Source organism: Sphingobium sp. C100, assembly GCF_000508185.1.
In the GTDB taxonomy this organism is placed as follows: Bacteria; Pseudomonadota; Alphaproteobacteria; order Sphingomonadales; family Sphingomonadaceae; genus Sphingobium.
Map to the genome: position 1 here is coordinate 1 of NZ_AYOY01000135.1, position 55,583 is coordinate 55,583.

58 protein-coding genes and 1 tRNA gene (1 of these 59 running past the window's edge) are annotated in these 55,583 nt (G+C 64.3%); 18 read left to right on the forward strand and 41 right to left on the reverse strand.

The window, feature by feature from the left end:
- The 12 genes from xrtA to C100_RS33495 form a co-directional block, all read right to left on the reverse strand.
- Positions 1-981 (reverse strand): exosortase A (xrtA, locus tag C100_RS33440; protein WP_037530132.1); only part of this gene is annotated, 981 nt, incomplete at its 3' end.
- Positions 978-2,204, reverse strand: a complete 1,227-nt coding sequence (locus C100_RS33445; RefSeq protein WP_024019394.1) for a TIGR03087 family PEP-CTERM/XrtA system glycosyltransferase — start codon at positions 2,202-2,204, stop codon at positions 978-980. The genes C100_RS33445 and xrtA, both read right to left, overlap by 4 nt.
- Positions 2,201-3,274: a FemAB family XrtA/PEP-CTERM system-associated protein gene (locus tag C100_RS33450; RefSeq protein ID WP_024019395.1), complete on the reverse strand. Its 1,074-nt coding sequence runs from the start codon at positions 3,272-3,274 to the stop codon at positions 2,201-2,203. The genes C100_RS33445 and C100_RS33450 overlap by 4 nt, the downstream gene beginning before the upstream one ends.
- 16 nt (positions 3,275-3,290) lie before the next feature.
- Positions 3,291-4,361, reverse strand: coding sequence for a FemAB family XrtA/PEP-CTERM system-associated protein (locus C100_RS33455; RefSeq protein ID WP_024019396.1), 1,071 nt, complete (start codon positions 4,359-4,361; stop codon positions 3,291-3,293).
- Positions 4,358-5,203, reverse strand: coding sequence for an XrtA system polysaccharide deacetylase (locus tag C100_RS33460; protein ID WP_031309190.1), 846 nt, complete (start codon positions 5,201-5,203; stop codon positions 4,358-4,360). The genes C100_RS33455 and C100_RS33460 overlap by 4 nt, the downstream gene beginning before the upstream one ends.
- 37 nt (positions 5,204-5,240) lie before the next feature.
- Positions 5,241-6,950, reverse strand: a complete 1,710-nt coding sequence (locus C100_RS49110) for an XrtA/PEP-CTERM system-associated ATPase (RefSeq protein ID WP_024019398.1) — start codon at positions 6,948-6,950, stop codon at positions 5,241-5,243.
- 23 nt (positions 6,951-6,973) lie between these two features.
- A complete protein-coding gene (locus C100_RS33470; RefSeq protein WP_052028255.1) occupies positions 6,974-8,521 on the reverse strand; it encodes a hypothetical protein in 1,548 nt (515 codons plus the stop codon).
- Between the two features lie 53 nt (positions 8,522-8,574).
- A complete protein-coding gene (locus C100_RS33475) occupies positions 8,575-9,495 on the reverse strand; it encodes a P-loop NTPase (RefSeq protein WP_031309191.1) in 921 nt (306 codons plus the stop codon).
- 14 nt (positions 9,496-9,509) lie between these two features.
- The gene (locus C100_RS33480; RefSeq protein ID WP_024019401.1) at positions 9,510-11,027 is read right to left on the reverse strand and encodes an XrtA system polysaccharide chain length determinant; all 1,518 of its coding nucleotides are present in this window, start codon (positions 11,025-11,027) and stop codon (positions 9,510-9,512) included.
- 2 nt (positions 11,028-11,029) lie between these two features.
- Positions 11,030-11,674, reverse strand: a complete 645-nt coding sequence (locus C100_RS33485; RefSeq protein ID WP_024019402.1) for an XrtA/PEP-CTERM system exopolysaccharide export protein — start codon at positions 11,672-11,674, stop codon at positions 11,030-11,032.
- 131 nt (positions 11,675-11,805) lie between these two features.
- On the reverse strand, positions 11,806-13,038 hold the full coding sequence (locus C100_RS33490; RefSeq protein WP_024019403.1) for a pyridoxal-dependent decarboxylase, exosortase A system-associated: 1,233 nt from the start codon (positions 13,036-13,038) through the stop codon (positions 11,806-11,808).
- Complete coding sequence (locus C100_RS33495; RefSeq protein ID WP_031309193.1) at positions 13,035-14,543, reverse strand: acyl-CoA ligase (AMP-forming), exosortase A system-associated; 1,509 nt, start codon at positions 14,541-14,543, stop codon at positions 13,035-13,037. Before C100_RS33495 ends, C100_RS33490 begins: the two co-directional genes overlap by 4 nt.
- 100 nt (positions 14,544-14,643) lie before the next feature.
- Here C100_RS33495 and C100_RS33500 point away from each other — a divergent pair, with 100 nt between their 5' ends.
- Both C100_RS33500 and C100_RS33505 read left to right on the forward strand, forming a co-directional pair.
- A complete protein-coding gene (locus tag C100_RS33500) occupies positions 14,644-15,654 on the forward strand; it encodes a GNAT family N-acetyltransferase (RefSeq protein WP_024019405.1) in 1,011 nt (336 codons plus the stop codon).
- A 28-nt stretch (positions 15,655-15,682) separates the two neighbouring features.
- Positions 15,683-15,970 carry an acyl carrier protein gene (locus tag C100_RS33505; RefSeq protein WP_024019406.1) on the forward strand — a complete coding sequence of 96 codons (288 nt, stop codon included), beginning with the start codon at positions 15,683-15,685 and terminating at the stop codon, positions 15,968-15,970.
- 22 nt (positions 15,971-15,992) lie between these two features.
- Here the strand turns inward: C100_RS33505 and trxB are convergent, their stop codons facing one another.
- Complete coding sequence (trxB, locus tag C100_RS33510) at positions 15,993-16,955, reverse strand: thioredoxin-disulfide reductase (RefSeq protein ID WP_024019407.1); 963 nt, start codon at positions 16,953-16,955, stop codon at positions 15,993-15,995.
- Between the two features lie 830 nt (positions 16,956-17,785).
- On the opposite strand from trxB, the gene C100_RS48270 reads away from it, so the two are divergent.
- Positions 17,786-18,151 (forward strand): hypothetical protein, encoded by a 366-nt coding sequence (locus tag C100_RS48270; RefSeq protein WP_152536444.1) that lies wholly within the window; start codon positions 17,786-17,788, stop codon positions 18,149-18,151.
- A 996-nt stretch (positions 18,152-19,147) separates the two neighbouring features.
- Here the strand turns inward: C100_RS48270 and C100_RS33520 are convergent.
- The 8 genes from C100_RS33520 to C100_RS33555 all read right to left on the reverse strand — a co-directional run bounded on the left by C100_RS33520 (position 19,148) and on the right by C100_RS33555 (position 25,763).
- Positions 19,148-19,762 (reverse strand): F0F1 ATP synthase subunit B family protein, encoded by a 615-nt coding sequence (locus C100_RS33520; protein WP_024019409.1) that lies wholly within the window; start codon positions 19,760-19,762, stop codon positions 19,148-19,150.
- Entirely contained in the window at positions 19,755-20,249 is a 495-nt protein-coding gene (locus C100_RS33525; RefSeq protein WP_024019410.1) for a F0F1 ATP synthase subunit B family protein, read from the reverse strand. The genes C100_RS33520 and C100_RS33525 overlap by 8 nt, the downstream gene beginning before the upstream one ends.
- A gap of 86 nt (positions 20,250-20,335) precedes the next feature.
- On the reverse strand, positions 20,336-20,563 hold the full coding sequence (locus C100_RS33530) for a F0F1 ATP synthase subunit C (RefSeq protein WP_006961951.1): 228 nt from the start codon (positions 20,561-20,563) through the stop codon (positions 20,336-20,338).
- Positions 20,564-20,615: 52 nt separating this feature from the next.
- A complete protein-coding gene (locus tag C100_RS33535; protein WP_024019411.1) occupies positions 20,616-21,401 on the reverse strand; it encodes a F0F1 ATP synthase subunit A in 786 nt (261 codons plus the stop codon).
- Between the two features lie 48 nt (positions 21,402-21,449).
- A complete protein-coding gene (locus C100_RS33540; RefSeq protein WP_031309194.1) occupies positions 21,450-21,773 on the reverse strand; it encodes an AtpZ/AtpI family protein in 324 nt (107 codons plus the stop codon).
- Positions 21,774-21,946: 173 nt separating this feature from the next.
- Positions 21,947-22,339 carry a YdbL family protein gene (locus C100_RS33545; protein ID WP_235219048.1) on the reverse strand — a complete coding sequence of 131 codons (393 nt, stop codon included), beginning with the start codon at positions 22,337-22,339 and terminating at the stop codon, positions 21,947-21,949.
- An 8-nt stretch (positions 22,340-22,347) separates the two neighbouring features.
- Positions 22,348-22,536, reverse strand: a complete 189-nt coding sequence (locus tag C100_RS33550; protein ID WP_024019414.1) for a YnbE family lipoprotein — start codon at positions 22,534-22,536, stop codon at positions 22,348-22,350.
- Complete coding sequence (locus C100_RS33555) at positions 22,533-25,763, reverse strand: intermembrane phospholipid transport protein YdbH family protein (RefSeq protein WP_024019415.1); 3,231 nt, start codon at positions 25,761-25,763, stop codon at positions 22,533-22,535. Before C100_RS33555 ends, C100_RS33550 begins: the two co-directional genes overlap by 4 nt.
- Positions 25,764-25,900: 137 nt before the next feature.
- Between C100_RS33555 and radC the strand changes: the two genes are divergently transcribed.
- Positions 25,901-26,596, forward strand: a complete 696-nt coding sequence (radC, locus tag C100_RS33560; protein WP_024019416.1) for a RadC family protein — start codon at positions 25,901-25,903, stop codon at positions 26,594-26,596.
- Between the two features lie 31 nt (positions 26,597-26,627).
- Here radC and C100_RS0124510 read toward each other — a convergent pair whose 3' ends face one another.
- Positions 26,628-27,632 (reverse strand): NAD(P)H-quinone oxidoreductase, encoded by a 1,005-nt coding sequence (locus tag C100_RS0124510; protein ID WP_031309195.1) that lies wholly within the window; start codon positions 27,630-27,632, stop codon positions 26,628-26,630.
- Positions 27,633-27,738: 106 nt separating this feature from the next.
- Here C100_RS0124510 and C100_RS0124515 point away from each other — a divergent pair, with 106 nt between their 5' ends.
- The 3 genes from C100_RS0124515 (at position 27,739) to C100_RS33570 (ending at position 31,150) form a co-directional block, all read left to right on the forward strand.
- On the forward strand, positions 27,739-27,936 hold the full coding sequence (locus C100_RS0124515; RefSeq protein ID WP_031309196.1) for a DUF1192 domain-containing protein: 198 nt from the start codon (positions 27,739-27,741) through the stop codon (positions 27,934-27,936).
- 153 nt (positions 27,937-28,089) lie between these two features.
- Positions 28,090-30,420: an ATP-dependent Clp protease ATP-binding subunit ClpA gene (gene clpA, locus C100_RS33565; RefSeq protein ID WP_024019417.1), complete on the forward strand. Its 2,331-nt coding sequence runs from the start codon at positions 28,090-28,092 to the stop codon at positions 30,418-30,420.
- Between the two features lie 10 nt (positions 30,421-30,430).
- Positions 30,431-31,150, forward strand: coding sequence for an alpha/beta fold hydrolase (locus C100_RS33570; RefSeq protein WP_235219049.1), 720 nt, complete (start codon positions 30,431-30,433; stop codon positions 31,148-31,150).
- Between the two features lie 256 nt (positions 31,151-31,406).
- Here the strand turns inward: C100_RS33570 and C100_RS33575 are convergent, their stop codons facing one another.
- From C100_RS33575 to C100_RS33590, 4 genes are all read right to left on the reverse strand, one after another.
- Complete coding sequence (locus C100_RS33575) at positions 31,407-32,144, reverse strand: peptidase (RefSeq protein WP_024019419.1); 738 nt, start codon at positions 32,142-32,144, stop codon at positions 31,407-31,409.
- Between the two features lie 78 nt (positions 32,145-32,222).
- On the reverse strand, positions 32,223-33,095 hold the full coding sequence (locus C100_RS33580; RefSeq protein WP_024019420.1) for a transglutaminase family protein: 873 nt from the start codon (positions 33,093-33,095) through the stop codon (positions 32,223-32,225).
- 51 nt (positions 33,096-33,146) lie between these two features.
- On the reverse strand, positions 33,147-34,079 hold the full coding sequence (locus C100_RS33585) for an alpha-E domain-containing protein (RefSeq protein WP_024019421.1): 933 nt from the start codon (positions 34,077-34,079) through the stop codon (positions 33,147-33,149).
- Positions 34,080-34,149: 70 nt separating this feature from the next.
- Positions 34,150-35,559: a circularly permuted type 2 ATP-grasp protein gene (locus C100_RS33590; protein ID WP_024019422.1), complete on the reverse strand. Its 1,410-nt coding sequence runs from the start codon at positions 35,557-35,559 to the stop codon at positions 34,150-34,152.
- A 274-nt stretch (positions 35,560-35,833) separates the two neighbouring features.
- Here C100_RS33590 and C100_RS33595 point away from each other — a divergent pair.
- Both C100_RS33595 and C100_RS48750 read left to right on the forward strand, forming a co-directional pair.
- Positions 35,834-35,910, forward strand: a tRNA-Met gene (locus C100_RS33595).
- Between the two features lie 430 nt (positions 35,911-36,340).
- The gene (locus tag C100_RS48750; protein ID WP_024019423.1) at positions 36,341-36,496 is read left to right on the forward strand and encodes a hypothetical protein; all 156 of its coding nucleotides are present in this window, start codon (positions 36,341-36,343) and stop codon (positions 36,494-36,496) included.
- Between the two features lie 235 nt (positions 36,497-36,731).
- Here C100_RS48750 and C100_RS33600 read toward each other — a convergent pair whose 3' ends face one another.
- Together C100_RS33600 and C100_RS33605 are read right to left on the reverse strand one after the other, a co-directional pair.
- Positions 36,732-37,025, reverse strand: coding sequence for a type II toxin-antitoxin system RelE/ParE family toxin (locus C100_RS33600; protein ID WP_024019424.1), 294 nt, complete (start codon positions 37,023-37,025; stop codon positions 36,732-36,734).
- Positions 37,022-37,327 (reverse strand): type II toxin-antitoxin system RelB/DinJ family antitoxin, encoded by a 306-nt coding sequence (locus C100_RS33605; RefSeq protein WP_021316614.1) that lies wholly within the window; start codon positions 37,325-37,327, stop codon positions 37,022-37,024. The genes C100_RS33600 and C100_RS33605 overlap by 4 nt, the downstream gene beginning before the upstream one ends.
- Positions 37,328-37,877: 550 nt before the next feature.
- Between C100_RS33605 and C100_RS33610 the strand changes: the two genes are divergently transcribed.
- The gene (locus C100_RS33610) at positions 37,878-38,093 is read left to right on the forward strand and encodes a helix-turn-helix transcriptional regulator (protein ID WP_021316615.1); all 216 of its coding nucleotides are present in this window, start codon (positions 37,878-37,880) and stop codon (positions 38,091-38,093) included.
- The gene (locus tag C100_RS33615; protein WP_024019427.1) at positions 38,090-38,284 is read left to right on the forward strand and encodes a helix-turn-helix domain-containing protein; all 195 of its coding nucleotides are present in this window, start codon (positions 38,090-38,092) and stop codon (positions 38,282-38,284) included. The genes C100_RS33610 and C100_RS33615 overlap by 4 nt, the downstream gene beginning before the upstream one ends.
- Here C100_RS33615 and C100_RS47860 read toward each other — a convergent pair.
- Positions 38,259-38,954 carry a tyrosine-type recombinase/integrase gene (locus C100_RS47860; RefSeq protein ID WP_235219050.1) on the reverse strand — a complete coding sequence of 232 codons (696 nt, stop codon included), beginning with the start codon at positions 38,952-38,954 and terminating at the stop codon, positions 38,259-38,261. The two genes, C100_RS33615 and C100_RS47860, sit on opposite strands and share 26 nt — an antisense overlap.
- A 311-nt stretch (positions 38,955-39,265) precedes the next feature.
- On the opposite strand from C100_RS47860, the gene C100_RS33625 reads away from it, so the two are divergent.
- Positions 39,266-40,492 (forward strand): NAD(P)/FAD-dependent oxidoreductase, encoded by a 1,227-nt coding sequence (locus tag C100_RS33625; RefSeq protein WP_024019429.1) that lies wholly within the window; start codon positions 39,266-39,268, stop codon positions 40,490-40,492.
- Between the two features lie 14 nt (positions 40,493-40,506).
- Here the strand turns inward: C100_RS33625 and C100_RS33630 are convergent, their stop codons facing one another.
- Positions 40,507-41,034: a 2'-5' RNA ligase family protein gene (locus tag C100_RS33630; RefSeq protein ID WP_024019430.1), complete on the reverse strand. Its 528-nt coding sequence runs from the start codon at positions 41,032-41,034 to the stop codon at positions 40,507-40,509.
- An 84-nt stretch (positions 41,035-41,118) separates the two neighbouring features.
- Between C100_RS33630 and C100_RS33635 the strand changes: the two genes are divergently transcribed.
- Positions 41,119-41,541, forward strand: a complete 423-nt coding sequence (locus C100_RS33635) for a hypothetical protein (RefSeq protein ID WP_024019431.1) — start codon at positions 41,119-41,121, stop codon at positions 41,539-41,541.
- Here C100_RS33635 and mltG read toward each other — a convergent pair whose 3' ends face one another.
- The 4 genes from mltG to C100_RS33655 form a co-directional block, all read right to left on the reverse strand.
- The gene (gene mltG, locus C100_RS33640) at positions 41,542-42,540 is read right to left on the reverse strand and encodes an endolytic transglycosylase MltG (RefSeq protein ID WP_024019432.1); all 999 of its coding nucleotides are present in this window, start codon (positions 42,538-42,540) and stop codon (positions 41,542-41,544) included.
- A 28-nt stretch (positions 42,541-42,568) separates the two neighbouring features.
- A complete protein-coding gene (fabF, locus tag C100_RS33645; protein ID WP_024019433.1) occupies positions 42,569-43,828 on the reverse strand; it encodes a beta-ketoacyl-ACP synthase II in 1,260 nt (419 codons plus the stop codon).
- A 179-nt stretch (positions 43,829-44,007) separates the two neighbouring features.
- On the reverse strand, positions 44,008-44,241 hold the full coding sequence (locus tag C100_RS33650; protein ID WP_007689016.1) for an acyl carrier protein: 234 nt from the start codon (positions 44,239-44,241) through the stop codon (positions 44,008-44,010).
- 447 nt (positions 44,242-44,688) lie between these two features.
- Entirely contained in the window at positions 44,689-45,165 is a 477-nt protein-coding gene (locus tag C100_RS33655) for a hypothetical protein (protein WP_031309198.1), read from the reverse strand.
- A gap of 128 nt (positions 45,166-45,293) precedes the next feature.
- Between C100_RS33655 and betI the strand changes: the two genes are divergently transcribed.
- From betI to C100_RS33680, 5 genes are all read left to right on the forward strand, one after another.
- Positions 45,294-45,929 (forward strand): transcriptional regulator BetI, encoded by a 636-nt coding sequence (gene betI, locus C100_RS33660; RefSeq protein WP_024019437.1) that lies wholly within the window; start codon positions 45,294-45,296, stop codon positions 45,927-45,929.
- A 145-nt stretch (positions 45,930-46,074) separates the two neighbouring features.
- Complete coding sequence (gene ahpC / locus C100_RS33665; protein ID WP_024019438.1) at positions 46,075-46,638, forward strand: alkyl hydroperoxide reductase subunit C; 564 nt, start codon at positions 46,075-46,077, stop codon at positions 46,636-46,638.
- A gap of 188 nt (positions 46,639-46,826) precedes the next feature.
- Positions 46,827-48,407 (forward strand): alkyl hydroperoxide reductase subunit F, encoded by a 1,581-nt coding sequence (gene ahpF / locus C100_RS33670; RefSeq protein ID WP_024019439.1) that lies wholly within the window; start codon positions 46,827-46,829, stop codon positions 48,405-48,407.
- 250 nt (positions 48,408-48,657) lie between these two features.
- Positions 48,658-49,806, forward strand: coding sequence for a cupin domain-containing protein (locus C100_RS33675; protein WP_024019440.1), 1,149 nt, complete (start codon positions 48,658-48,660; stop codon positions 49,804-49,806).
- 4 nt (positions 49,807-49,810) lie between these two features.
- Positions 49,811-50,359 (forward strand): pseudouridine synthase, encoded by a 549-nt coding sequence (locus C100_RS33680; RefSeq protein ID WP_024019441.1) that lies wholly within the window; start codon positions 49,811-49,813, stop codon positions 50,357-50,359.
- Here the strand turns inward: C100_RS33680 and C100_RS33685 are convergent.
- The 7 genes from C100_RS33685 to glmM all read right to left on the reverse strand — a co-directional run.
- Entirely contained in the window at positions 50,356-51,624 is a 1,269-nt protein-coding gene (locus C100_RS33685; protein ID WP_024019442.1) for an MFS transporter, read from the reverse strand. The two genes, C100_RS33680 and C100_RS33685, sit on opposite strands and share 4 nt — an antisense overlap.
- Before the next feature lie 109 nt (positions 51,625-51,733).
- Positions 51,734-52,393 carry a L,D-transpeptidase family protein gene (locus C100_RS33690; RefSeq protein WP_052028254.1) on the reverse strand — a complete coding sequence of 220 codons (660 nt, stop codon included), beginning with the start codon at positions 52,391-52,393 and terminating at the stop codon, positions 51,734-51,736.
- Positions 52,394-52,489: 96 nt separating this feature from the next.
- On the reverse strand, positions 52,490-53,089 hold the full coding sequence (locus C100_RS33695) for a ribonuclease HII (RefSeq protein WP_024019444.1): 600 nt from the start codon (positions 53,087-53,089) through the stop codon (positions 52,490-52,492).
- Complete coding sequence (thiD, locus tag C100_RS33700) at positions 53,082-53,969, reverse strand: bifunctional hydroxymethylpyrimidine kinase/phosphomethylpyrimidine kinase (RefSeq protein ID WP_024019445.1); 888 nt, start codon at positions 53,967-53,969, stop codon at positions 53,082-53,084. Before thiD ends, C100_RS33695 begins: the two co-directional genes overlap by 8 nt.
- Positions 53,966-54,190, reverse strand: coding sequence for a DUF1272 domain-containing protein (locus C100_RS33705; protein WP_024019446.1), 225 nt, complete (start codon positions 54,188-54,190; stop codon positions 53,966-53,968). The genes thiD and C100_RS33705 overlap by 4 nt, the downstream gene beginning before the upstream one ends.
- The gene (locus C100_RS33710; RefSeq protein WP_024019447.1) at positions 54,183-54,683 is read right to left on the reverse strand and encodes a cupin domain-containing protein; all 501 of its coding nucleotides are present in this window, start codon (positions 54,681-54,683) and stop codon (positions 54,183-54,185) included. The genes C100_RS33705 and C100_RS33710 overlap by 8 nt, the downstream gene beginning before the upstream one ends.
- A protein-coding gene (glmM, locus tag C100_RS33715) for a phosphoglucosamine mutase (protein WP_024019448.1) crosses the window boundary here: on the reverse strand, positions 54,680-55,583 show its 3' portion. Its footprint extends 437 nt past the window's final position; the window shows 904 of its 1,341 coding nt (coding positions 438-1,341); its start codon lies off the right edge, out of view; it ends in the stop codon at positions 54,680-54,682. Before glmM ends, C100_RS33710 begins: the two co-directional genes overlap by 4 nt.

The window sequence follows — 55,583 nt, forward strand, 5'->3', positions numbered from 1 at the left end:
GGTGGCGGCGAGCCAGAGCGGCGCGGCCAGGATCAGCGCCAGCGCGCCGCCCGTGACCCGAAACAACGGGCCGTCGCCTGCGTTCGCGCGTTGGAGCGCAGCGGGATCGAACCAGGGGTCGCCGGGTCGCCGATCGAAGAAAGGCCAGGCGGCCGCCATGACCACGACCATGATGATGGCGAAGAAGACCCAGCCATAGACGACATGATCGAAGCCGACCGCCGCGTCGACCGTGGTCAGATGCGCGACCAAAATGGTGGCATAGGCGCGCACGCCATTGGCCAGGATCGACAGGCAGAGCGCGCCGACCATGAAGAGGATGCGGCGGCTCCAGCGGCGGAAGCAGACATTGCAGACCAGCACGCCATAGGCGGTCATGGCGATCAGGAACTTCGCGCCCGAACAGGCCTCCGCCACTTCGAAATAGCCGGTCGGCGTCGTGATGAAGATGCCCTCCAGATGCGCCGGCACGCCGCTGAGATCGAGCAGCAGCATCGCAAGCCGCGCCGTCAGCAATTGCAGCGGCGGCACGATCTCGTCTCCGAAAGGGACCATGAAGAAGGCGTAGAAGAGGGGAAAGAGCAAGGCGCGCGCGACCGCCGGGCCAAGCAGCGCGATGGTCGCGCCCTGAAGCATGACGATCAGCGCGCCATGGCGGATCATCGCCACACCGGCCGCCGCGCCCAGCAGCCAGGCGAAGGCGCCCGCTCCCAGCCATAACAGCCCCGGCGTCCAGGCGACCGGCCGCAACTGGCGCAGGCCGGGCAGACGCTGCTGCACCAGCCACGCGATCAGCAGGGGAATGAACAGGCAATGGCCGAAGGTGGAGGCGTTCCACCAGATCGACACCATGCTGCGCACGTCGCCAAAGAACAGGGCCAATATGGCCAGCGCGACCGCGCCGAGCGCGACGAGATGACCACGCCAGCCCGTGAGATCGAGATAGCGCGAACGATCCGGCGCGATCACCTGCCCGGTCATGCCATACACGCCCCGGCCGCCGCCCGGCCTAACAGCATGTCGGGCAGATGCCGCAGCGTCGCCGACCAGCGATAGCGCGCCTCCATCCGGGCGCGCGCTGCCGTTCCCAGCGCGGTGGCGCGGGCGGGATCGGCCAGCAGCGCCAGCACCTTCGCCGCCTCTTCCGCCGGATCGGCGGCGACGAGCAGATGATCTTCGTCCACGGCGTCGATCCCCTCGGCCGCCTGCGGGGAGGCGACCACCGGCCGGCCCATCGCCATGGCCTCCAGCACCTTGTTCTGGATGCCGCGCGCGATCCGCAGCGGCGCGACCACCACATCGGCCGCCGCCAGCCAGCCGCGCACGTCCGGCACGCCGCCGGTCACGATCACGCCGGGCAGGTCGGCGAGCGCCTGCACCGACCTGACGGGATTGCGCCCGACAATGGCGAAGCGGGTGTCCGGGCGAACGGCGCGGATGGCGGGCAGAGCCTCACACGCGAAGCTTTCCACCGCCTCCACATTGGGGCGATAGTCCATCTGCCCGGTGAAGACGAGCAGTGGCCCCTGCCCCGGTTCGATCGGCGCGACTTCAGCGGCGGGATCAAAATAGTCGAGCGCCACGCCATTTTCGAGCGCCATGACCTGGCGCGTATTCAGCCCGGTCGCTGCGCGGAATAATTGCGCCTCGGCCTCGCTCACGAAGCTGGAGACGGCAGCGCGCCGGGCGACGCGGCGTTCGAAATCGAACAACAGGCGGCCTTCGCGCCGATTGATCCACGCCATGGGTCCACTGCCCTGGTCGCCATAGGCGGCATATTTGGCGGAATCGAAATCGACGAAATCCATCATGAAACGAACATCGGGCGGCAGCACCGGCACGAAATGCGCCATTTGCGCGGAATAGGCGAAGACGGCGCGGATCGGCCGTTCGGCCAGGGTCTGCGCGACCCATTGGTGCAGCCCCGGATGATCGAACAGGGCGATGAGCATCGACTGGCGCCTGGCAAGGCCGGTCAGGCCTGCGACGACCCTGGAGCGGTCGCGCGGCAAGATGCACTGGCTGGCGGCGACCTGCGCCAGTTCGCCGGCAAAGCCCATGTCGCGATCATCATCGGCGAAACAGCCGACATGCACCGGAGCCATCTCCGCCAGGCGCTTGAGCAGATGGCAGGAGCGGATCTTGTCGCCGCGGTCGGGCGGAAAGGGTATCCGATGGCAAAGGAAGAGGATGTCGCCGTTCACCCCAGTCCCCGTGCGATATGCGGGCCGATCAGGTTCGCCATCGACAAGGGCAGCTTCTTCCAAAGCTCCACCTTGCGCCGATATTGGGGAGAGAGCGGATTGACGTCGCGCGTTTCCTGCCCCGGCATGGTGCGCAGGTGATAGCCCAGCGGCTCGCCGTCAAAGCCCCAGCTCTTCTTCCACGCGGCCGGCCCCGTCCCGACCTTCGACCGGCCAAAGTCGAAAATGGTGCAGCCGCGCGCCCGCGCGCTGCCCATCAGCCGAAAATATAGCGCTTCATTCGATCGCATCATGCGCGCGCCATCCGCCGCGCCATGCCAATAGGGCATACAGGCGCCGCGATGATAGAGGCTGATGACGGCGGATAGCGGCTTGCCGTCCTTCGACACCAAAGCGATGTCGGCGGCATCGCCGAGCTGGTCGAGCACGCCATCGAACAGCGCGCGCGGGAAAACCGGCGTGCCCAGATGATGCACGCTCTGGGCGTAGAGCCGATAATGAATGTCGCGCAGCCGCTTGTCCCGGCCGATCTCAAAGCACAGGTCGTTGGCCAGCCCCTTTCGAATTTCAGCACGGTGCCGCTTGGGCACGGACTTGAGTTCGGTTTCATCATCGGCGGCAAGCGGCCGGGCAAAACCGAGATAGGCGTCCGCCTTATTCTGCCAGATGTCCGCGGCGGGCGCATCGCCGCCGCGCAGTTCCACTGTGGCGCACCCCAATTGCCGGGCCATCGTCCAGGCGGCCTCCGCCAGCGCGGGCGCAGCCTTGCGATGACCGGCCAATATGCCGCCATCGACCGCGAAGCCGCTGCTCACGAGGGCACGGCCGAACAGGGTGGAGCGAATATGGGTGAGCGGCAGCACACCGGCGACATCGCCCGACGGCCGCCGCGCGACCAGCATCTTCGCCTTCTGGCCCGTGCCCGCTTCCACCCCCATGATCCAGCCAGGGCGGTGAAAGGGGGTCGAGCCGGGATGCGCCATGACCCAGCCGTCCAGTTCCGCGACCGTCGCGGGATCGGACAGCCGGGCCGCTTCTACAATGATATCCAGATCGACCATCGCGTTCATCTCAGCCCCCCAGCACTCACCCCAAACCACGCGCGATCAGCGGGCCGACCAGATTGGCCACCGGCAGCGGCAATTTTTTCCAATATGCGATCCGACGTTGATATTTGGCGCTGTTAGGATCGACATCCCGACCCGCGCCGATGACGGACCAGCCATGATAGACAAGCGGCACTGGTTCGAAACCGAAGCTCTTTTTCCAGGCCGCCTGGCCGCTGCCGACCTTGGACCGGCCGAAGTCGAACGCGTTCATGCCGCGAGCGCGGGCGTGACCCATGAGCCGGTAATAAAGAAGTTCATTGGATCGCAGCCGCCGGGCATCGGCAGTGCCGCCGCCCCAATAGGGCATGGCGCGCCCCTGATGATAAAGGGTAAGGACAGCGGACACCGCCCGGCCGCCATCCCGCACGATCAATATGTCCGCATCATCGCCGAACCGGTCAAGCACCGCGCGGAACAGCCGGGCGGGGAAGACCGGGGTGCCAAGGTTGCGCACGCTGGTCGCATAGACGTGAAAATGGTCGCGCAGATGGCGCCTGTCGGCGCCGATGTCCACGGTCAGCGCGGGGTTGGCCAGCGCCTTGCGCAGCTCGGCGCGATGCTTGCGCGGGATAGCGAGCAGTTCAGCCTCGTCATCCGATGCGAGCGGGCGGACGAAGCCCAGATGCTGGCCCTCGCGCCGTTCCCAGCCTTCACCCGGTGCCGGACCACCGCGCAGTTCGAGCGCGAGACCGCCTCGTTCGCGCGCCATATCCTGCGCCGCCGCCGCCAATATGGCGACTGTCCGTTGGTCATCCGCGACGATGCCGCCATCGACGGCAAAGCCGGTCGAGACGAGCGCCTGTCCGAACAGGGCGCTTTTGATATGATGCAGAGGCAACAGGCCCGCGATGCGCCCGGACGGGGCAACCGCCGCAAGCATCAGCGCCCGGTTCCCGGTCGCTTCCTCGATCGCGGCCAGCCAGGCCGGGCGATGAAAAGGTGTCGATCCGGCGCGGTCGAGGACATAGGCATCCGCCGCCGCCGCCTGCGCCGGATCGCGCAGGTCGAGTTGAGCGACCGAAATACCGGCGACGGCGCCCTGTATCATGGCGCGCGCGCGGCTTCGGCGTCGGCCAGCGCATCGACCCGCGTCCACGCGAAATCGCGCGTCAGGCGCCGCAGCTTGCCCGCCATCGCCGACAGGTTGCTATAGTGGCGGATGCGCGAGCGCAGCGGCGCGCCGGCCACGCGCGGCTGGCCCGGATCAATTTCCCAGGGATGAAAATAAATGATGGCGGGCCGGCCAGCCTGCTGGTTCACCTGCCGGATCGCCCAGCGGGAAAAGCCGTAGGGCAGCAGGCGGAAAAAGCCGCCGCCGCCCGCCGCCAGAGTGCGCCCGCCCCATTTCGCGGTCGTCACCGGCAGTTCCACCAGTGGCGAGTCCGCCACCGGCTTCCACGCGAAACGCGGCGAATCGGGCCAGCCATAATGATCGTGGCGGATCGGCGCGACGCTGGAGGAGTAGCGATAGCCTTCCTCCGCCAGGATCATATGCGCCCAGGGCGCGCGCGGGTCGATCGAAAAGCTGGGCGCGCGATAGCCGGTCACGGCGTGTCCGCTCGCATCCTCCAGGATCGTCCGCGCCTTGCGCAGATCCGCGCGGAACTGGTCGGGGGTGAATGTGAAGACGCGCGCATGGTCATAGCCATGGCTCGCCACTTCATGCCCGGCCGCCACGATCCGCCGCATCAGCGCCGGATAGCGTTCCGCCACCCAGCCCAGGGTGAAAAAGGTCGCGCTGACGCCCGCTTCCGCGAACAGCGCCAAAACGGCGTCGGTATTGCGTTCGACGCGATGGGCCAGCCCGTCCCAGTCGGCACGGTCGATCGTGCGTTCGAAAGCGCCGACCTGGAACCAATCCTCCACATCGACCGACAGGGCATTGCGCATGTCATTCCCACCTTGGCTTGCGCCTATGCCGCTGCGCTCAGGCGACGGCGGCATCCCGCGCGACGTCTTCCATGCGATCCTCGCGCTCGACCCATTCGACCAGCAGGGTGAGAACGCGGCGCAGCGCCACATCCTGTTCCTCGGCGCGAAATTCCAGCGACGAAAGCCGTTCCTCGATCAGGGTGAAGCAGCTCTTGAGCGCTTCGGGATCGATGGTCTGCGCCGGGGCGAAGGGGGCATGGGACTGCACTGCACGGAGCGAAGCGATTTCGGCGCGCAAGGCGGCAATCTCGTCCAGCATGTCGTGGCGCAACGCGGTCAGGCTTTCGGCCTCCGCTTCGTGCGCCAAAGCGGCTTCGACGGGCGCGTCGGCATCCGCCTGTTCGGCCTCTGCTTCTGCCGTTTCCACAGCCTCCTCCTCCTCGAACGCGGCGAGGGAGGATTCCATCTCCGCAATCTCGGCGTTCACGTCCCACTTGTCCGCCGCAAGGGATTGGGGCGCGGCGAAAGCGGGCGGCGCCAGTTCCAGTGCGAAATCCTCAACCCACTCATCATCGGTCGACGCGGCGGACGCGGCATGGAGCGCAACGTGGGCAGGCGGGGCGAAGGGCGCGGGCGCGTCATGATCGGCAGGGGGCGCGAAGGGAGCGGCCGACCAGGCCGGTTCCCCCGGCTCATGCCCGGTATCGTCATCCATCATCTCGGCGGACTGCGCGTCGTCCCAGCGCGCCTCGGCGTCCGAGCGATCCACATCCCACATCTGCGCCTCCACCAGATCGGCCTCAGATCCGCCGGCTTCGTCGTCGGCGGTCACGAATTCTTCCGTTTCGACGGACGGTTCCGTTTCGACGGACTGTTCCGCTTCGACCGTCTCCAGTTCCTCGGGTTCGACCATCTCGTCCAGCACCGATGCCGCCAGCGGTTCGGGCGCCAGGTCCACATCCAGCCCCATGTCGGCGACGACCGCCGCCACGGAGTCCGCGTCAATCTCGTGCAGATGCTCGATCGCGCCGAGCAGGAGCACGCGGCTCAGCAGCGCGTTGAGCCGGCGGGGCACGCCGCCGGTCGCAGCATACAGGGCGGAGAAGGCGGCAGGGGTGAAAGCGGGGTCGCCCGCCCAGCCGGCGATGCCGAGGCGATGGAGGACATAAGGCTCCACCTCGCGCGGCAGCATCGGTTCCAGATGATGAGTGGCGATGACCCGCTGGCGCAACTGCTCCAGGTCCGGCGACTTCAACAGGTCGCGAAATTCGGGCTGTCCCAGCAGGAATATCTGAAGCAGCGACTGGCCACCGAGCTGAAAATTGGACAGCATCCGCAATTCCTCAATCGCGGACACCGCCAGATTCTGCGCTTCATCGACGATCAGCAGCGTCCGCCGACCCGCGCGCGCCTGCCCATGGAGATAGCCTTCGATCTTTTGCAGGGTCGCCGCCTTGGTGAAGCCTTCCGTCGCCAGGCCGAAGCTCTGCGCGGCAAGGCGCAGCATGTCGTCGCCTTCGACCTGGGTCGACACGATCTTGACCGCCGTCAGCCGCAACGGGTCGATCGTCTGCATCAAATGCCCCACCAGCGTCGTCTTGCCAGCGCCAATGTCGCCGGTGATGACGATGAAACCTTCACCTTGCGCCAGGCCATAGCCCAGATAGGACAGCGCCTTGCGATGGGTGGCGCTCTCGAAATAATAATGCGGGTCCGGCGTCAGCTGGAACGGGCGGCCCTGCAATCCATAAAATTGTTCGTACATGTCTTCGTCTCCACCCGCTCGCGCTAGAAGCTGTAGCGCAGGCCGACCTGCCCCATGGCGCTGATCACCGTGTCGATGTCGTCGGCCTGCACGCCATCCAAGCCAAGCGAGGCCGATGCCGACAGGCGGCGGCCCAACCCCTTGTAGTAGCTGGTGAACGCGCCATAGTTGAGCACGTCCGGCCGTCCGCCGCTCGCGTCGAAATAGTTGATGTAGACAACCGTATCCAGGCTGTCGCGATCGTTGAACATATAGGTCATCGACCCGTTGCCGAACCAGTTTTCGTCCCGCGACCCGCGCACCAGCACGATCTCGCCCTGCGGCGTGATGAATTTGCGCTGCGAATAGCCCGCGCCAAGGCCCCAGCCCCATGGCCCGCGGCGCAGCGCATATTGCGCCGACACGCCACGATAGCGGAAATTGGCGCCGGTTATGCCCGAAAGCGCATCGTTGAAACACTGACCGCCGCCGGTCACGGAGAAGGCGCAGCCGGTCACGTCGCCGGTGAAGGGATTGCGCGCCACATCGAAGCTGCTGCCCGACAATGCCGCGACATCGGCGGTGACGAGCCGCCCGAAACTATCGATGCCGTCAAAGACGACCAGCGCGAAATGGCTGTCGCGGCCCTGCCACAGGAAGCTGCCCTGATAGGTCATGCCGCCATAACGTTCCCCCACCCGCGCCTGGAGCGAGGTCCGCCGGCTGGGCCGCCAGAGCACGCCCACGTCCCAGATGATGTCGTCGAAATCATAGACCAATGCGCGCGGCGAGCTTTCGTCCGTCACATAGCGGCCGTTGCGGATCAACGGCACGCCATCTTCGTCCAGCACCGGCGAACGCTGGCTGATCTTGATTTCCTCATAGCCAACGCCACCCACCAGCGCCACGGTCGGCGACACCGGCACGGTAGCGTCGATGCGGCCCCACGCATCCTCGAACCGCTGGTCGAGCTGACGCGCATCCTCCCGGTCGTAGCCGGCACTGGCGGTCAGGCCGATGCCGGGCAGCACTGTGTCGGGCGAAAAGCCGACCGACCCGAGCAGGCTGTGCGTCCAACTGTCGGCGAAGGAGCCGTCCGGCTGGGCATTGGCATTATTCAGGTCTACATCGTCATCGACGCGGGCATAGCCCAAGCGGTAGGATGCGTTAAGGTTCAGGTCGCCAATCTGGGTCGTGTAGGATGGCCCGGCATAGGCCGCCCATACCTGGCTGGTATAAGTGTCCCGCTGGGCCAGCGCGCCCGACAGCCCGTCGGTCCGCACGCGGGTAGCCAATCCGCCGGTCTGAAAGGACAGGCCCCGCGCCACTTTTATATTCGCGTTGGCGATGCCGCTCAGGACGTCCTGGTCGGACGCGCGGCTGCCCCAGCCGAAGCTGTGATTATATTGCAAGTCGATCGCCGCCTCGACCCGGCGGTTCTGCACCTCAGCCGTCACGCCGGCGGTGACATTGGTATAGGTCAGCACATCGCCGCCGCCCTTCAGCGGACCGGTGACGACCTGATCCACCCCCAGATAGGGCACGACATCGACGCGCCGTTCGCTGCGTGATTCCTGCGCCCCGGCGGGCATGGCCGCCAGCGTGCAGGCGGTCAGAGCGACGCGGGACAGGGTCCGGCGGATTGTCACCGTTCATCCCCCTTGCCATAATAATTGCCGAAGCGGCGCCCGGCGGTGAAGCGGACCGCATTGAGCAGCAGGCGAACCTGCACCCCACCCTTGAGCAGGCCGACCGCTTCGCGCAGCGCGCTTTCGCTGGTCTTGTCCGCCTGCGCCACCAGCAGGGCGATCGCGGCATGGCTGGCCAGCACAGCGGCGGGCGAAGCGGCGAGCAGCGGCGGGGAATCGAAGATCAGGATGCGTTCGGGGCGTCCTTCGGTCAGGCGCGACAGCAGCTGCTGGGTCCGGGCCGAGGCGAGATATTCGGTGTCATTGTTGCTGCGCGCGCCGGCGGGCAGCACGGCGAGCGAAGGCACGTCCGTGCGGATGATGCAATCCTCGATCGCGATGAGCGGATCAGCCAGTGCGTCCATCAAGCCCGGTCCGGCGGTCAGCCCCAGCGTCGCCGGGATGCCCGGCTTGCCGAAATCGGCATCGACCAGCAGGATTTCATGATCCTTTTCCGCCGCTAGGCTGAGCGCCAGATTGATGGCGCAAAAGCTCTTGCCCTCCCCGCTATTGGGCGAGCAGACCAGGATATTGTTGCCGCGCGCATTGCCCCGCAACTGCGTGAGCAGGTCGCGCTTGAGCAGGCGAAACTCCTCGCTCATCGCGGTCACGGGAGAATCGGGCAGCAGGAAGCCGCCCTCGATCAGCGCGTCCCGGTCGATTGGCTGGATCGGGCCGGTCCAATCGAGCGCGCGGGGCGCCGGCGCGCCGGAGGCATCGGCCGGCGGCACCGGCGGTTCAACGGGTGGCAGCGGCAAGTCGGCCGGCACATCGACGGCGGGCGCCGCGCGTCCTTTCAGCGCGGCGGTGAAATCGTAGATTTCGGTCGCACGCTCGATGAGCGATCCGCGACCCTTGATGGAGCTATGCTGGTTCATGGGGTCCGGTTCCTTCACGCCATACCGCGCTGGACGAATTCAACGGCGATCAGCAGCAGGCAGACCGCGGCCAGACCGCCACTTGCCCCCGCAAACCATTTGAGACGCTGCTTTTCGAGCGCGACCTGCGCCGCGCTGCGCAACTGGCTGATCGACCCGGCGACCGGCAGCCCGAGCGCCTTTTCGAGCCGCGCCGCAGTCGAGAAACTGCCCCGGAGCTGGCCAAGCGCGAACGCCACGCCGACCCCTGCGCCGATGCCCAGCACCAGCACGCCCAGCAGCAGCAGCGGCCGGTTCGGCGCGGTCGGCGCGGTCGGCGTGCTGGGCGGCTGGATGACACGGAACTGGACTGATCCGGTTTCCGTCTTCACCTCGCCACGCAGGCGGATTTCCTCCCGGTCGGCAAGCAGCTTGTCATATTGAGTCTTGAGCACTTCATAGTCGCGATCGAGCTTTTCCTGCTCCGACGCGATGCCCGGTTCATCGACCTGGCGCGCCATCATGGCGTTGAGATCGGACTGAAGCTGGGCCTTGCGGGTCTGGAGCGCCTGCACCGTGGCGGCGCGTTCGGCCTGCATCGACTTGATGGACAGATAGGCCGGATTGGGCGTGCTGCCCCCGCCGCTCGCACTGCCGCCGGTCTTGCGCAGGGCATCGACTTCGCGACGGGCGGCGATCACGTCAGGATGATTGTCGGTCCAGCCGCGCGCCTTCATGGAGGCGAGGTTCGACTGGGCCTGGGACAATGCCGACGGCCCGCCCGAAGCGCCGACGCCCGGCAGAGTCTGCGGCGTTCCGGCAAGCTGGCCGTTCATCGCCGACAGCGCGCTTTGCGCCTGGACGAGCTGGGAATCGATGGTGTTAACCTCCATCCGCGCGGCATCCATGCGCTGGCTGATGGACCCGGCGCCCGGCAGCAGGCCGACATAGCGCTGCGCAAATTCGACGCGGCGCTGGTCGGCCGCCTCCAACTGCTTGCCACGGGCCGCGATCTGCTGGTCGAGGAAGGCGAGGCTCTGCTTGGTTTCGTTGCGGTCGCCCGACAGATTTTCTTCCTGGAAGATGTCGATCAGCTTTTGCACCACCTGCTGGGCAATGCGGGCATTGGCGCCGTCGGACAGGCTGGAATCATTGGAAATCGCGCTGATGTCGATCATGCTGGGATCGGCCTGCGCCAGCACGGTGATATTCTCGCGCAACTTGGTGATCTTGGCGGCGATGTCGCGGGGGCCGGAGACGCTTTGCGACAGGTCGGTGCCGCGCACGACCTTTTCCAGATTTTCCGCGCTGGCCAGCGTGCTGCGCACCCGGTCCAGATCCTGCTGCGACTGGACCTGGGTGATGCCCATCTTGTCCTCCAGCAGCGACTGGGTGTTCACATAGACCCGCGCCTTGGACTGATAGCTGTTCGGGATCAAAGCCACGCCCAGCCAGCCCAGCATGCATATGCCCCAGGCCACCGCCAGCGCGATCCAGCGGCGGTTCCATATCCCGTGCAACAGGATCAGCAGTTCATCGTAAAGGCCGGCCATGGTCAGAACATGCTTTCGGGGATGATGATGACGTCGCCGGGCGCCAGCATGACATTGGCCTTGGTGTCGCCCTTCTTGAGCAGGTCGTTGAGGCGGACCTGATATTCTTTCTGCTTGCCGCTATTCTTGTCAAAGCGAACCAGCCGCGCGCGGTTGCCTGCCGCAAATTCGCTGAGGCCGCCGACCGCGATCATGGCGTCGAGCAGGGTCATGTTCGCCCGATAGGGGATGGAGGCCGGCTTGTCCGTCGCCCCCACGATCCGCACCTGCTGGCTGAACGTGCCGCTGAAATTATTGACGATGACCGAGACAAGCGGGTTCTCGATATATTGCGACAGGGCGATCTTGATGTCGTCCGCCAGCATCTTGGGCGTCTTGCCCACGGCCGGCATGTCGGTGATCAGCGGCGTCGTGATGCGCCCGTCGGGGCGCACCTGCACCTTGGCACCCAGTTCGGGATTGCGCCAGACGAAGATGGTGAGGTCATCGAGCGGGCCGATGATATATTCCTCGCCCGGCCCTTCCTGCGTCGAAACGAAGGAAGCCGGCGGCAGTTGCGGCCCGGACGGCGCGGAGGCGCAACCCGACAAGGCGACGGCGGGCAAAGATGCACCGATCAGAAGCCTGGAAACCGAAACGAAACGCATAATCTCACCCCTTGTCGTGGCCATGCACGGCCAGCCGCCAAGAGGTGACAGCGGCTCGACAGCACAGGGCTTTGGGCTTCTTCATGCCGGTAAAGGGTAAAGATACCGTTAGGAGTCAAGTCATCTGTAAATCAGCCAAGTAAAAGTTCGCGTGGACCGGGATGGCCCAGAAATGCCGTGGGGCTGGCGGACGCACCATAGGCGCCCGCAAGGAAGATGGCGATCAGGTCGCCTTCCTCGACCGGCGGCAGCGCCACCTTGTCGCCCAGCCGGTCGATTGGCGTGCACAGGCATCCCACCACCGTCACCGGCTCCTCCGCCGGCGCGGCGCCGAAGCGGTTGGCGAGGGCGATCGGATAGTTGCGCCGCACGACCGTGCCGAAATTGCCGCTGGCCGCGAGTTGATGATGCAGCCCGCCATCGACCACCACGAAGGTTTCGCCCTGGCTGACCTTCACATCCACGACGCGGGTCAGATAGACGCCGCCCTCCCCCACCAGCCAGCGGCCCAGTTCGATCGCGAAGCCGCTGTCGTGGAGAATGTCGGCCCGCTCTTCCAGCGCCGTGTCGAGCACCACCCCGATCGGGCGGATGTCGAGTCGTTCGTCGCCGGGGAAATAGGCAAGGCCAAAGCCGCCGCCCAGATTGACCAATGGCGGCGACGCCCCGACCTCGTCCGACAAACGCGCCGCCAGCGCGATCGTCGCCGCTTGCGTTTCGATGATCGCCAGCGGATCGAGATTCTGGCTGCCCGCAAAGATATGCCAGCCCCGCCAGTCCGCGCCGGCATCGATCACCGTGCGCGCCAGCGCCGCCGCGCGGTCGGTATCCACGCCGAAGGGCTTGGCCCCGCCGCCCATCCGCATACCCGATCCCTTCAGGTCGAAGTCCGGGTTGACCCGGATGGCGAGACGCGGCCGTTTGCCGATCGCATCCGCCGCCGCCAGAGCGCGCCGCGCCTCCCCTTCGGATTCCAGGTTGATGGTCGCGCCGGCGAAAATGGCGGCGGACAATTCGTCATTGCGCTTGCCCGGCCCGGCGAAGCTGATCCGCTCGGGCGCCATGCCAGCTTCCAGCGCCATCTCCAATTCGCCGCCAGACGCGATGTCGAACCCATCGACCTGAAGCGCCATGCGCGCCAGCAGCGGGGCGAAGGGATTGGCCTTGACCGCATAATGAAGATGGACCGCCGCCGGCATGGCGTCGCGAAAGCGCCGCACCTGCGCCTGGATGATATTCATATCATAGGCAAAGAGCGGCGTGTCGCCCGCTTCGTCCACCAGGCTGGCCGCGCCGCAGCCGCCGATCAGCAGCATCCCGTTCTCCGCCCCGAACCAGGGCGGGATTGGTCCCATGGGCTTCATGCGCCATGCTCCAGGGCCGAATAGGCTGCGGCCAGCGCCACCCGGTCTATCTTGCCATTGGGGTTGCGGGGAAATTCGGCGAGCATGATGATGTCTTTCGGTTGCATGAAATTGGGCAGTTCCTGCCTGAGATGCGCCGCGACGGCAGCAGCCAGACCGGACTCCGCGCCTCGCAGGAGCAGGCGCACCGCCTGTCCCAGCCGTTCATCCTTCACGCCCAGCGCCACCGCTTCGGCAACGCCCGCCACCGCGACGGCGGCTTCCTCAATCTCGGTCGGGCTGATGCGGTTGCCCGCCGACTTGATCATCGCGTCGTCTCGGCCGACGAAATAGAGCAGGCCTGCGCCATCGCGCCGCACCGTGTCGCCCGACCACACCGCCATGCCACCATAGCGCGACGCTGCGGGGGCGGGTCTGAACCGCTCGGCGGTGCGCGCGGGATCGCGCCAATAGCCCTGCGCCACCAGCGGGCCGCAATGAACCAGTTCGCCCGGCTCCTCGTCCGCCGCCACGCCCCCGTCAGGCCGCACGACCAATATTTCGGCGAAAGGAATGGCGCTGCCCATCGAATCTGGATGGCTCTCGACCAGCGCGGGCGGCAGATAGGTGGAGCGAAAGGCTTCGGTCAGGCCGTACATCGGATACAGTTCCGCCTGCGGGAACAATGCGCGTAGCTTCGCCACCAGCGGCCGGGTAAGCGCGCCGCCGCTGTTGGTGAGGCGCCGCAACTTCGCCGCTACCTCAACGGGCCAGTCCAGTTCGACAAGCTGCACCCAGAGCGGCGGCACCCCGGCGAGCGTCGTGATGTCGCGCCGACCAATCAGCTTCAGGACGTCGCGCGCGGTCAGATAATCGAGCGGATAGACGCAGCCGCCGGCCATCCAGGTGGAAAACAGTTGATTCTGACCGTAGTCAAAGCTGAACGGCAGCACGCAGGCGGTGCGATCCTGCGGCGTCAGTTTCAGATAATCGGCCACCGCCACAGCGCCCAGCCACAGATTGGCGTGGGTCAGCATCACGCCCTTGGGCCGCCCGGTCGATCCGCTGGTATAAAGGATCGCCGCCAGATCCTGCGGGTCGGCCGATGATGGACCGATCGCCTTGCCGCCGCTCATCGCGCAGGCGGCGTCATCCTCACGATGGAGCTGGCACCCGGCGGGCACGTCGTCGGGCCGGAGGCTGTCGATCCGCATCGCCGTGCCGATCAGCATCGCCGCGCCGCTGTCGGCCAGGATATGAGCGACCTGCGTATGTTTCAGCAGCGGATTGACCGGCACATGGACCAGTCCTGCGCGCGGGGCAGCCAGCGGCATGAGCGCCGCCACCGGCCCCTTGGCCATCCAGCTCGCCACCCGCGCGCCCGGCTCCAGACCAAAGCCCGCCAGCCAAGCGGCGAGCCGGCCCAGCGTCTCTTCCAGTTCGGCATAGGCATAGCTGCCCGATCGGCCATCCAGCGCCGGGGCGGACGGATCGCCGCGCAGCAACAGATGGTCGATCGGCCGCATAGCTGCGCCGTCGATGCTGGGAACAGCTTCAGTCACGGATACTTAACGCCATATGCAGATTTTTCTCCTATTCGTCGCGTGACAGGGCGGAGATAGTCGGTTGCAGGCGCCAAGGGAATATCACAGCTTTGCCGAAGTGCGACAGGCGCTTGCTGGCCGGCTCGAACGTGCGCACCGGCCGGGGCTGTTCGACCGGCTGGACTGGTTCGAGGCGCTGCACCGGCATTGTTTTCCCGCTATGCCGGTCAGGATGCTGGCCGCGCGGGAAGGCGATGGCGAGGCCTGGTTGTTCCTTCTCGCCCCCGCGCAGCGCCGCGCCACGGCACTGGCCAACTGGTACAGCTTTGCCTGGGCGCCGGTCTTTGGCGGCGCGCCCGATGCGCCCGCCCGACAGCGATTGCTTGACGCCCTTGCCCGGCATTTGCGGGCAAGCTGCGCGCAGGTCGACTTTTATCCGCTGGAGGAGAGCGCTCCTCTGCTGGCCGCGTTGCGCCGCACCGGCTGGCTGGCGGTGGGCCGGCCCATGGGCGGGCGGCATTTGTTGCGGGTCGAGGGCCGCGATTTCGCGACCTATTGGGCGGGTCGCCCCGGCCGGCTGCGCAACCTGGTGAGACGCAAGGGGCGGGCCAGCCCCTTCACCCTGGCGATCAGCAGCACGCTGACGCCCGCGCTGTGGCGCGACTATGTCGATGTTCATGCGCGCAGTTGGAAAGAGGCGGAACCGGATTCGGGGCTGGCGTTCCTGAACGCGCTGGCCGAACGGGAAAGCGCGGCCGGCACGTTGCGCCTGGGCTTTGCGCGCATCGACGGCCGGGCCGTCGCGACCCAGCTCTGGACGGTCGAAAACGGGGTCGCGCTGATCCACAAATTGTCGCACGATCGCGCTTTCGACGGCGCGTCGCCAGGGACATTGCTCAGCCATGCCATGTTCGCCCAGGCGATCGACCAGGATCGCGTCGCCATGATCGATTATGGCACCGGCGATAATGGCTATAAGGCCGACTGGATGGAGCAGCGCATTCCGCTCCACCGGATCGACGCCTTCAACCCCCGCTTTGCATCAAGCTGGCTGCCGGCTGCGCGCACGGCTATTTCCGCGCTTGTAGGTTAGCGCATGACGCTCTAATCAGGCGCGCATCATGCGGGCGCAAAATTCTCAGCCGGTGGATCAGGCCATCGCGGTCGAAACCCAGATGCGGGCGCTGTTGCGCGACGCGCTTGGTCTGTCTCAGGAACGTGTCGACAGCTTTACTGCCGACACGCCGCTGTTCGGGGCGCTGCCCGAACTGGACTCCATGGCGGTCGCGGGCCTGCTGACCGAGATGGAGGATCGCTTCGGCATCCTGATCGAGGATGAGGATATTGACGGCGACACGTTCGAAACGTTCGGGTCGCTGGTGGCGTTCGCGCAGGCGAAGATCGGCTGACCTTCGCCCGGCGGCGTCCCCGTTACGCGTCCACCAGTTCCTCGAAATCGGCTTCGGCCAGGAATTTCTCGACATCGAGCGCGGCCATGCAGCCCATGCCCGCCGCCGTCACCGCCTGGCGATAGATTTTGTCGGTGACGTCGCCGGCCGCGAAAACGCCGGGAATGGCGGTGCGGGTCGTGCCCTTTTCCACCAGAATATAGCCTTCGTCGAGCGGCAGCTTGTCGGTGAACAATTCGGTCGCGGGATGATGGCCGATGGCGACGAAACCGCCGTCGGTCGGCACATGGCTCTTTTCACCCGTCACCGTGTCGGTCAGATCGACGCCGACCAGCCCTTCGGGCGCGCCGCCGCCGACGAAGCGGTCGACCGCCTTGTTCCAGAGGATCTTGATGCTGGGATGCGCCTTGAGCCGCTCCTGCAGGATTTTCTCGGCGCGCAGCGAGTCGCGACGATGGATCAGCGTCACATCATGGCTGTGGTTGGTGAGGTAGAGCGCTTCTTCGACCGCGGTGTTGCCGCCGCCGATGACCACGACCTTCTTGCCGCGATAGAAGAAGCCGTCGCAGGTGGCGCAGGCGGACACGCCCTTGCCCTGAAGATGCTCCTCGCCCTCCACGCCCAGCCATTTGGCTTGCGCGCCGGTGCAGATGACGAGCGTGTCGGCGACATAGAGGGTGCCGCCGTCGCCGCGCAGGCGGAACGGCCGCTCGGACAGGTCGACATCGACGATCTGGTCATACATCATCTGCGCGCCGACATGTTCGGCCTGCGCCTGCATCTGCTCCATCAGCCACGGCCCCTGGATCACGTCGCGGAAGCCGGGATAATTTTCGACATCGGTGGTGATGGTGAGCTGCCCGCCCGGCTGCATCCCCTGCACCACGATCGGCGCGAGGCCCGCGCGCGCGCCATAAATGGCGGCGGACAGCCCCGCCGGGCCGGAACCGAGGATCAACATGCGGGTGCTGTGGGTGGCGGTCATATCAGGCTTTCAACTGCGATTCGGACAAGGCGACAGAGATAGGCGGCGCGACCGCATGCGCAAGCGAAGGATTTGCTTGGGGCGGGAGAAGCTGCGCTCGGCCCGCCTGGCCGGGGTGAGCAGGCGACGCGGCCGGTCCAAGAACGCCCCACCCCGAAGTTCACACCGTCGTAGGGCAAATTCGGCCCGTTTCGCTCCAATAGTAACTCCGACGCGCCAGTGAAGCGTCAGTGAGGTATCGATCACGCCCCGGTTGCGCGCCAACGACGCCACGGCAACGCGCCTGTCGCGCGGTTGCGCGGAGCGGGCGAAGGCGGGAAGGCTGAACTGTTCCATCGCAGAGGATAGAGCAGAGGAAATCCTACATTGAAAGGGTGGCCGCTGAAAACCCAAGGTCGGGTTACGACCCACAACCGGGCATAGAAGTTCAGCTTCGTTTGCCGCTGATGGCCGATTGCGGAATGTCGGGTTACCGGCGCGCAGGCACGAACAACTGCCCGGCAGCTTGCCGATGCGGTTCCAATACCAGCACGCGAGCCAACTACTTTGGTGCACTCGCCAACGCCAGCAACCAGCTTAGATCACATACCCATAAACGGGATTTCCAAAGCGGCGGTGATCTGATTCATTCTCCAAGAAGGAGATTGAGATGGCTCGGTTCGATCTGACGGATTTCGAGTGGTCTGTGATCGAGGCGCTAGCTTCGCATGGATAGGCACGGGCCAAGATGGGTTTGATTGCTTTCCATGTTGCATCGGGTAGAAATTCCACCGAGTATTTAATCTGGGCTTCGATTTCGTCTAAGGGATTAAGTGAGGAAAACAGATTTCATGATCGCGCTTACTTTGCTTTCGGCATGTGGAGGCGGAGCGCCAAGTGATGAGCAAGTATTTGATATTGCGCGAAAGGAGCTAAGGGCGGGATTGGCATCGCAAGTCGGAATGAGGCCGGACCAACCTGATACGACCCTAGATGAAGCGATCAAAAAATCAGAATTCTCGATAGCAGAGCCATGCCAGCCTCATCCACAGATGCCTCATGTCTATGCCTGCGCAGTGAAAGTGAGGGTTGCGCTGCCTCTGCCGATCAGAGAGGGAGAAAAAGAAGTGACAATGCCCGTTATGATGATCAAAGGTAAAAATGGATCATGGATTGATGGAATGCAATGTGGCGGAGATTTTGCTCCCGACTGCTAACATATGATTATTGAACGGGAGAATTGTCGTGAGATTTACGTTTAGGCTGAAGTTATTTATCGGACTTATTTTGTCGCTATATGTCATGGTTAAGTCCGGTGACTGGCAGACGGCTATGACATACCTCTCATTGTCAAGAAATCTCGGAGTTGAGGGGGCGGCCTCAAGGGGCTGGGCGCTGTTGTTCAGTGGCTTCGTTGTTAGCCCCATATTTATTGCGATCCTAATTTCAGTGGCTATCCGACTGCTTCGCGGACTTGCTGTCATTCTTGGACTTAAATCAGCGCCCCAGAGGCGCTCGCCCAGGTTCGCTACACGCGAACAAAAGCGGCAGCAGGAAGGGATTGTGGACGCGGAATGGAAAGAGGTGATCGAGATAGAGAAGAAGTGATTTGGCCCGGAGCGCATTAGGTGCGCTAGATGGACGATCCTAGCCGTTCAGCATATTTCTCGGGATGACAGCTTTTGGGAAAGATGCAAACCGCATCCAACGCCCGATATTGGCGCAATGCGGATATCAGGCACGGTAAACACAGATGTCCGCTACCCATCCGTGTTCGTCATCCCCGCGAAAGCCGGGATCTCAGGCGATGACGCGCCAGACCCACTGAGACCCAGCTTTCGCCGGGGTGACGACCAAGGGTCAAGACGTGCCTCCGGTCCGCTATCCATCCTTTCCAGCCATCCAGAAAGGAGGAACGCTGCGGTGCGACGCGAACTCAAGCCCAGCGAGCGGAAGCGGGCCTTGTTTCTCCTCTCATGAGCCGAGGGGGTTAGCGGGCGGACCCGCGCAATCGGGGAGCGTCAGCCCACACCGCTGCGACTGAAGCGCTGCGCGCGCAAGTCTCGCTGCCCCTCCCGCAAACGGGAGGGGAATATATAAGCCGGACGGCCCGCTGCTCACCCCTATGTCCGCGCGCCGCCTCAGCCACGGCACCCAAACAAAAGGGCCGGCGCGAGGTTCGCGCCGGCCCTTTTTTGTTGCGGTTCGATCGATCAGTTGATCGTGCCAAGCTTTCCGATCGCGCTGTCGACCAGCGCCTTGTCCGCCTTGGCGTCATGGCCCTGGACGATCAGCGCGGCGGCGGCGCTGGTCGCTGCGTTCACCGCCTTTGCGCGGATGCCGGCGATGGCCGCGCGCTCGGCGGCGCCGATCTTGTCCTCGGCCATCTTCTGGCGGCGGACGACCAGCGCTTCGGCATTGACCCTGGCGTCGGCGATCAGCCCTTCGGCCTCATGCTCCGCGGCCTTGCGCATCGCTTCGGCCTCTCCAGCGGCGGCGGCGAGCTTCGCCTCATATTCGCCCTTGAGCGCTTCGGCCTCGGCCCGCAGGCGCGATGCTTCGGCGAGCTGTTCCTTGATCTGCGCGATCCGGCCGTCCAGCGCCCTGCCGATCAGGGCCGGCACCTTCTTGACGAGCAGGATGAGGATGAACACGGCCATGGCCAGGCTGACCCAGGCCGTTGCGTCCATGCCGACAGCCTTGGGATCGGTATGGGGTTCAACGCCTTCATGCGCGACGGTGCCGACCGGTTCAAGCCCTTCGGCATGGATCGCCTCGCGCAGGGACGGGGCGGTCGCGTCGTTTTGCTGTGCTGCTGCCTCAGCCATGGGCCAGTGCCGCCTTTACTGCGTTGCGGGCTGCGTCTTCCGAAGCGTCAACGCCGGAGATGCGAGCCACCATGTCGCGCGCCGCTTCGGCGGCGACGGTTTCGATTTCTGCCAGAGCCGCATTGCTTGCGGCCTGGATGCGCGCTTCGGCCGCGGCGATCTTGCTCGCGACCTCCGCATCGGCGGCGGCCAGCTTCGCTTCCGAAGCCTTGGCCGCGTCCGCCTTTGCTCTGGCCATCACGGCCTGAGCGGCGACGCGACTTTCCGCGTCACGGACGCGATAGTCGGCTTCCGCATCATCCGCGCGGGCGAAGGCCGCCTTGGCCGCGTCCAGATCACCGGTGATCTTCGCATCGCGCGCGTCCGCCGTGCCCTGCACCTTTGGCACCATGCCGAGGCCAATGACGAAGAAGACGAAGCCGAATGTCAGCAGCAGCCAGAATATCTGGCTGGAGTAGGTTTCGGCAATTTGCGCGATTTGAGGCATGTTCCGGTCCGTCCGATCAGAGGGCGGTCAATAGAGGAAGCGGGCAAGACCGGCGATGAACCGCCCCGCCCGCTTCAATTCGTGCGTCAGGCCACGAACACCAGGATCATGGCGATAACGAACGCCAGCAGACCCAGAAGTTCCGCCGCGGCGAAACCGATGAACAGGCGGCCCTGCTGGCCGTCAGCGGCGCCCGGATTGCGCAGCGCGCCTTCCAGGAACGCGCTGAAGACGTTGCCCACACCGAGGGCGGCAATGCCCGCGCCGATTGCGGCCAGGCCAGCACCGAGCAGCTTTGCGGCTTCTGCGTCCATGTCGTAAACTCCCTTGTTAAATCAATCTAAACGTTAACGAAATTGGCGAAATTCAGTGCAGGTTCTCGGCATCGTTGAGATAGACCGAGGTCAAAAGCGCGAACACATAGGCCTGGATCACCGCGACCAGCACTTCCAGCGCGCTGATGCCGATCATCAGGACGAAGCTGGCCGAACCGACGGTCAGGCCATAGCCCACGCCTGCGTTGGCGCTGTTGATGACGAAACCGGCAAGCACCTTGAGCAGCACATGGCCGGCGGTCATCGCGACGAACAGTCGCAGGCCCAGGCTGAACGGACGCACCATGAAGGAGATCAGCTCGATCGGGAAAATGACCGGGATCATCGGCAGCGGCGTGCCATGCGGCACGAACAGCGAGAAGAAGTGCAGGCCATGCTTCCAGAAGCCGACGATCAGCACGATCGAGAAGCTCATGATGGCGAGCACGCCGGTGGCGGTGAAGTGGCTGGTAAAGGTGAAGGGGTGCAGCCCGAACAGGCCGAGCGGCAGCAGACCCAAAAGATTCGCCAGCAGGATGAACATGAAGAGCGAGAAGACGTAGGGGATATATTTCCGGCCATTGTCGCCGATATTGGCGATCAACAGGTTCTTGATGAAGCCGGTCATATATTCGACCGCCATCTGCCAGCGGCCCGGCACCAGTTCACGCTTCAGCCCGCCGATCACGAAGATCCACAGCACCACAGCGGCGAGCACCATATAGAGCGCGCTGTTGGTGAAGGCGATGTTGAAACCGCCGAGCGACAGATGATCCGTACCGAACAAGGGTTCGATCGCAAACTGGTGCATCGGATCGATTTTGCCGGATTCTGCCACGTTGACCCCTGTAACGTTCAAGTCTTGCCGACTACGACAAAAGCGTCCCTATTGGTCGGGACGCTTTGCCGTCGTCAATCTGATGATGTTCCTGAACGCTGCCACGATCCCAAGACCGAGGAAGACGAGCAAGAGCCATGGGGATGTGCCAAGCAGCCGGTCAAGCACCCAGCCGATCAACGCACCACCGACAAGACCGCCGATCAGTTCAGCAAGAACCCTGTTGCCCAGGCGAGACCCATCGTCCGCCTGTTGCACCTTGGCCCCCTGCCTGACCTTTTCGGCATGTTCGGCCCGGGCGATCCGCTCCTCCAAAGAAGCGATCCGCGCGTCCTCCCCTGCCGGGTCCTGTCCGGGTGTATCCGCTGCCATGACCATCCTCCAACCGGATTTCATAAATCCGTGGGGGGCGGCATGGCGCTTGCGGCTGCACCCGTCAAGGCGCGGCCCGTTTAGAAAGGGGATTGCGGATAGTCAACCATGGTTGCGGCAGAGAATATCCATGCGGTACGAAGGGATGAGAAAAGTCCGCTACCGCAGCATATTCAGCCGGCCGAGGCGCAATAGGACGGCAGCGCGATCGCGGCGGCGCCCTTGGTCTGCCATGCGCCAGCGCCGATGCGATAAGCCTGGCCCGCCTTCAGCCGGCTGAGCGTCTGGCAAGCGGTGGCGGCGGCCGCGTCCTGCACGGTGACGCCGCGCTTTCCGGCAAGGTCGGTATAGACCTGGCGGCGTTTGATGTTGATCGATTCGACTTCCTTGCGCACCGTATCGCTGACCGATCCGGCGACGCCCATATAGCCGTCGGCCTGTTCGCCCACCGCGCCGGACGACAGCGCGGCGCTCAGCCCCGCGGACTGGGCGCTGGCGGCCACGCTCATGCCGAGTCCACCGGCGAGTGCAATCGCGGCGGCGATCATCAATGCGGGCTTTGTCATCTTGCGTGTCATTGCGGGAACAACTCCGGGTTATTCTGGATGAGGTCCTGGGCGTCGCGTTGCAACTTGACCACGACCTCCTGCTGCACCTTCACATTCAGGTTGATTTCGATTGGCTTGTCCGGGGCCTTCACCTGAATACATCCCCCCAGCGCCAAGCCAGCAAAACCGGCCGTCATGATCATTCGTGTCTTCATTGCGGCTCCCCGTTTGACACCTTGTCGCTTTCCAGAGGCTGAACCGCAAGTCTTTGCTGGTCCTGCGCGCGCATCTTTTCCTGCGCCTCCTTGGCGATTTCGCTCTGGATCAGGCTGGATGGATCGATGAAGGACTGCGCCGTGCCCAGCAAGCCACGGAAAGGCGCGGCAATCCGCACGTTAAAGATGAAGGGCAAGCCGGTGAAGTTGCGCGCCAGCCCCGCCGGAACACCGCCCAGCCGGTCCCGATTGACGCCGTTGAACACGACATTCGTCACCATCTCGCCATCCAGCGCCCCATCCATCAATATTGTCAGACATTTATACTGGAGATTCTTCAGCGCGTCGAAGGCGACCTTGCCCATGACGCCGATATCCTCGTTCGACACCGGCCCGACATAGGAGAGGGTGCCGCCCTGCCGCGTGGAATCGCAGGGGATGCTAGGCAGCACCCCTTCGGGCATGAGCAGCGGCTCCATCCCCGCCTGCCGCGCGACCAGCACGCCGCCCGCGACACGCCCGCCCTGCCCGTTGAAGATCAGCGGCATGATGCCGTCGAAGGTGCCGGTCGCCGAGATATTGTCGAGTTCCATCGCCTGGATGAAGGCGCCCGCGTCCAGCCCGACCACCCGGAAAGTCAGGTAACGGTCGACATCCGCGCTGAAATCCATGGTCGTGGGCAACAGCACCAATTGCCCGCCGGAAAAGGGCCAGCCGCCGCCTTCGATCCTGACTTTCTGGCCCGCTTCCAGCCGATAGCGGACGACGCCGTCGCGCGCCTCGACACCCGGATTGACCGACCGCATCCGCACTTCCTGCCCCGGCGCGGTGACGAGCCCGATCAGGTCGGTGAAATGGATTTCGCCGGCAAGCCCTTCGACCGGGCCGAATGCGGCGGCGAGATTCGCGTCTTGCGTGCGGAACGTGCCGGTGCTGGTGACGGTCGAACCGGTCCAGTCGATCCGCCCCTGCCCGCTCACCCTGGCCTGCACATTGGCGACCACGCCCAGAGCGAGCGGCGTGACATCCTCCGGCTGAAGCGCATTGTTGAAGGCGAGGTTGGCGACGTCGAGGTCGGCATGACCCTTTCCATCGCCAAGGTCATGAACGATGTCGGTCGTAGCGACAGTCGCGCCATTGCGCGGCGCCGTCAGGGTGCCGGTGGCGGCGATGCGGCCATCCTTCAGCGACAGCGCGAAATCGGGCACGTTGAGCGGGTTGAAGCGCGCCGACGCCTGCGAATCGCGCACGGTCATCGCCGCTTTCAGGCTGAGCGCACCGTCGGCAAAACGCCAGTCGCCCGCCCCCTGTTCGACGATCAGCGGCACCGTGCCGATCTGCCCGCCCGCACCGCCGATCTTGCCGGCCAAGCCATCAGCGGTCATCGCGCCGTCCAACGTCGCGGCGGTCAGGCGCACCGGCGCATCCTGCGGACCGATTGTCACGGCCGGGTTGGCCAGCGTGAAACCGGGGTGGCCAAGCAGCATCCGGGCATGATCGGCGGTCAGATGCAGAGGGCTGTCGCCGCTGCGTCCGGTCAGATCGACATCCTTCACCTGCACCCCGCCCGTCATGCCGGCCGGCCCCATGGCGAACATCGCGCCATTATCGGCCGGACACAGCGTCTGGCGCGTCTGCCCTAGCGCAAAGCTGCCATAGCGCGCCTCCAGCAGCGACAGGGGCACACAGTCCGGGTTGATCATGACCGCGCCATTGGCCGCGATCCGTCCTTCCACCGGCAGGCTGAGGCCGCGCAGCCGTCCGTCGGGCAAGGGACCATCAAGCCGCATCGCGGTCTGGAAGCGTGTTGCGCCGCCCGCGTCCGCGGTGAACCTCACCGTATCGAGCGCCAGCCGCGCGTCGCCGGCCGCATAGGGATTGACGAACAACTGCCCGCCAAAGCCGCCACCGGGCCGCCGCGCCAGACGCAGCGCCGCCTGGGGCAAACCGCCGCCCTGTGCGGTGATCGCGCCATCGAGCGCCCAGTCGAGGCCTGCCGCCTTGCCGGGCCATGCCAGCGTCATGCGCCCGCCCGGCGCGATGCCCAGCCGCGCGCCGCTGCGCGCATCTAGCGCTGCATCCGTGATCGCCAGGCTGCCGGCGCCCTGTTTCTGCACCAGCGCGAAACTGGTTTTCACCCGGTTGCTTTGACCCGCGCGCTCGACCGCGTCGGCCAGCCGGATGGCGAGCGGCGCGACCGGCGTTCCGGCGCTTGCACTGCGCAGGCGGGCCAACGGGTCGCGCCCCGACAGGCGCAGATCCTGCCCGCCCAGATCGCCCTTGAAGCTCGTCATATCCTTGCCGACCGCCCATTCGCCCGACAGCGCGGCATTCCGAAGCAGGGCGCCGCGCCCGGTCAACGCCGCCGCATCCAGTCGCAACTGGCCGGTCGTGCGCGCCGCCATGCCGTCAAAGTCGATCCGTCCACTGGGCGAGGCCAGCACCATCCCGCCGCCCCGGAACGCCTGACCCGACAGGTCGACATGGCCGGCCCACCGGTCGAGCGCCTTGCCCAATGTAAGATCGATGGTTGCCGCCGGCCTGGCGATCGCGGCGCCCGCATCGCGACAGGCCAGCGCGTCGGCGCGAACGGGGCCGCTCAGATGCGGCTGTCCCTGTTGCATCGCGATATTGACCATGGCGCTCGCCTGGCTCAGCCCGCATCCCGCAAGCGTCCCGCGCGGCATGGCGGCGGCCAGCCGTCCCTTGAAGCCCGACTGAAGATTGCCGTTGCCGTCGATCTGCATCCCGATCCGCCCGGCGTCGGTGTCGAGCGTCAACCGCGCATCGGCGAGTGAGACGAGTATGTCGGGCAGGCTGAAGGGCGCGGTCGAATCCGGGTCGCGGAACCGGTCCAGCTCACCCAGCCGCAACCGGCCGTCATGCCAGGAGCCATGCAGACGCACTCCGCCCGCGCGCACCGCCGCGACCTGCGGCGTCAGTCCGGCAAAGGCGATGTCCACCTCCACCCAGCGGGCGGTCAGGTCCGGCCGCGCCGGATCGCCCAGCACGATATTTTCGATGCGCTGCGTGCGCAGGCCGACATCGACCAGATCATAGTTGGCCTGGACGCCGCGCCGATTGAGTTCGCGGCTGACGAAATTTTCCGCGATGGGCGCGCGCTGCGTCCACAGGCCGATCAGCACCAGCGCGAGCGACCCAGTGCCGACGCCAAGCCAGCGCAGCCATGCCCGGCGAGCCGCTTCTTCGCCGTCTTGTTCTTCCATGCTTATGGCCAACCCCGGCTTACCTGCGACCCCATGGTCCGTAACGGGACCATAACGTCCCTGCACGTTTAAATATCCTTGCTCCGCGATTCCGCAACGCATAGCGTCGGCCGAGCGCCGCTCAAGGGGACGGAATATTGGCCGAACAGGATGCGAAAGTCCCGCATGACGGCGCCGGCCATCGCGCCCGTTTGCGGCAGAAGCTGGCGGAAAGCGGCGGCGGGGCGCTACACGACCATGAACTGATCGAATATCTGCTCGCGCTCGCCATCCCGCGGCGCGACACCAAGCCGCTCGCCAAGGCGCTGCTGCGCGAATTTGGCGGGATCGGCGGGCTGATGACGGCCGACTGGCAGGCGATCGCCCGCGTGCCGGGCATGGGCGACACCAGCGTCGCGGCGATCAAGATCGTGCAGGCGACGGCGCTGCGGATGCTGCGCAACGAAGTCGCCGCCCGGCCGGTGCTGGGCAGTTGGCAGGCGTTGCTGGACTATCTGCGCGCCGACATGGCCTTTCTGGGCGTCGAGCGGGTGCGGGTGCTGCACCTCAACAGCCGCAACATGCTGATTCGCGACGATCATATGGGCGACGGATCGATCGATCAGGCGGCGATCTACACGCGCGAAGTCATCAAGCGGGCGATCGATTTCGGATCGGCGGCGCTGATCCTGGTGCATAATCATCCCAGCGGATCGCCGGAACCCAGCCGCCAGGACATCGACGTGACCCGCCAGATCATCGAGGCGGGCAAGCGGCTGGGGATCAGCGTCCACGACCATATCATCATCGGCGCGCAGGGGCATGTGAGCCTGCGCGCCAAGGGGCTGCTCTAGGACCGATCGATACGGCGTTCGGCCGCGGGCTTCACACCGTCAGCACGATCTTCCCGAAATGCGCGCCCGCGTCCATTCGCGCATGGGCCTGCGCGGCGTCGGCCAAGGCGAAGCGGCGGTCCATCGCCGGGCGCAGCCGGCCTTCGCCCACAAAGGGCCAGACATTGCGGATCAGTTCGTCCGCCACCAAGCTCTTGAACCCGACGGAGCGCGCGCGCAGCGTCGATCCGGTGATAGTCAGGCGGCGCTGCATGATCGCGGGAATGAAGACGCTCGCCTTCGCCCCGCCCAGCACCGCGATCGACACATGCCGGCCATCCTCCGCCAGACATTCCAGATTGCGCGGCACATAATCGCCGCCGACCATGTCGAGCACGGCCTGGACCCCCTGGCCCCCCGTGATCCGCTTCACCTCCGCGACATAATCCTGCGTCTTGTAGTCGATGGCGTGATCCGCGCCCCATTCGCGCGCCTGGGCGCATTTTTCCGCGCTGCCGCAGGTCACGATGATGCGGATGTTGAACAGCCGGCACAGGCTGATCGCCATCGTGCCAATACCGCTGGTGCCGCCATGGACCAGCACCGTGTCGCCGCCCGCCACATAGGCGCGCTCGAACATATTGGTCCAGACGGTGAAAAGCGTTTCGGGCAACGCCGCCGCTTCGGCCAGGTCATAGCCATCGGGCACGGGCAGGCACTGGCCGGCGGGCGCCACCGCATATTCGGCATAGCCCCCGCCCGCCAGCAGGGCGCAGACCTTTTGCCCGACGAGCAGGTCTGCGCCGCCGCCCGCCGCGACGATCGTGCCGGCGACCTCCAGCCCCGGAATGTCCGAAGCGCCCGGCGGCGGCGGATATTTGCCCTGTCGTTGCAACACGTCGGGCCGGTTCACGCCGGCCGCCGCGACCTTGATGAGCACTTCGCCTTCGCCCGGCATCGGCACCGGCCGCCGTTCGGGCACCAGCGCTTCGGGTCCGCCGGGCGCGGCGATGCCGATCGCCGTCATCGCGCCTGGGATGGAAAATCCGTCCGCCATCTCGCTGCCCCCCGGAAAGCTGGCCATGTGATGCGGCGCGCCGAAATCGGCAAGCCGCTTGCGCGCCCTTATTGACAGACTGACCCCGAGGGTCAACATTGGCGTCATGGACTTGGATGACGATCTGCCACGCAAGGGAGATGATCCGCTGGCCCGCCTGCTCAAACAGGATCTGGGGCCATTGTCCGTTGCCGAACTGGAAGCGCGCATCGCCGCACTGGAAGCGGAAATCGCGCGGACCAAAAGCAAGATTGAAGGCGCCGTTAACCACAAGGCAAGTGCCGAGGCGCTATTCAAGCGGTGAACCGATGCTCCGCCCCCACCACCCTTCAGGGTATGTCCGGGCATGGGCAGTCTGGCAATTCCGGCGGTCGAGGCGAACGCCTTGATCCGCTGTCGAGCAATGCCGACATAGGGTTCAAGGTCGCTCCCGTCCGGGAGCTTGGAGTAGAATAATATGCCGTCTTTCGCAGCCGCCCTTGAAACCACCCTGCACAATGCGCTGACCCATGCGTCTGAGCGCCGCCACGAATATGCGACGCTGGAGCATCTGCTCCTGGCGCTGATCGACGATGAACATGCGTCGAAAGTCATGCAGGCGTGCGGCGTGGAAATCGGTGAGCTGGGCGATGCCGTCACCCATTATCTCGACACCGAACTGGACAGTTTGAAGGTCGAGGGCGCGTCCGACCCCTCCCCCACCAGCGGTTTCCAGCGCGTCGTCCAGCGCGCCATCCTGCACGTCCAGTCATCCGGCAAGGATGAAGTGACGGGCGCCAACGTCCTGGTCGCGCTCTTTTCCGAGCGCGAAAGCTATGCCGTCTACTTCCTGCAACAGCAGGATATGAGCCGTCTGGATGCCGTCAGCTATATCAGCCACGGCGTCGGCAAGGGCACGCCCACGCCCGAGCGTCAGGAGACCAAGGGCGCCGCCGAGGAGGAAAAGAAGGTGCAGGACGGGAAGGCCAAGAAGGACAGTGCCCTCGAACAATTCACCGTCAACCTCAACGAGAAGGCGGAACGCGGCAAGGTCGATCCGCTGATCGGCCGCACCGCCGAGGTGGAGCGGACGATCCAGATCCTGTGCCGCCGCTCGAAGAACAACCCGCTCTATGTCGGCGATCCGGGCGTCGGCAAGACCGCCATCGCCGAAGGGCTGGCGCGCAAGATCATCGAGGGCGACGTGCCCGACGTGCTCAAGGAAGCGGTCATCTACTCGCTCGACATGGGCGCGCTGCTGGCCGGCACCCGCTATCGCGGCGATTTCGAGGAACGGTTGAAGGCGGTCGTCACCGAACTGGAAAAGATGCCGCACGCGGTTCTCTTCATCGATGAGATCCATACCGTGATCGGCGCCGGCGCGACCAGCGGCGGGGCGATGGATGCGTCCAACCTGCTGAAGCCGGCCCTGTCGGGCGGGACGATCCGCTGCATCGGGTCGACCACCTACAAGGAATTCCGCAACCATTTCGAAAAGGATCGCGCGCTGCTGCGCCGGTTCCAGAAGATCGACGTCAACGAGCCGACGATCGAGGATACGATCAAGATTCTCGCCGGCCTGCGTAGCGCCTTTGAAGAACATCACCACGTCAAATATACGCCGGACGCGATCAAGGCGGCGGTGGAACTGTCGGCGCGCTACATCAACGACCGCAAGCTGCCCGACAAGGCGATCGACGTGATCGACGAGGTCGGCGCGATGCAGATGCTGGTGGTGCCGTCCAAGCGCAAGAAGACGATCACCCCCCGCGAGATCGAGCAGGTCATCGCGACCATGGCCCGCATCCCGCCCAAAACCGTATCGTCCGACGACAAGAGCGTGCTGGAATCGCTGACCACCGATTTGAAGCGCGTCGTGTTCGGTCAGGACAAGGCGATCGAGGTGCTGTCGTCCGCGATCAAGCTGTCGCGCGCGGGCCTGCGCGATCCGGACAAGCCAATCGGCAACTATCTCTTTTCCGGCCCGACCGGCGTCGGCAAGACGGAGGTGGCGCGCCAGCTTGCAACCCTGCTCGGCATCCCGCTCCAGCGGTTCGACATGTCGGAATATATGGAGCGCCATTCGGTCAGCCGCCTGATCGGCGCGCCTCCGGGCTATGTCGGCTATGACCAGGGCGGCTTGCTGACCGACGCGGTTGACCAGAATCCGCACAGCGTCCTGCTGCTGGACGAGATCGAGAAGGCGCATCCCGACCTGTTCAACATCCTGTTGCAGGTGATGGATAATGGCCGCCTGACCGATCATCACGGCAAGACAGTGGATTTCCGCAACACCATCCTCATCATGACCACCAATGCCGGTGCGTCGGACATGGCGAAGGAGTCGATCGGTTTCGGCGAACTGACACGCGAGGATGTGCAGGAGGATGCGGTGAAGAAGCTCTTCACCCCGGAATTCCGCAACCGCCTGGATGCGATCGTGCCGTTCGGCTATCTGCCGCCCGCCATCGTCGCCCGCGTCATCGACAAGTTCGTGCTCCAGCTGGAGCTGCAACTGGCCGATCGCGACGTCCACATCACCCTGGACGAGGACGCCAAGGCGTGGCTCACCAAGAAGGGTTATGACAAGCTCTATGGCGCGCGTCCGATGGGCCGCCTGATGCAGGAGAAGATCAAGCAGCCGCTAGCCGAGGAATTGCTGTTCGGCAAGCTGGTCCATGGCGGTGAGGTGCACGTCCACATGAAGGACAGCGACGAAGGCGGCGCGCTGGCCTTCGAAATCACCCCGGCCGCGCCCAAGAAGGGCAAGAAGGGCGGCAAGGCAAAGACGACCGAAGGCACGAAATAACCCTGGCGGCATGGCAACGCGCGCTCGGCACGCGGCCATGCCGCCAGAGATGAATGACGGGAGGACGATGCCGGGCGGTGTCGTCCTCCTTCATGGTTTTGGCGGCCATTCGGTCCAGACCGCCCTGCTCGCCCGCCGCCTGCGCCATGCCGGCCATACGGTGGCCAATATCGGCTATCCCAGTTGGCGCTGGCCGATCGACCGGGTGCTCGATCATCTGCACCGGCGCATTACGGCTTCATCCCTGGACGCCGGCCGGCCGCTGCATTTCATCGGCCATTCGATGGGCGGATTGTTGCTTCGGGCCTATCTGGCGCGTCATCGCCCGACCAATCTGGGCCGGGTCGTCATGCTGGGGACGCCCAATGGCGGCAGCGAGCTGGCCGATCTGGCCTATCGCCTGCGGCTGCATCCGCTGATCCTCAACCAGGCGGGCGGCCTGCTGCGCACGCAGCGGGAGGCGGCGGTGGAGGCATTGTTCGGCCAGGTCGATTATCCGCTCGGCATCATCGCGGGCAACCGTCCGCTGCCCGGATTTCTTCCCGACCTGCTGTTTCGTGCGCCCCATGACGGCAAGGTCAGCGTCGCGGCCACCCATCTGGCGGGCCAGACCGACCATCTGGTCCTGCCCGTCGCCCATACCGCCATGATCTACACCCGGCCCGTCGCCGACCAAGTCATCCATTTCCTGGGGCATGGCCATTTTCGACGTCCAATGCCTGAGCGATGACGCTTTGCGGAAGGCTGGCAGCGATGGTGGTCCACGATCGGACGTCCGGGCAAACGGACATTGGAAGGGGAGCGGCCGTTTGGGAGCAAATTCCGGCATCCCCGCGAAAGCTGGTGTCTCGGGCGATGACGCGCCAGACCCACTGAGACCCCAGCTTTCGCTGGGGCGAGGGCCAAGGGTCAAGACGTGCCTCAGTCCGACTCCACCCCTTTTCGTCATCGACCAGGAAGCCGGCGCGCGCGCCGCGACCATCGCCTCAATCGAGGACGTTGGGCAGATCCTCAAACCCCTTGCGCAGGGCCGCGCTCCAGCTTTGGGAGATCATCGCGAATTCCTCATTATCCGCCTCGATCCGGGTGCGGACGCTGAAGTCGAAGGCGTCGGTCGCGATCACGGTCAGGTCCAGTGGCATCCCGACCGAAAGGTTGGAGCGCAGGGTCGAATCCATCGATACCAGCACCGCCTTGGTCGCATCTTCCAGACTGGTTTCGCGGCCGATGATCCGGTCGAGGATCGGCTTGCCATATTTATGCTCGCCAATCTGAAAGAAGGGCGTGTCCTCGGTGGCTTCGATGAAGTTGCCGGCGGAATAAATGAGATAGAGGCGCGGCTTTCCGCCCCGACGCTGGCCCGCAACCATGATCGATGCGCTGGCGCCCGACCCGCCCATCTCTATATTCTCGCGATAGCGCTGCTGCATCTTCTGCATCGCGGCGCCCACGATCTGCGCAACGCGGTGCATGGTCTCGCAATTGAGGATCGTCTCGACATCGGGATCGAGCTGCGATTCCTTGATCGTCTTGCTCAAGGTCGATTTCACCCCCTGGGTGATCGACAGATTGCCCGAACATAGAAGGGTGATCGCCCGTTCGCCGGGGACATGATAGGTGAAGCTCTTTCGAAAGCGCGCGATATTGTCCATGCCCGCATTGGTGCGGGTGTCGGACAGCATGACCAGCCCCTGGTCCACGCGCACCGCCACACAATAGGTCATGGCCCCCCGGCCTCCTGCTCATTATCTGCCGCGATCGACAAGTCGTCCGATGTTGCATCCGACTTGTGATCGCTCTGTTCAACCCGTTGGGTCGGGCGGCGGAGTGCTTTGCTGTTGCTGCCTTTGCAGTTGCCGTTCCTCGACTCCGTCCTCCGCCTGCGCGATACGGACATCGGCGTCAATCCATATATCGCCCGCGACCGTGACGGAGCCACGGATCGGCGCGGCGTCATCCGCGTCAAGACCGCTGGCGAGGCGAAGATAGCGTTCGGTCACGCAGACGCGGTTCGACGGATCGAAACCGATCCAGCCAAGATTGGGCACCCAGGCTTCGGCCCAGCCATGGGTTTCATGCAGGGCATCCCCCTCCCCCGCCAGCAGATAGCCCGACACATAGCGCGCAGGGACGCCCAGCGTGCGCGCGGCGGCGATGAAGACCTGCGCATGATCCTGGCACACGCCCGCGCCCAGGGTGAAGGCTTCGGCGGCGGTCGTGCGGGAGGTCGTGACCCCGGCGCGATATTGGACCGCATCGCTGACCGCCGCCGACAGGGCGTGCAGCGTGGCGAGCGGCCCGTCCCGTTCCGGCAGGTCGCGCGCCAAGGCGGCGATTCCCGCCGACGCGCGCGTCAGATGGGTGTCGCGCAGGAAATAGCGCAAGTCGACACGGCTTGGCATATGGCCGACGACGCCGTGACTCTCGCGCGTATCGACCAGTCCTTCGGCCACGATCACGGCATGGTCGAGCCGGTCATGGCGAATCCAGATCGCCTCCATTTCGCCATGGCTGTTGGGACGGAATCCGGTGATCGGCGCGTCATTCACGCTCACCTGCCATTCCAGCACCTGCTGAACCGGCGTGTCCACCGGCATGAGTTTCAGTCGCATCGCCACCCGCCCGGCGCTTGCCGCGTAGCGATAGATGGTCTGATGACGGACAAGCAGCTTCATGGCGTCTCTGTTTCCACGGCATCGGGGAGGAGGACGGCCACGTCCTGCCCCTCAGCCGAAATGATAGGTCTGGGCGATTTCGGCCCCGAGCCGATTGGTCATCATCAGGCCGTTCTGCACCGTTTCATGCAGACCGCGCCGGAAAATCTCGCCGCTGTCCTGGCTTTCCAGGCCCGTCACCAGTTCCTGCACCGTGTCATGGCAGGCGCCCTTCGCATCATGCCAGCCGGCCAGCCGGTTGAGGCGATAGGCGAGCTGGTCGTAGCAATAGGCGACGCTGCGCGGAAAGAGGCGGTTGAGCATCAGGAAGTCGGTAATCTGCCAGGGGGTGTAGGTGCCGCCATAGACATGATGATAGGCGCGCGCACCCGACAGGGCATACAGCACCGAGGTCCATTGATAATGGTCGCGATTGCCGCCGATCACCTCGGTTTCCGGCAGCAGCACATAATATTTCACGTCGAGCAGCCGCAACGTCATCTGAGCCCGCTCCAAAGCGGACCCGCAGCGCAGGAAGTCATGCCCTTCATTGCGAAGCTGGCCTGAATGCGCGGCCCCGCGAAACGTCATGACCCGCGTCTTGACCCAGTCGATCAACGCCGGAAGCTGTTGCCGCGCTTCGCCCACATCATAGCTGTCGAGCTTGCGCCAGCCTTCGTTCAGCGCCTCCCACATATCCTGCGTCAACATGGTGCGGGCGGACTTGGCGTTGGCGCGGGCTTTCAGCAGGCAGGAGCGGATCGAACTGCTATTGTCGAGATCCAGCATCAGGAAGGAGACGGCGTCGCTTTCGGTGACGATCGCCCCTTCGGGAAATTGATGCCCGGAGCCGGTCGCCCGCACGACCGAACGCCATTCGTCGCGATGATGGGCGCCGGGCAGGATCGCCATGCGCTGCCCCATGGTGAGCAGCCGCGCGGTGGCTTCGGCACGCTCCATATAGCGCGCCATCCAGAAAAGATTTTCGGCGGTCCGGCTCAGCATGGGATTGCCTCAATGTCCGTCATCCCGCCTGCGCGGAAATGACGATGAAAGGGGTGAGAGCGCGCGCGCATCATTCCTGCAACACCCAGGTATCCTTGACCCCGCCGCCCTGGCTGGAATTGACCACCAGCGATCCTTCGGTCAGCGCGACGCGGGTGAGGCCTCCGGGGACAAGGCGGATTTGCTTGCCGACCAGGCAATAGGGGCGGAAGTCGGCATGACGGCCAACCACCGCCGCCGGGCCGAGCGTCGGCACGGTCGACAGGTCGAGCGTGGGTTGGGCGATGAATTCTCCCGGATTGGCCTTGATCCGCTCGGCATAGGCATCGACCTCCGCCCTGGTCGATTTAGGGCCGATCAACATGCCATAGCCGCCCGATCCATGGACTTCCTTGGCCACCAGTTCGTGCAGATGTTCCAGCACATAGGCCAGTTCGTCCGGCTTGCCGCACTGCCAGGTCTGGATGTTGTCGAGGATCGGCGTCTCACCCAGATAGAAACGGATCATTTCGGGCACGTAGATATAGACCGCCTTGTCGTCCGCGATGCCCGATCCGGGCGCCGACGCCAGCGTGACGCCGCCGTTGCGATAGACGTTGAAGATGCCGGGCACGCCCAGCAGGCTGTCGGGGCGAAAGACGAGCGGGTCGATATATTCATCGTCGATGCGGCGGTAGATGACGTCGACAGCCTTTGGTCCCAGCGTGGTCTTCATCCACACCCGATCTTCATCGACGAACAGGTCGGCCGGCTCCACCAGTTCCACGCCCATCAGGTCGGCGAGGAAACTATGCTCATAATAAGCGCTGTTGAGCGAGCCGGGGGTGAGGACCACCACGACCGGGTCGCCCTTGCACGCAGGCGGCGCGACTTCCTTGAGGCTTTTGAGCAGTTCGGCGGGATAGTCGTCCACCGGCGCGACCACGCCCTGCGCGAACAGTTCGGGGAACATGCGCGTCATGATCTCGCGATTTTCGAGCATGTAGGACACGCCAGAGGGGGTGCGGCAATTATCCTCCAGCACCTCGAAACTGCCAGGACCGGTGCGCACGATGTCGATGCCGACGATATGGCTGTAGACTTTTCCCGGTGGGCTGAAATCGGCCATCTCCGCCAGATAGGCGCTGTTTTTGTAGATGATGTCGGCGGGCATGATACCGGCCTTCACAATCTCCCCGCGGTGATAGACGTCGTGGAGAAAGGCGTTGAGGGCGCGGGCGCGCTGGCGGATGCCCTTGTCGAGGATGCGCCATTCATTCGCGGTAAAGACGCGAGGCAGCAGATCGAAGGGGATAAGCCGTTCGGGATCGCCCCCTTCGCCATAGACGGCGAAAGTGATGCCGATGCGGCGGAAAATCGCTTCAGCCTCATCCATGCGACGGTTAAGTCCGGCGATGCCGGTTCGCTCCACCCATTTTTGCACTTCGTCGTAGCAGGCGCGTATCGAACCGTCGGGCTCAAACATTTCATGGAAGGGCAAGTGGACGATCCTCCCTCGGCCCATGGCCGGTTGTGCGTTGCAATATTAGGACGCCCCGTTGCGGCGATTGCAAGGCAAAAATCGCAGAACCGTAAAAGCGTTCCCGCAATTCCGGGACAATAGCGGGAAAGCGGCCTGTGCTTCGTTTCTGCGCAGGGTAATCGTCGGCAACAGCGCAGGGTTCAAATTTTTCATACGCCCCGTTGACCCGCCCGCTGCCGCTGCGTATAGCGCCGCCTCACCGCAGGGCGAAGCGCCCGGCGAGGCCCATTGGGGCGGAGTAGCTCAGCTGGTTAGAGCAGCGGAATCATAATCCGCGTGTCGGGGGTTCAAGTCCCTCCTCCGCTACCATTCAAGGGGTTTATCATGTTGTTTTTGAACGATAAGTTTGCCCCTGAATCAATCGCAGACCACTTTTGTTCCCACTTTTTATGTGAGTTGGGATGGTATGATTCGGCACAAGGCGGGGCGACGTCCCCCATTAGATCTGGCTCGGACTACGCCAGAAAGTGATGCCTCTCCAACGGGCCGAGGAGATCTTCCTATTGGGAAGATAGATTTTATCGTCTAGGCTTGGAATTGTTCTGCCCGGCGAATAGGGACCGCCTAACTTGTCGTAACTGGGGAATGTTGAAATGGCTCGTGGACGACCAAGGAAAGTCGCGACGGTGCCAGAAAAGCCGAATTCTCGCGCATTTGAGGCTCCTCTTTGGGCTGCGGCTGACAAGCTTCGCGGCAACATGGATGCGGCGGAGTATAAACATGTCGCGCTGGGGCGGCCATGGCTACGAAGGCGGATTTCTATTACGGCCTACGGAATCAATTGATCCATGAGCGCACGACTGTACCGATCAGCGACCGGCAGGTGGAAGACTATCGCAAGCTCATCGAAAGCCTCCTGAAGCTGTTGTTCGGCCTGAAATTCCCCTCCGTGTGAATCGTCTAAGTAACTGATCTACAATGCTTTATTGGGGACAAATTGCCTATACGATTGCGTGAAAATTCTCTGTACGCCGCATAAGAGGCGCGCCTATTCGCGTCTGGTGGTCCGAAGTTTCGCCTCGGCTCTCTCCAGTTCGCACAGGCGGCGGGGGCCAATGGCTGCTATCCGGGCGGAGAAGCGGAAAACGGTCTGTCCACAATCGGCCAATCTCGGCAGCGTTCAGCGGTTTTTACTCTTGGGGAAGGTCGTGGGGCCACATGCGCGCACCATGGATTACGCGGAGGACGCGCACGGTATCCCCGATGATCTGGTAAGGTGCGATATAGGGCGTGCGCGCGATCACCAATTCGCGCGTGCCTTCGATCCGGCCCGGACGCCCGCTATTCGGAAAGTCTTTGAGGCGCTGCGCTGCTGCCTCGATCCGATCGTCCACATCGGCGGCAGCTTGCGGATTATCCTCGGCAATCCAGATGAATATCGCCAGACGATCAGTCGTCGCCCGATTGGACCAAGCGAGTTTCATTGCACCGGCTTGATGCCCTTTCGCGCGTTCGCGCGAAGCTCAGCAAATCGCGCCGAAACCTCGGCGTCGTCAATGTCGGGCCGGTCATCGTCCAGCGCCTCCTGCACTCGCGCCCGGAACCACTGGTCATAGGCTTGCCGCTCCACCAGCAGTTCCATGGGGGCAACGCCCTCGCGTGCGGTGCGGGTCAGAAGAATGCGAACGGCGTCTGATACCGTAAGCCCCATCCGCTCGAACACGGCGGAGGCGCGGTCCTTTACGTCCGAATCGATGCGTGTCTGAATCAGGGCATTATTGGCCATGGGATCACTCCTTCGGCATTTATGTAATTCAATCGCATGACAATTACCATCAGGAAACCGCAAATCACCGTGGTTTGAGTGCCACCAGAATGTACAAATCGGCACTGAAATGCCGAAAGCGGCAGTATAGTGCCTACTTCCGGAACTCTATTTCCTATCCCCTTGCGCGCCAGGAAAATGCGAGACAGCATACGCACCGGAGGCATAGCGCAAGACGGCTTGGCGGGTCGTCAACAAGAGGTCCGCCATGGCGTGCGACTCGAACAGGTCGATTGCTATCATTTCACGGGCTAAGCGCCCGCTGCTTGCCCTTGCAAGGCACCGCCTCGTCCAATCCCGGCAAAAGGCGACCGCCGCTTGCCGCCTGGGGCCACCGATGATCCGCTATCGCCGCGACATGCGCGAAATCCCCGCCGATCCTCGACATTTGCCGCCGTAGGCCCGCCATAGTCCTATGCGCGCCGATTGCCCCTTGCGGGCTGAGGGACGGCCCGCATTGTCCAACTCTCATGGGGGAAAGGTATAACTGGCGCATGTATGGAATAAGTCGATGTCCAACACCGATCGTATCATCCGATTGAAGACCGTTCTGGCCCGCACCGGGCTTTCCCGTTCAACCCTTTACCGCAAGATCGCGGACGGGACGTTTCCCGCTCAAATCAGAATCAGCGTTCATGGCGCTGGCTGGCGGGAGTCGTCCGTCGAACGCTGGATGGCCGATCCTGTCAGCTATCGCGAGGAACGGGCCGGGAGCCATGCCCAATGACCCCGCTCCCGCCCCCCGATCCAATCTGCGTCCGCGTCAATGAAGCGGCGCGCATGATCGGCGTCGGTCGCACCAAGCTCTATGAACTGATCGCGGCTGGCGAGGTCGAAACGGTAAAGCTTGGCAAGGCCACCCGTATCACCACCGCCAGCCTGCACGATTTGGTTAGGCGGCAACGCGGAGCGCTGTAGGGTCGGACGCCGTTCCTGAGGCGTCCTTCCCCTTGCCGTTCTGTGGATCTGTACGGTCGTCCGCATAGGGCATGGCTTCCATATGACCGCGCTTGTCGTTCTGGCGAGGAAGCCCTTTCCGAACGGAGCGGAGTGACACTTCCTCCGGCACCCATCCCTTGACGTGCGCAAAATCCAGAACGACGCTGATGCGCTGGAGGATGCGGCGGGCGGTTTCCGGTATTTCGAGCCAGATTGGCGCAAGCGCCTCGACCACGCAGGCGCTGTCCACTTGGCCTACCGGCTTCTTGCCGATTTTAGGGAAGACGTGCTTTTCGAAGCTGGACAGCCACTTTGCGTGATGTCCACCGTTCCAGCCTTCGCGCAGCGTCTCATGACAAATTCGAGTCGCGGCTTCGAAGTTGGGCACGATCTTTCGCGCCTTCCGACGCTCGGCGACTGGATCGAAGCCCTCTCGAACACGGCGGCGTAACGCTGTTGCTGCTTCGCGTGCCTCGGCTAGCGATACGTCCAACGCTGATCCCAGCCCGTAGTCACGGCGTTGCCCGTTTCTCTGCATTCGCAAAACCCATGTGCGCGCGCCGCTGTCTTTCACGAGCAGGCAAAGACCTCTGCTATCGGTATGCCTGCCGGGTTTCGCGTTTTTTACTTTCAAAGTTGTCAGTGTCATCGGGTTTGGTTCCCTGTTAGGGAATTTTTCGCCTCGGTTCCCACATTATGAGGCAAAAAATCGTCCCACTTTCGTTCCCACATTTCGATGTGGATTCAGGCAAATGAGGGCGACCGACCGCGAACATACTGCAATATAAATCGCTGATTTTACAGTGGGCTTGGGGACGCTCTGAACCTGCCTGATACGAAAGTTTTAGCGCCTCCTCCGCTACCATTTTATCACCCCACCGATGCATATCGTCCTTGCCTCCCCCGGCAAAGCGCGCCAATCAGCGTGGCAAACAGGGGATAAAAGAGGATATCGGGCGGATGAGCTATTATGACGTTCTGATCGTGGGAGCCGGCCATGCCGGGGCGCAGGCGGCGATTTCGCTGCGGCAACTCGGCTTTGAAGGGTCGGTCGGCATGATCGGCGACGAAAAAGACCCACCCTATGAACGCCCGCCGCTGTCGAAGGAATATTTCGCCGGCGACAAGAGCTTCGATCGCATCCTGATCCGCCCGGCGGCTTTCTGGGGCGAACGCAATATCGATATGCTGCTGGGCAAGCGGGTCAAGAGCGTCGATCCGGTGGGCAAGTTCGTCAAAGTGGGCGATGAAGAAATCGGCTATGGCAAGCTGATCTGGTGCACTGGCGGCTCTCCCCGGATGCTGACCTGCAATGGCGCCGACGCTGCCAATGTCCATGCCGTGCGGCGGCGCGACGATGTCGACGCGATGATGGCGAAGATCGACAGCGTCCATCATGTCACTATCGTCGGCGGCGGCTATATCGGCCTTGAAGCCGCGGCGGTGCTCAGCAAATTTGGCAAGACGGTGGTGTTGCTGGAAGCGCTCGACCGGGTGCTGGCGCGTGTCGCGGGCGAGCCTCTCTCCCGCTTCTACGAGGCCGAGCATCGCGCCCATGGCGTCGATCTGCGCACCGGCGCGAAGATGGATTGCATCGAGGTGCAGGACGGCAAGGCGACCGCCGTGCTGATGGACGATGGCGAGCGGATCGAAACCGACATGGTCATAGTGGGCATTGGCATCATTCCCGAAACCGGCCCGCTGATCGCGGCGGGCGCCGTGGGCGGCAACGGCGTCGATGTCGACGAATATTGCCGCACCTCGCTGCCCGACATCTATGCCGTGGGCGATTGCGCGGCCCATGCCAACCGCTTTGCCGGCGGCGCGACGATGCGGCTGGAATCGGTGCAGAACGCCAATGATCAGGCCAAGACCGCGGTTGCGCACATCATGGGCAAGGAAGAGCCTTATAATGCGGTGCCATGGTTCTGGTCGAACCAATATGATCTGAAGCTCCAGACCGTGGGGTTGTCGACCGGCTTCGACCAGGCGGTGCTGCGCGGCGATCCGGCCACTCGCAGCTTTTCGGTGGTGTATCTGAAAGGCGGCAAGGTGATCGCGCTCGACTGCGTCAATGCGGTGAAGGATTATGTGCAGGGCCGCGCCCATGTGCTGGCCGGCGCGGCGCTGGATGTCGACCAACTGGCCGACGCGAGCGTGCCGCTCAAGGAAGTGGGCCTGGCCTGATCGGGCAGGCGGAGTCAGCCCCGGAACGCCGCCTTCATCGCCAGTTCCCATGGCCCGCCGCGATAATGCCAGGCGGCGAGGCCCGCGATCGAGAACGGGCGTGGGCGGAAGTCGGCGCGCAGGCGGGCGGCCAACGCCTTCGCCTCGTCGGGTGCGACCTTGTTCTGCACCGTGACATGCAACCGGGGCTGCGCCTGATCCTGCGGCGTCAGCAGGCCGCCAAACGCATCGGCCAGTTCGGCGCGCATCGCCAGCAAGCCGGGGCTGTCGATACGAAAGGCGACGCCCCTGCCCAACAGCATGACGTCGCTCAGCCGCGCGGTCGGTGGCGGACCGGCGCAAAGCCGTTTCAGCCGGGTCGCAACTTCATCCAGCAAGGATGGCGGCAGATGATGGAATAGCGTGATGTGCGCGGGCAAATGGTTGCGCTCAGACGGAAAATGGGCGCGGCGCAGGCCATCGGCCCAGGCGAAATCGCATCCGCCCATCAATGCCGTCACGATGATGGGCGCTGCGGCCTGCTGAGTGGGCGGTGCGATCATGACGCTATCGTATCATCACGCATTATTATAGGATGCCGAAAAGGTCGCGCACAGGGATTCGGCGCTGGCCGGGGGAGGCTCTTCATGTCGGCACCACGTTCCATGCTGATCATCGGCATCATCCTGCTGCTCTGGAATCTGATGGGGGTCATGGCCTTCGTCATGCAATATATGATCGACCTTGACCAACTCGCCAAAACCGATCCGGCCACCGCGCAGGCTTTTGCGACGATGCCGGTCTGGCTCTGGGTCGTCTACGCCGTGGCGGTCGGCGCGGGGACGCTGGGCGCGATCCTGCTGCTGATGAAGAAGGCGGCGGCGGCCACCCTGTTCCTCGTCTCGCTGATCGCGGTGCTGGTGCAGTTCGGCTATACGTTGGGCGCGACCGATCTGGTCGCGCAAAAAGGCCTGGTCGTAGCGGCGGGCTTCCCGGCCTTCATCGTCGTCGTCGCGGTCGTCCAGCTCGTCTATGCGCGCTCCATGGTCGCCAAGGGCGCGCTCAGATAATCATAATTCCCCGCGCGCGCGCCTGATCTCAAACCATTTGCGCACATTTTCATTATGTTCCTGATAGGTGTCGGCGAAGATATGGCCGCCCTTTCCATCGGCGACGAAATAGAGCGCCTTGGTCTGCGCGGGGTGCAGCACGGCCAGGATCGACAGCCGGCCGGGATTGGCGATCGGCCCCTTGGGCATCCCCACCATGGAATAGGTGTTATAGTCGTTGACCGCCGCGATTTCCGACTTGCGGATACGGCGGCCGAGCGGCTTTCCCTTGGTGATGGGATAGATGATCGTCGGATCGGCCTGGAGCATCATGTTGGCGCGCAGGCGATTGGCGTAGACGCCCGCGACCATCGGCCGCTCCTTGGGGACCGCGGTTTCCTTTTCGACGATGCTGGCGAGGATGATCGCCTCGCGCGGGGACTTCACCACCAGATCGGGCGCGCGTTCGGCCCATGCCTTCGCGAGCAGCCGGTCCATCGCCCCTTGCATTCGCTTGACCACGGCGGCGCGCGGTTCGCCCTTGTCGAAGGCATAGCTGTCGGGAAGAATGCTGCCTTCTTCGGGCACCTTGATGTCGCCGGTCAGCTGGTCATTCGCCATCAGCCGTTCATAGACGAGGATGGAGGGCATCCCCTCCGGTATGGTGATGAGGCGGGTAAGCGTCTTGCCCCCTTGCAGGATGGCAAGGATGTCCTTGTTGCTCGCCTTGGCAGGGACGATGAATTCCCCCGCCTTGATCGGCGTGGAACCGCCGAAAATCTTGGCCCGTGTCAGGAAGGCGTCGGCGGAACGCACCGCGCCCGATTGCTTCAACAACACCGCCGCGTCGGACAGGGTCGCCCCTTCCGGCACGGTGATGCTCACCTCTCTGGCCGCCGGCCCCGCTTCCGTCCAGCCCGCCACGAAGCGGAAGGCGATGAAGGCGGCGACGGCCAGGCCGATCAGCAGGACGACGCAGCCGGCCCGCCGCACGGGATTGGATCGGGACCGCCGGGCCATGGGTTCAGCCTAGCTCGCCATCGTCGCTTTAAATCGCCTTCATGATGAGCGAGGCGTTGGTGCCGCCGAAGCCGAACGAATTGTTCAGCACCGCGCGCACCTTACGTTCCTTGGCGACGTGCGGGACGAGGTCCACGCCCTTGCAGCTTTCGCTCGGTTCGTCGAGGTTGAGCGTGGGCGGCACGATCTGGTCGCGCATGGCGAGAATGCAGAAGATGCTCTCCACCGCGCCAGCGCCGCCCAGCAGATGGCCGATCGCCGACTTGGTCGAACTCATCGACATGGAGCCCAGATGGTCGCCGAACAGGCGCTTGACCGCACCCAGTTCCAGTTCGTCGCCCAGCGGGGTGGAGGTGCCGTGCGCGTTGACATAGTCGATGTCTTCCAGACGGAGGCCCGACTTTTTGAGCGCCATTTCCATCGAGCGATAGCCGCCGCTACCTTCCGGGTGGGGGGCGGTGACATGGTAGGCGTCGCCCGACAGACCATAGCCGATAACTTCGGCGTAGATTTTCGCGCCGCGCGCCTTGGCCCGCTCATATTCCTCAAGCACGACCACGCCCGCGCCCTCGCCCATGACGAAGCCGTCGCGGTTGACGTCATAAGGACGCGACGCCTTTTCGGGCGTATCGTTGAAGGCGGTCGACAGCGCGCGCGCCTGGGCGAAGCCTGCAATGCCGATCGGGCAGATGGCGCTTTCCGCGCCGCCAGCCAGCATCACGTCCGCATCGTCCATCGCGATCATGCGCGCGGCGTCGCCGATCGAATGGGCGCCGGTCGAACAGGCGGTAACGACGGCATGGTTCGGGCCCATCAGGCCATATTTGATCGAGACCTGCCCCGAAATCAGGTTGATGAGCCGGCCATGGACGAAGTGCGGCGACACCCGGCTCGGCCCCTTGTTGGCGAGCACCAGCGATTCGCTTTCGATACCCGGCAGGCCGCCGATGCCCGACCCGATCGAACAGCCGGCACGCAGACGCTCAGCTTCCGACATATTGTCGAGACCGGCGTCGCGCAGCGCCTGGCTGGCGGCGGAAATGCCAAAGACGATGAACAGGTCGACCTGACGCTGGATCTTGTGATCCACGTCGATCGACGCATCATAGCCATATTCATGATCCTTGGGCTTCACTTCGCAGGCGATACGGCACTTATAGTCCGTCGCGTCGAAGCGCGTGATCGTGGCCGCACCCGATCTGGAAGCGATGATGTTCTTCCAGCTGGTTTCCACATCCCCGCCAAGCGGGCTGACCATGCCAAGGCCGGTTACGACGACACGACGCATATCCTAGCTCCGAAATTCCCTATGGACCTTATGCCGCCCATGTAGCCACTGGAAGCGCACTTGTGAACGGTGCGCCAAATATGAAAAGGCTCCCCGCGCTCCGGAATCACCGGACAGGAGGAGCCGTCTCTTGTGCGTAAACGCGGCCTTTCCCTGATGGGATCAGGCCGGAAAACGCCTTACTGCTTGCTGTCGATATAATCGATAGCGTCCTTGACGGTGGCGATCTTCTCAGCCGCATCGTCAGGGATTTCGACGCCGAATTCTTCCTCGAACGCCATCACCAGCTCGACGATGTCGAGGCTGTCAGCGCCCAGATCGTCGATGAAGCTGGCATCCTCGGTCACCTTTTCGGCTTCGACGCCCAGATGCTCGACGACGATTTTCTTTACGCGATCCGCGGTCTCACTCATGAGTGGTCCTTCTTACTGGGTATCATTGGTGGTTCTGAATAACCGTTAAGGCAATGCCCTAGAGCCAAGCCCCGATAGAGGCAAGAGGCAAGACCGCCAAGCCCCTTCCTTCACCCCCCGCATCGATCGTGGGACCGGAACGAAGGAAAAGACCGGCGAATAATGGACCGTTTACCGAAATTTCAGCCGCCGGCGGCTGCGGATCGCCGCCATGTCGGTCCTGGTCACGGCCTTGCTCGACATCATCTATCCGGTCGGAACCGCGCAGGGGACGCTGGAGTCGCCTGGCTCCGATTGTTCCAGCGCCGGCGCCGCAGGCTAGATGGCTGGCCATGGCAAAACGCCGCCTGAGTGGGACCGGCCGATCGAGCATGAGGTCCAGAATCAGACCCATGATGCCCTCCCCGCATTCCTTCTGTGGCTGGTCCCGTTGGCCATGAGGCGGGGTCAGCGGCAATAGCCCTCCTGCCCCGGCACGACGATCAGGCAATCCTGCTTGCCCGCCAGATATTTGAAGCCGGTTTCGTCACCGCTGCCCGGCCGGATCGCCAGATCCTTGCCGTCGCGGACGAAGCGGATCGTCGATCCCTCAGCGATCCCGCTATAATCGTTCTGCCGGTCCAGATTATCCTTGTTGGTGATGGCGTAATGACCCGGCTCCCCGTCGGATGAGGGCTGGATGTCGAGAAACAGCCCTTCCGGCCCGTTCCAGCGCCCGACCCAGTCGTCGGTGGGCAAGCGGCCGACCCGTTCGGCGGCCGACCCCAGCGCGTCGGGGTCATCGATATTCTCCATCGTGGCGGTTGGCGCTCCCGCATCATTGGCGGCATTGTCCTGACCGGATTGCTTGGCACAACCCGCAGACAGCAGCACCGCCGCCGCAAGGCCCGTCAGGCCCCATGAGGGGGAAGGAAGGCGCATCATGGGTTCATCTCCTGTCTCGCTATATGCCATCGAACCGATGGACGCCGTCTTCGATCCCTTTCCGTCCGCCAGCGACTTGCCACATTCGCCGGCCAGGCCCAAAGACGATCGCTCGGAGGGAAAAGAAAATGACCGGTGTCAGGGAGAAAAAGGCCGAAGGCGCGCGCAGCCGAGCGCGCTTCGTGCGGGAAACGCCCGATGTCAGGCGGCAGGCGCTGATCGACGCGACCGCCCGCTGCCTGGCGGAAAAAGGCGTGGGCGGGACATCGGTCCGCGCCATTTGCGCCCGCGCCGGTGTCTCGTCGGGTTTGCTGACCCATTATTTCGACGGCGTCGACGCCCTCATCCTGGCGACCTATGGCGAGGTCGGCGCCAAGGTGTCGGCGGCGCTCGACGCCGCGGTGGAAGCGGCGGGGGATGATCCGCACGACCGGCTGCGCGCCTGCCTTCAGGCCAATTTCCGGCCGCCAGTGCTCGACCCGGACTTGCTCGCCACATGGATCGCTTTCTGGAGCCTGGTAAAGTCCGACCCCAAAATCGCCGCGGTCCATGCCCAGGTCTATGGCGGATCGCGCGAACAACTCGAGGCGCTGCTGCGCGATGCCGCCCCCGCGCTCGACCCGGCGCAGCGTCGCATCGCGGCGATCAGCCTGACCGCGCTGGTCGATGGCCTATGGCTGGAACTCTGCCTCGATCGCTCGACCTTTTCCCCGGAAGAAGCGCAGAGGATGGTGGAAGAGGCGATGCAGCGGTTGCTTGGATGACAGGACGAGCCGTTCGATCAATGCGCTAAGCGGTAATCGCTTTTCTCACTTAACGCATCCGAGAAAACCAATTTCCCCCGAATCGCGCGCATCCCTACATGGGTCTTCGCAACTGCAACATTCAATGCGAGGAAATGGACAGCCTATGGCTCTCATCAACACCCCCCTGCAACCGTTCACGGCCACCGCTTACAAGGAAGGCAAGTTCGTCGACGTCACCGATGCCGATGTGAAGGGCAAGTGGGCAGTCTTCTTCTTCTACCCCGCCGACTTCACCTTCGTGTGCCCCACTGAGCTGGAAGACCTGGCCGACATCTACCCCACCCTCCAGAATATGGGCGTGGAAGTCTATTCGGTGTCGACCGACACTCATTTCTGCCACAAGGCCTGGCACGACACCTCGCCGGCGATCGGCAAGATCAACTATTATATGCTGGGCGACCAGAATCACGCGCTGTCGAACCAGTTCGACGTCCTGCGCGAAGGTGTTGGCCTTGCCGACCGTGGCACCTTCGTGCTTGATCCCGAAGGCGTTATCCAGCTGGTCGAAATCACCCCCGAGGGCGTGGGCCGCAACGCGGCCGAACTGCTCCGCAAGGTGAAGGCGCTCCAGTACTGGGCCAGCCACCCCGGTGAAGTCTGCCCCGCCAAGTGGGAAGAAGGCGCGGACACGCTCGCCCCGTCGCTCGACCTGGTCGGCAAGATCTAAGGAGCGCAGCAGCGTTCCGAACGGCCGCCGGGTCGCCTGCAACGCAGGAAACCCGGCGGACCTTTCGACCCAATATAGAATAATCCTTATTCATTCCGGGGCTTTTGGGTCGCACCATCCCCGGGACGGGCCGCCGCATGTCCCCCGATCGGCGGCGGCCCGTCTTCATTCCACGGAGCCAGACAGACATGTTGGACGCAAATCTCAAGGGACAGCTGAAAAGCTATCTGGCGAACATCACGCAGCCGATCGAGCTGGTGGCGTCGCTGGATGAAGGCGCAAAGTCCCGCGAACTGAACGAATTGCTGACCGAGATCGCCGAGCTGTCGGACAAGGTGAGCGTCGCAACCGGCAATGACAGCCGCAAGCCCAGCTTTATGATTCGCCGGGTCGGGACCGACATTGGCGTGACCTTCGCGGGCCTGCCGATGGGGCATGAATTCACATCGCTGGTGTTGGCCCTGCTTCAGGTCGGCGGCCATCCGTCGAAGGCCGCGCAGGACCTGATCGAACAGATCAAGGGGCTGGAGGGCGATTATGCCTTCGAAACCTATTTCTCGCTCTCGTGCCAGAATTGTCCCGACGTGGTGCAGGCGCTGAACCTGATGAGCGTGCTCAACCCACGGATCAGCCATGTCGCCATTGATGGCGGGCTGTTCAAGGAAGAGGTCGAGGCGCGCAAGATCATGGCGGTGCCCAGCATCTTCCTGAACGGCGAAGCATTCGGCCAGGGTCGCATGGAACTGGAACAGATCGTGGCCAAGATCGACAGCGGCGCCGAAGCCCGCGCGGCCGAGAAGATCAAGGCGCAAGACCCCTTCGAAGTGTTGGTGATCGGCGGCGGACCGGCCGGCGCGGCGGCAGCCATCTATTCGGCGCGCAAGGGCATCCGCACCGGTGTTGCGGCGGAGCGCTTCGGCGGCCAGGTGCTCGACACGATGGACATTGAGAATTTCATCTCGGTCAGCCGCACCGAAGGACCGAAGCTGGCGGCCGCGCTGGAGAACCACGTCAAGGATTATGACGTCGAGATCATGAACCTGCAAAAGGCCGCGAAGCTGATCCCGGCCCGGATCGAGGGTGATTATCATGAAGTCGTGCTGGACAATGGCGCATCGCTGAAGGGGCGGACCGTGATCCTGTCCACCGGCGCGCGCTGGCGCCAGATGGGCGTGCCGGGCGAAGAGGAATATCGCAACAAGGGCGTCGCTTATTGCCCGCACTGCGACGGTCCGCTGTTCAAGGGCAAGCGCGTGGCGGTGATCGGCGGCGGCAACAGCGGCGTCGAGGCGGCCATCGACCTGGCCGGCATTGTCGCCCATGTGACCTTGATCGAATATGACAGCCAGCTGCGTGCCGACGCCGTGTTGCAGCGCAAGCTCGCCAGCCTGCCCAATGTGAAGATCATCACATCGGCGCTGACCACCAAGGTGGACGGCAATGGCGAGAAGGTGACGGGGCTTTCCTACAAGGACCGCAACAGCGGCACCGAGCATGATGTCGAGCTGGAAGGCATTTTCGTGCAGATCGGTCTGGTCCCCAACACCGAATGGCTGAAGGACGCGATCGCCCTGTCGCCGCGTGGCGAGATCGAGATCGACGCGCGCGGCGAAACCAGCCAGCCGGGCATCTTCGCGGCGGGCGATTGCACCACCGTGCCCTACAAGCAGATCGTGATTGCGATGGGCGCCGGTTCGACGGCGGCACTTTCCGCCTTCGACTATCTGATCCGCCTGCCGGCCAGCGAAGAAGCGGCGCAGGCCGCCTGATCGAAATCCCTGAGCGGGGAAAACGGAGCGGTCGATCCTGTTACGGGTCGGCCGCTTTCCTTTGCGTCGGAGCGGCGACGGCGTGCCCGGATCAGGCGGTCTGCAAGCTCCATTCCGTCACCCCGATCAAAATCAACAGAAGCAGACGGTCCGACCAATTCATCCCGGCCACTTCATGTCTCGCCCGCTTTGACAGCGCCCCCTGCGGCAGGCAAAGCCGTTGCGCCCTCCTTCAATCGCGCGAGTATTCATGCAGCTTACCGATTTCGACGCCGACCGCTTCCTGCGTGACTATTGGCAGAAACGGCCGCTGCTGATCCGCAATCCGTGGAGCGCATGGCGCAACCCGCTGGAGCCGGACGAACTGGCGGGGCTGGCCTGCGAGGAGGGGATCGAGTCGCGCCTGGTCGTCCAGTCGGGCGATAGCTGGGCGCTGGACCATGGCCCCTTTGCCGAGGATCGTTTCGCCACGCTGGGCGCTGCGCCCTGGACGCTACTGGTGCAAGCGGTCGATCATTATGCGCCCGATGTGGCGGCGCTGCTCGACCCGTTCCGCTTCATCCCCAACTGGCGCATCGACGATGTAATGGTCAGCTATGCCAGCGACGGCGGCGGCGTGGGGCCGCATTTCGACCAATATGACGTGTTCCTGATTCAAGGGCTGGGCAAGCGGCGCTGGCGCGTGGGCGCGCAGTGCGACGAGACGACGCCGCTGCGCCCGCACGCCGATTTGCGCCTGCTCGCCAATTTCGAGGCGACGGACGAATGGGTGCTGGAGCCGGGCGATATGCTCTATGTTCCGCCGGGCTTTGCGCATGACGGCGTGGCCGTGGGCGAGGACTGCATGACCTATTCGATCGGCTTTCGCGCGCCGTCGCGCGCCGACCTGCTGATCGAGTGGGCCGAGCATTTGGCCGATATGATGCCCGACGAGGACCGGTATGCCGACCCCGACATCAAGGCCGCGGCCCATCCGGGCGAGATCGCGCCGTCGGCGATCGATCGGCTGCACGCCATGACGATCGAGAAGCTGCTGGACCGCGACGCCTTTGCCCGCTGGTTCGGCCAGCATAACAGCACGCCCAAATATGCCGAGGCCGACTGGCGACCGGAGGAACCGGTCACGGTCGCGGATCTGGCGGCGCTGGCCGGGGAAGGCGCGGTGCTGCTGCGCAATCCGGCCAGTCGCCTGGCTTTTCTGCGAGAGGCGGACGGATTGCTGCTATTCGCCGACGGCAATGCCTTCCCATGTGCTGGCATCCCGGCCGCGCTGGCGGAACGGATTTGCGCGGAGGATCGTCTCGCGCTCGATCCGTCGATGGCCGAAGCGATGGAATTGCTGGTCGCGCTGGTCAATCAGGGCAGCCTGATGATCGACGATGAAGAGGATGAGGATTGACGCCATGGCCCGGCTGATCCTGTTCAACAAACCCTATAATGTCCTGACCCAGTTCACCGACCGCAGCATCGGGGCGGAGCGGGTGACACTATCCAACTATATCGACGTGCCCGGCGTCTATCCGGCGGGCCGGCTGGACCTGGACAGCGAGGGGTTGATGCTGCTGACCGACGACGGCCGGTTGCAGGCGCGGATTTCCAACCCACGTTTCAAGACGCCGAAAACCTATCTGGCGCAGGTCGAGGGCGACGTGCAGGACGATGCGCTGGATCGGTTGCGCAAAGGCGTGACGCTGAAGGACGGACCGACCCTGCCGGCGCAGGTGGAGCGGATCGACGACCCGGCGCTTTGGCCGCGTGATCCGCCGGTGCGCTTTCGCAAGACGGTGCCCGATGGCTGGATCAGCCTCACCATCCGTGAAGGCCGCAACCGGCAAGTGCGCCGGATGACGGCGGCGGTCGGTCATCCGACGCTGCGGCTGGTGCGCTGGCGCATTGGCGACTGGAGCATCGATGGCCTGCAACCGGGCGAATGGCGCGAAGTGCGGGTTTAACGCGACAACCGTCGCATCGGCGCGGTTTCCGGCAAGGCAAGCAATATCGGCAGCACGCCCAGCGCCACCAGCACGATCATCGCGCCGGGCACCAGGGTCCAGCCGGTCCGTTCGATCAACATATGGGCGAGCCACGGCGTCAGGCCGCCGAACAGCGCGGTGGCGGTGGTGGCGCCGAAGGCGAGGCCGGAAAGTCTGCCTTCGCCGGGGAATTGCTCGGCCGTGGTGACGGCGCCCACGGCGCTGACCCCGCCGCCCAGGCAGGCGAGCAGGACCGCGCCGAGCAGCGCCGCGCCATGGCCATGCGTCATCAACAGAAACATCGGCAGCGGCAGGACCGCCCCCGCCAAACCCAGCATGATGAGCACCGGCCGCCGCCCCACCCGATCCGCCAGCAGCCCGGTGAGCGGCGTGACCAGAATCACCGCCAGCGCCGCCGCGGTGGAGAGCCACAGCGCCTCCCCTTCGGCCATCGCGTCGGTGGCGGTCAGGAAGCTGGGCACATAGGTAATGCCGACATAATAGGTGATGGAGCCCAACGCCGATATGGCGAACCCCCGCCCGATCGCCGCGCGATGATGGCGCAGGCTGTGGCGGAGCGGATGGCGCGGTACGCTGTCCATCGCCTGCTGACGACGGAAGTCCGGGGATTCCTCCATCGTCGATCGGGCAAGCAAGATCAGACCCGCCAAGCCTGCACCGAAGAAGAAGGGGATGCGCCATCCCCAGGACAAAAGGCTGGTCTGATCGAGCGAGGCGACAGTGATCGCGGCGATCCCGGCCGCCAGCAATGCGCCCACTTCGCTCGCCGCCGAGGCCAGCGAGGTGATGAGCCCGCGCCGCTCGGCCGGCGCGCCTTCCATCAGATAGGCGACGACGCCGGTATATTCGCCGCCAACCGAAAAGGCCATGAGGCAGCGCAGCGCCAGCAGCATCCAGCCCGCCGCCGGGCCGGCCTGCGCCTGCGTCGGCAGCAGCGCGGTCGCCAGCATCGCGGCGGTCATCATCCCCATCGAAGCCAGCATCGTCAGCCGGCGGCCATAGCGGTCCCCGACATGACCGAAGACGATCGCGCCAAGCGGCCGCATCGCATAGGCCACGGCGAAACCGGCCAGCGCCTCCCCCAGACCGGCCGCGCCGCCGCCGAAGAAGGTGCGCGACAACAGGGTGGCCAGATACAGATAGAGGGTGAAGTCATACCATTCGACGATGGTGGACAGGGTCGCTACGGCCAGCGATCGGTTGGACATGCGGCTGGCCTGCATCAATGCTCCCTTCCCCGTTCGGATCGGCTACCCTGTCGAGAAAGCCCGGAAAGGGCAAATGTTTCGGGACGGCCTGCGGGGGCCGTCCCCAATTGCAAACCTGAAATATTTATCGACGCAATCGCGGCGTGAAGATGGCCGGGTCGATTTCCAGCATCGGCACGTCATCTTCCATGAAAAGCGGCGGCGGCGGGAGGATATTGTCACCAAGGCCGGACCCGAAGCTGACCACCGTGCTGCCGCGGTCGCTCACCACCAGCGGGTCCAGCTTCAACGCCGCGCTGAGCCGCGCCTGCGTCACTTCGACCAGCGTGCCGATCCGGGTGAGCGCGAACAGCTGTCGCGCAAAGGCATAGGGCATACGGATGCAGCCATGGCTGGCGGGATAGCCCGGATCATGCCCGGCATGGAGCGCGATCCCGTCCCAGGTCAGCCGCTGCATAAAGGGCATCGGCGCATTGCTGTAGAGGTTGGAGCGGTGCCATTGCCGCTTTTGCAGGATCGGAAAATCGCCGGTCGGGGTGCGATGGCCTTTCATCCCGGTGGACACCGCCGCCATGCCGATCAGCCGGTCGCCGCGATAGACATGAACCCGCTGCTTCTCGATGCTGATGATCAGATAGATCGGACCGCCGGGGTCTCCGGTCGTCGCATCCTCCAGCCAGCGATAGCCGCCCGGCGCAAGCGCGACTTCCGCCCCAATCTGCGCCCGCGCCGATGGGACAAGCGCGAACAGGGACGCGAGGAGGAACAGCAAAGACCTATGCATAAGCCTTTATTAACCATGGTATGCGCGAACGCCAGCCTGTCTGTGCGGCCCGGCAGGCGCGGTCCCGGCTTGGGACATGTCACCGAACGGCAGGCGTTAAAGCAGGCTCAACTGCGCCACAGGCGCAAAGCTGCGGCGGTGCAGCGGGGTTGGGCCATGTTCGCGCAAGGCGGCCAGATGCTTCGCGCTGCCATAACCCTTGTTGGTTTCCCAACCATAATGGGGATGGTCGAGCGCCGCCGCGATCATCATCCGGTCGCGTTCTTCCTTGGCGAGAATGGATGCAGCCGCGATCGACAGGCATTTGGCGTCGCCCTCCACGATGGCGGTCGAGGCCCAGCGCCATTGCGGGCAGCGATTGCCGTCGACCAGCACATGGGCGCAATCATGGCCGAGCGCCTCGACCGCGCGGGTCATGGCCAGCATCGTCGCCCAGAGGATATTGATCTGGTCGATTTCTTCCACGCTGGCGACGCCGACGCCCCAGCAAAGCGCACGCGCCTTGATCTCGATTTCAAGCGCGGCCCGACGCTTGGAGGTCAGTTGCTTGCTGTCGTTAAGGCCGTCAGGGCAATCCTGCGCTCGCAGGATGACGGCGGCAGCGACCACGGGACCGGCCAGCGGTCCCCGGCCCGCCTCGTCCACCCCGGCGACCAGACCGGGATGATGGCGCAGTTCGTGGACGAAATCAGGCATGGTCGCAATAGCGCGCAGCGAAGGCCGCCGCGTCCCAGCCATCGCCATTTTTGGCGGCAAGCAGATGATAGAAGGGCGTCAGGCCCAGCGCATGGCCCATCGGACCATGGCCCCGCCCAAGGTCGGGCGCGGCGGCAAGGGCGGCCGCGACAAACGCTTCGGCCCGATCGACCGCGTCGGCCAACGACAGCCCCCCGCCCAGCCCGGTCGCCACCGCGCTTGCCAGGGTGCAGCCGGTGCCGTGGCTGTTGCGGGTCTCGACCCGCTGGACCGAATAATCGGCAACCATGTCGTCATCGATCAGCAAGTCATGGATCAGCGGGCGGTCGTCCTCCGCCTGCTGCGGCAGATGCCCGCCCTTGGCCAAGATGATGGCCCCGGTGCGATCGCGCAGCGCCTGTCCTGCGACCTCCAGCGCGTCGACGTCGTCGATCGTCATGCCGGTCAGCGCCTGCAATTCAGGAACATTGGGCGTGATGACCGTCGCGACCTGCATCAGTTTTTCAAACGCCGCCACAGTCGCATCATCGGCCAGCAGCGATCCGCTGGTCGCGACCATCACCGGATCGAAGACGATCGGGACTTCGCGCAGCCGCGCCAGCCGGTCCGCTACCGCAGCAGCGGTATGCGCCGAACCGATCATGCCGATCTTCACCGCATCGACGCCGATGTCGCTGATGCAGCTTTCCATCTGCGCCAGCACCATGTCGGTGGGGATCGGATGGACGCCCTGCACCCCCAGCGTGTTCTGCGCGGTGATGGCGGTGACGGCGGTCATGCCGTAGCCGCCCAACAGGGTGACGGTCTTGAGGTCCGCCTGGATGCCTGCGCCGCCCCCGCTGTCGGAGCCGGCGATGATAAGGATGCGGGGCAGCGTCATGCTTTATATCTGCGCTCGGTCGAGGCGGGGTTGCCGGCCAGCGCCTTGCCGACGCGGCTGGGGCGATCCATCAGTTCGCCGCCGCAATTGGGGCAGCGATCATCCAGCGCTTCGGCGCAGGGCGCGCACCAGGTACATTCGAACGAACAGATGAACGCGCCGGGTTCGTCGGCCGGCAAATCGACGCCGCAGCGTTCGCAATCGGGGCGCATCTCAAGCATCGGGCGCGCAACCTTCCTCACCATCATAATAATCGACCGCATCGGCGGCCCGGAACAGGTGGCGCAGCCCGCGCTCGCCGGGGCGGCCGGCAACGACCGACAGCTTGCCCGAATCGGGATAGATGCACGCTTCGACATCGACCAGGGTGGAGACGGCGAGATAGCGCAGGTCGCGGGTGCCGGTGTTCAAAATCTGGTGCGCGACCTCCGCGCCGCCAGTCGGACAAGCGACCACGTCATTGGGACGCAGCGGATAGCGCTCGTCGCCAAAGCGCAGTTCGCCCTCCCCCTCCAGGATGAAGAACATCTCCTCTTCTCCCGAATGGCTGTGGAAAGGACACTGCACCTTGCCCGGCGGCAGGACGGTCAGATTATAGCCCAGATCGCGCGCGCCGATGCGGCTGCCGATGAAGGCGCGCTGCGAGGTGAAGCGGCCATTTTCCTCGACATCGTCGAACATCAGTTCGTCGAGGTTGATGACCGGCCCGGTCATGCCGCGGCCTTTTCCACGGCGGCGCAGATGCGGTCGACCACGTCGCGCACCTGATCCTCGCGGTCGCCTTCGGCCATGACGCGGATCACCGGCTCGGTGCCCGATGGGCGGATGACGAGACGGCCCGCGCCGTTCAGTTCCGCCTCCGCCTGCGCGATGACCCGCTTCACATCGTCATGCTCCAGCGGCTTGCCGCCGGAGAAGCGAACATTTTTGAGCAATTGCGGCACCGGATCGAACTGATGCAGCGTCTCGCTGGCGGGTTTGCCCGATCGGACCAGCGCGGCCAGCACCTGCAACGCGGCGACCGTCCCATCGCCGGTCGTGGCATAGTCGGACAGGATCATATGGCCCGATTGCTCGCCGCCCAGATTGAAGCCGCCCTCCCGCATTCTTTCCAGCACATAGCGGTCCCCGACCTTGGTCCGCTCCAGAGCGATGCCCTGGTCCGAAAGGAACCGTTCCAGGCCAAGGTTCGACATGACCGTGGCGACCAGCCCGCCGCCGCGCAACGTGCCTTCGCGCGCGAAATTCGCCGCGATCAGCGCCATGATCTGATCGCCGTCGACGATTTTGCCCTGTTCATCCACCACGATCAGCCGATCGGCGTCACCGTCCAGCGCGATGCCAATGTCCGCGCCGGACGACACCACGGTTTCCTGAAGCAGCATCGGCGCGGTCGATCCGCAGCCGTCATTGATGTTGGTGCCATTGGGCGTGACGCCGATCGCGACAACCGTGGCGCCCAGTTCCCAGAAAGCGGACGGCGCGACCTGATAGGCGGCGCCATTGGCGCAATCGACCACGATCTTGAGCCCGTCCAGTCGCAGATCGGCGGGAAAGCTCGACTTGACCGCATGGATATAACGGCCGCGCGCATCCTCGACGCGGCGGGCGCGG

What these genes read in the sequence shown, in the direction of transcription:
- clpA (WP_024019417.1), top strand. Translation starts at nt 28,090, where the DNA reads ATGCCGTCTTTCGCAGCCGCCCTTGAAACCACCCTGCACAATGCGCTG.
- C100_RS48270 (WP_152536444.1), top strand. Translation starts at nt 17,786, where the DNA reads ATGATCGCGCTTACTTTGCTTTCGGCATGTGGAGGCGGAGCGCCAAGT.
- C100_RS33450 (WP_024019395.1), bottom strand. Translation starts at nt 3,274, where the DNA reads ATGAACGCGATGGTCGATCTGGATATCATTGTAGAAGCGGCCCGGCTG.
- C100_RS0124510 (WP_031309195.1), bottom strand. Translation starts at nt 27,632, where the DNA reads ATGGCGGACGGATTTTCCATCCCAGGCGCGATGACGGCGATCGGCATC.
- ahpF (WP_024019439.1), top strand. Translation starts at nt 46,827, where the DNA reads ATGTTGGACGCAAATCTCAAGGGACAGCTGAAAAGCTATCTGGCGAAC.
- C100_RS33695 (WP_024019444.1), bottom strand. Translation starts at nt 53,089, where the DNA reads ATGCCTGATTTCGTCCACGAACTGCGCCATCATCCCGGTCTGGTCGCC.
- C100_RS33615 (WP_024019427.1), top strand. Translation starts at nt 38,090, where the DNA reads ATGACCCCGCTCCCGCCCCCCGATCCAATCTGCGTCCGCGTCAATGAA.
- C100_RS33525 (WP_024019410.1), bottom strand. Translation starts at nt 20,249, where the DNA reads ATGCCTCAAATCGCGCAAATTGCCGAAACCTACTCCAGCCAGATATTC.
- C100_RS0124515 (WP_031309196.1), top strand. Translation starts at nt 27,739, where the DNA reads ATGGACTTGGATGACGATCTGCCACGCAAGGGAGATGATCCGCTGGCC.
- C100_RS33460 (WP_031309190.1), bottom strand. Translation starts at nt 5,203, where the DNA reads ATGCGCAATGCCCTGTCGGTCGATGTGGAGGATTGGTTCCAGGTCGGC.
- fabF (WP_024019433.1), bottom strand. Translation starts at nt 43,828, where the DNA reads ATGCGTCGTGTCGTCGTAACCGGCCTTGGCATGGTCAGCCCGCTTGGC.
- C100_RS33470 (WP_052028255.1), bottom strand. Translation starts at nt 8,521, where the DNA reads ATGCCCGCCGGGGCGCAGGAATCACGCAGCGAACGGCGCGTCGATGTC.
- C100_RS33690 (WP_052028254.1), bottom strand. Translation starts at nt 52,393, where the DNA reads ATGCATAGGTCTTTGCTGTTCCTCCTCGCGTCCCTGTTCGCGCTTGTC.
- C100_RS33655 (WP_031309198.1), bottom strand. Translation starts at nt 45,165, where the DNA reads ATGATGCGCCTTCCTTCCCCCTCATGGGGCCTGACGGGCCTTGCGGCG.
- C100_RS33495 (WP_031309193.1), bottom strand. Translation starts at nt 14,543, where the DNA reads ATGCGGCCGATCGACCATCTGTTGCTGCGCGGCGATCCGTCCGCCCCG.
- C100_RS48750 (WP_024019423.1), top strand. Translation starts at nt 36,341, where the DNA reads ATGGCTACGAAGGCGGATTTCTATTACGGCCTACGGAATCAATTGATC.
- C100_RS33580 (WP_024019420.1), bottom strand. Translation starts at nt 33,095, where the DNA reads ATGAAGCTGCTTGTCCGTCATCAGACCATCTATCGCTACGCGGCAAGC.
- C100_RS33480 (WP_024019401.1), bottom strand. Translation starts at nt 11,027, where the DNA reads ATGGCCGGCCTTTACGATGAACTGCTGATCCTGTTGCACGGGATATGG.
- ahpC (WP_024019438.1), top strand. Translation starts at nt 46,075, where the DNA reads ATGGCTCTCATCAACACCCCCCTGCAACCGTTCACGGCCACCGCTTAC.
- C100_RS33705 (WP_024019446.1), bottom strand. Translation starts at nt 54,190, where the DNA reads ATGCTTGAGATGCGCCCCGATTGCGAACGCTGCGGCGTCGATTTGCCG.
- C100_RS33710 (WP_024019447.1), bottom strand. Translation starts at nt 54,683, where the DNA reads ATGACCGGGCCGGTCATCAACCTCGACGAACTGATGTTCGACGATGTC.
- C100_RS33675 (WP_024019440.1), top strand. Translation starts at nt 48,658, where the DNA reads ATGCAGCTTACCGATTTCGACGCCGACCGCTTCCTGCGTGACTATTGG.
- mltG (WP_024019432.1), bottom strand. Translation starts at nt 42,540, where the DNA reads ATGGCCCGGCGGTCCCGATCCAATCCCGTGCGGCGGGCCGGCTGCGTC.
- C100_RS33575 (WP_024019419.1), bottom strand. Translation starts at nt 32,144, where the DNA reads ATGACCTATTGTGTGGCGGTGCGCGTGGACCAGGGGCTGGTCATGCTG.
- C100_RS33625 (WP_024019429.1), top strand. Translation starts at nt 39,266, where the DNA reads ATGAGCTATTATGACGTTCTGATCGTGGGAGCCGGCCATGCCGGGGCG.
- thiD (WP_024019445.1), bottom strand. Translation starts at nt 53,969, where the DNA reads ATGACGCTGCCCCGCATCCTTATCATCGCCGGCTCCGACAGCGGGGGC.
- C100_RS33650 (WP_007689016.1), bottom strand. Translation starts at nt 44,241, where the DNA reads ATGAGTGAGACCGCGGATCGCGTAAAGAAAATCGTCGTCGAGCATCTG.
- C100_RS33545 (WP_235219048.1), bottom strand. Translation starts at nt 22,339, where the DNA reads ATGACAAAGCCCGCATTGATGATCGCCGCCGCGATTGCACTCGCCGGT.
- C100_RS33505 (WP_024019406.1), top strand. Translation starts at nt 15,683, where the DNA reads ATGCGGGCGCAAAATTCTCAGCCGGTGGATCAGGCCATCGCGGTCGAA.
- C100_RS33485 (WP_024019402.1), bottom strand. Translation starts at nt 11,674, where the DNA reads ATGCGTTTCGTTTCGGTTTCCAGGCTTCTGATCGGTGCATCTTTGCCC.
- C100_RS33585 (WP_024019421.1), bottom strand. Translation starts at nt 34,079, where the DNA reads ATGCTGAGCCGGACCGCCGAAAATCTTTTCTGGATGGCGCGCTATATG.
- C100_RS33605 (WP_021316614.1), bottom strand. Translation starts at nt 37,327, where the DNA reads ATGGCCAATAATGCCCTGATTCAGACACGCATCGATTCGGACGTAAAG.
- C100_RS33630 (WP_024019430.1), bottom strand. Translation starts at nt 41,034, where the DNA reads ATGATCGCACCGCCCACTCAGCAGGCCGCAGCGCCCATCATCGTGACG.
- trxB (WP_024019407.1), bottom strand. Translation starts at nt 16,955, where the DNA reads ATGACCGCCACCCACAGCACCCGCATGTTGATCCTCGGTTCCGGCCCG.
- C100_RS33600 (WP_024019424.1), bottom strand. Translation starts at nt 37,025, where the DNA reads ATGAAACTCGCTTGGTCCAATCGGGCGACGACTGATCGTCTGGCGATA.
- C100_RS33550 (WP_024019414.1), bottom strand. Translation starts at nt 22,536, where the DNA reads ATGAAGACACGAATGATCATGACGGCCGGTTTTGCTGGCTTGGCGCTG.
- C100_RS49110 (WP_024019398.1), bottom strand. Translation starts at nt 6,950, where the DNA reads ATGTACGAACAATTTTATGGATTGCAGGGCCGCCCGTTCCAGCTGACG.
- C100_RS33635 (WP_024019431.1), top strand. Translation starts at nt 41,119, where the DNA reads ATGTCGGCACCACGTTCCATGCTGATCATCGGCATCATCCTGCTGCTC.
- C100_RS33540 (WP_031309194.1), bottom strand. Translation starts at nt 21,773, where the DNA reads ATGGCAGCGGATACACCCGGACAGGACCCGGCAGGGGAGGACGCGCGG.
- C100_RS33475 (WP_031309191.1), bottom strand. Translation starts at nt 9,495, where the DNA reads ATGAACCAGCATAGCTCCATCAAGGGTCGCGGATCGCTCATCGAGCGT.
- C100_RS33455 (WP_024019396.1), bottom strand. Translation starts at nt 4,361, where the DNA reads ATGATACAGGGCGCCGTCGCCGGTATTTCGGTCGCTCAACTCGACCTG.
- C100_RS33555 (WP_024019415.1), bottom strand. Translation starts at nt 25,763, where the DNA reads ATGGAAGAACAAGACGGCGAAGAAGCGGCTCGCCGGGCATGGCTGCGC.
- C100_RS33520 (WP_024019409.1), bottom strand. Translation starts at nt 19,762, where the DNA reads ATGGCTGAGGCAGCAGCACAGCAAAACGACGCGACCGCCCCGTCCCTG.
- betI (WP_024019437.1), top strand. Translation starts at nt 45,294, where the DNA reads ATGACCGGTGTCAGGGAGAAAAAGGCCGAAGGCGCGCGCAGCCGAGCG.
- C100_RS33530 (WP_006961951.1), bottom strand. Translation starts at nt 20,563, where the DNA reads ATGGACGCAGAAGCCGCAAAGCTGCTCGGTGCTGGCCTGGCCGCAATC.
- C100_RS33490 (WP_024019403.1), bottom strand. Translation starts at nt 13,038, where the DNA reads ATGAAGCCCATGGGACCAATCCCGCCCTGGTTCGGGGCGGAGAACGGG.
- C100_RS33610 (WP_021316615.1), top strand. Translation starts at nt 37,878, where the DNA reads ATGTCCAACACCGATCGTATCATCCGATTGAAGACCGTTCTGGCCCGC.
- C100_RS47860 (WP_235219050.1), bottom strand. Translation starts at nt 38,954, where the DNA reads ATGACACTGACAACTTTGAAAGTAAAAAACGCGAAACCCGGCAGGCAT.
- C100_RS33685 (WP_024019442.1), bottom strand. Translation starts at nt 51,624, where the DNA reads ATGCAGGCCAGCCGCATGTCCAACCGATCGCTGGCCGTAGCGACCCTG.
- C100_RS33680 (WP_024019441.1), top strand. Translation starts at nt 49,811, where the DNA reads ATGGCCCGGCTGATCCTGTTCAACAAACCCTATAATGTCCTGACCCAG.
- C100_RS33570 (WP_235219049.1), top strand. Translation starts at nt 30,431, where the DNA reads ATGGCAACGCGCGCTCGGCACGCGGCCATGCCGCCAGAGATGAATGAC.